General features: G+C 65.4%; 53 protein-coding genes and 1 tRNA gene (2 of these 54 cut by a window edge). 19 read left to right on the forward strand and 35 right to left on the reverse strand.

Annotated elements, in window-relative coordinates:
- The 11 genes from D2V04_RS12910 to D2V04_RS12960 form a co-directional block, all read right to left on the reverse strand.
- On the reverse strand, positions 1-656 hold the start of the coding sequence (locus tag D2V04_RS12910) for a serine hydrolase domain-containing protein (protein WP_228766429.1). 1,300 nt of this gene lie to the left of the window's left edge; the window shows 656 of its 1,956 coding nt (coding positions 1-656); the start codon lies at positions 654-656; its stop codon lies beyond the left edge, outside the window.
- Between the two features lie 99 nt (positions 657-755).
- Complete coding sequence (locus tag D2V04_RS12915; RefSeq protein ID WP_182849750.1) at positions 756-2,216, reverse strand: serine hydrolase domain-containing protein; 1,461 nt, start codon at positions 2,214-2,216, stop codon at positions 756-758.
- A gap of 140 nt (positions 2,217-2,356) precedes the next feature.
- Positions 2,357-5,185 (reverse strand): TonB-dependent receptor, encoded by a 2,829-nt coding sequence (locus tag D2V04_RS12920; protein ID WP_119514070.1) that lies wholly within the window; start codon positions 5,183-5,185, stop codon positions 2,357-2,359.
- A gap of 430 nt (positions 5,186-5,615) precedes the next feature.
- A complete protein-coding gene (locus tag D2V04_RS12925; RefSeq protein WP_182849751.1) occupies positions 5,616-7,694 on the reverse strand; it encodes a S9 family peptidase in 2,079 nt (692 codons plus the stop codon).
- 92 nt (positions 7,695-7,786) lie between these two features.
- Positions 7,787-9,484: an N-acyl-D-amino-acid deacylase family protein gene (locus D2V04_RS12930; RefSeq protein ID WP_228766430.1), complete on the reverse strand. Its 1,698-nt coding sequence runs from the start codon at positions 9,482-9,484 to the stop codon at positions 7,787-7,789.
- Between the two features lie 375 nt (positions 9,485-9,859).
- On the reverse strand, positions 9,860-12,583 hold the full coding sequence (locus D2V04_RS12935; RefSeq protein WP_119514073.1) for a M16 family metallopeptidase: 2,724 nt from the start codon (positions 12,581-12,583) through the stop codon (positions 9,860-9,862).
- Between the two features lie 63 nt (positions 12,584-12,646).
- A complete protein-coding gene (locus D2V04_RS12940) occupies positions 12,647-16,129 on the reverse strand; it encodes a TonB-dependent receptor (protein WP_182849752.1) in 3,483 nt (1,160 codons plus the stop codon).
- A 96-nt stretch (positions 16,130-16,225) separates the two neighbouring features.
- Positions 16,226-17,236, reverse strand: a complete 1,011-nt coding sequence (locus D2V04_RS12945; protein WP_182849753.1) for a FecR family protein — start codon at positions 17,234-17,236, stop codon at positions 16,226-16,228.
- Positions 17,233-17,688, reverse strand: a complete 456-nt coding sequence (locus D2V04_RS12950; protein ID WP_228766431.1) for an RNA polymerase sigma factor — start codon at positions 17,686-17,688, stop codon at positions 17,233-17,235. The genes D2V04_RS12945 and D2V04_RS12950 overlap by 4 nt, the downstream gene beginning before the upstream one ends.
- A 164-nt stretch (positions 17,689-17,852) precedes the next feature.
- A complete protein-coding gene (locus D2V04_RS12955; protein WP_119514294.1) occupies positions 17,853-18,377 on the reverse strand; it encodes a DUF1993 domain-containing protein in 525 nt (174 codons plus the stop codon).
- Between the two features lie 154 nt (positions 18,378-18,531).
- Positions 18,532-18,622: transfer RNA gene (locus tag D2V04_RS12960), tRNA-Ser, on the reverse strand.
- A gap of 266 nt (positions 18,623-18,888) precedes the next feature.
- Here D2V04_RS12960 and D2V04_RS12965 point away from each other — a divergent pair.
- The gene (locus D2V04_RS12965; protein WP_119514077.1) at positions 18,889-19,857 is read left to right on the forward strand and encodes a peptidylprolyl isomerase; all 969 of its coding nucleotides are present in this window, start codon (positions 18,889-18,891) and stop codon (positions 19,855-19,857) included.
- On the opposite strand, the gene D2V04_RS12970 is transcribed toward D2V04_RS12965, so the two are convergent.
- Both D2V04_RS12970 and D2V04_RS12975 read right to left on the reverse strand, forming a co-directional pair.
- Positions 19,854-20,219 carry a VOC family protein gene (locus tag D2V04_RS12970; RefSeq protein ID WP_119514078.1) on the reverse strand — a complete coding sequence of 122 codons (366 nt, stop codon included), beginning with the start codon at positions 20,217-20,219 and terminating at the stop codon, positions 19,854-19,856. The two genes, D2V04_RS12965 and D2V04_RS12970, sit on opposite strands and share 4 nt — an antisense overlap.
- A complete protein-coding gene (locus tag D2V04_RS12975; RefSeq protein WP_119514079.1) occupies positions 20,219-22,306 on the reverse strand; it encodes a RelA/SpoT family protein in 2,088 nt (695 codons plus the stop codon). The genes D2V04_RS12970 and D2V04_RS12975 overlap by 1 nt, the downstream gene beginning before the upstream one ends.
- A gap of 97 nt (positions 22,307-22,403) precedes the next feature.
- Here D2V04_RS12975 and D2V04_RS12980 point away from each other — a divergent pair, with 97 nt between their 5' ends.
- From D2V04_RS12980 to D2V04_RS13000, 5 genes are all read left to right on the forward strand, one after another.
- Positions 22,404-22,631 (forward strand): AbrB/MazE/SpoVT family DNA-binding domain-containing protein, encoded by a 228-nt coding sequence (locus D2V04_RS12980; protein WP_119514080.1) that lies wholly within the window; start codon positions 22,404-22,406, stop codon positions 22,629-22,631.
- A gap of 9 nt (positions 22,632-22,640) precedes the next feature.
- Positions 22,641-23,039: a type II toxin-antitoxin system death-on-curing family toxin gene (locus tag D2V04_RS12985; protein WP_119514081.1), complete on the forward strand. Its 399-nt coding sequence runs from the start codon at positions 22,641-22,643 to the stop codon at positions 23,037-23,039.
- Positions 23,040-23,133: 94 nt separating this feature from the next.
- Complete coding sequence (locus tag D2V04_RS12990) at positions 23,134-24,576, forward strand: cytochrome ubiquinol oxidase subunit I (protein ID WP_119514082.1); 1,443 nt, start codon at positions 23,134-23,136, stop codon at positions 24,574-24,576.
- Positions 24,573-25,571 carry a cytochrome d ubiquinol oxidase subunit II gene (gene cydB, locus D2V04_RS12995; RefSeq protein WP_119514083.1) on the forward strand — a complete coding sequence of 333 codons (999 nt, stop codon included), beginning with the start codon at positions 24,573-24,575 and terminating at the stop codon, positions 25,569-25,571. The genes D2V04_RS12990 and cydB overlap by 4 nt, the downstream gene beginning before the upstream one ends.
- Positions 25,571-25,702: a DUF2474 domain-containing protein gene (locus D2V04_RS13000; RefSeq protein WP_119514084.1), complete on the forward strand. Its 132-nt coding sequence runs from the start codon at positions 25,571-25,573 to the stop codon at positions 25,700-25,702. The genes cydB and D2V04_RS13000 overlap by 1 nt, the downstream gene beginning before the upstream one ends.
- 716 nt (positions 25,703-26,418) lie before the next feature.
- Here the strand turns inward: D2V04_RS13000 and D2V04_RS13005 are convergent.
- From D2V04_RS13005 to hemF, 4 genes are read right to left on the reverse strand one after another with little or no spacing between them, the layout of a single operon-like run.
- Positions 26,419-28,320, reverse strand: a complete 1,902-nt coding sequence (locus tag D2V04_RS13005) for a M1 family metallopeptidase (protein WP_119514085.1) — start codon at positions 28,318-28,320, stop codon at positions 26,419-26,421.
- 52 nt (positions 28,321-28,372) lie between these two features.
- The gene (locus D2V04_RS13010; protein WP_119514086.1) at positions 28,373-29,035 is read right to left on the reverse strand and encodes a potassium channel family protein; all 663 of its coding nucleotides are present in this window, start codon (positions 29,033-29,035) and stop codon (positions 28,373-28,375) included.
- Positions 29,025-30,359, reverse strand: a complete 1,335-nt coding sequence (locus D2V04_RS13015; RefSeq protein ID WP_228766432.1) for a TrkH family potassium uptake protein — start codon at positions 30,357-30,359, stop codon at positions 29,025-29,027. The genes D2V04_RS13010 and D2V04_RS13015 overlap by 11 nt, the downstream gene beginning before the upstream one ends.
- A 16-nt stretch (positions 30,360-30,375) precedes the next feature.
- A complete protein-coding gene (hemF, locus tag D2V04_RS13020; RefSeq protein ID WP_119514087.1) occupies positions 30,376-31,230 on the reverse strand; it encodes an oxygen-dependent coproporphyrinogen oxidase in 855 nt (284 codons plus the stop codon).
- A 47-nt stretch (positions 31,231-31,277) separates the two neighbouring features.
- Between hemF and pdeM the strand changes: the two genes are divergently transcribed.
- Positions 31,278-31,970, forward strand: coding sequence for a ligase-associated DNA damage response endonuclease PdeM (gene pdeM, locus D2V04_RS13025; protein ID WP_119514088.1), 693 nt, complete (start codon positions 31,278-31,280; stop codon positions 31,968-31,970).
- A gap of 173 nt (positions 31,971-32,143) precedes the next feature.
- A complete protein-coding gene (infC, locus tag D2V04_RS13030; protein WP_228766433.1) occupies positions 32,144-32,623 on the forward strand; it encodes a translation initiation factor IF-3 in 480 nt (159 codons plus the stop codon).
- A gap of 15 nt (positions 32,624-32,638) precedes the next feature.
- On the opposite strand, the gene D2V04_RS13035 is transcribed toward infC, so the two are convergent.
- A complete protein-coding gene (locus D2V04_RS13035) occupies positions 32,639-33,304 on the reverse strand; it encodes a hypothetical protein (protein ID WP_119514090.1) in 666 nt (221 codons plus the stop codon).
- A gap of 128 nt (positions 33,305-33,432) precedes the next feature.
- Here D2V04_RS13035 and D2V04_RS13040 point away from each other — a divergent pair, with 128 nt between their 5' ends.
- The 3 genes from D2V04_RS13040 (at position 33,433) to D2V04_RS13050 (ending at position 36,398) form a co-directional block, all read left to right on the forward strand.
- On the forward strand, positions 33,433-34,029 hold the full coding sequence (locus tag D2V04_RS13040; RefSeq protein ID WP_147391823.1) for a hypothetical protein: 597 nt from the start codon (positions 33,433-33,435) through the stop codon (positions 34,027-34,029).
- Positions 34,030-34,174: 145 nt separating this feature from the next.
- Positions 34,175-35,494: a cystathionine gamma-synthase family protein gene (locus D2V04_RS13045; protein ID WP_119514092.1), complete on the forward strand. Its 1,320-nt coding sequence runs from the start codon at positions 34,175-34,177 to the stop codon at positions 35,492-35,494.
- Positions 35,495-35,501: 7 nt separating this feature from the next.
- Positions 35,502-36,398 (forward strand): ATP-grasp domain-containing protein, encoded by an 897-nt coding sequence (locus D2V04_RS13050; protein ID WP_228766434.1) that lies wholly within the window; start codon positions 35,502-35,504, stop codon positions 36,396-36,398.
- A 69-nt stretch (positions 36,399-36,467) separates the two neighbouring features.
- Here D2V04_RS13050 and D2V04_RS13055 read toward each other — a convergent pair whose 3' ends face one another.
- Entirely contained in the window at positions 36,468-37,001 is a 534-nt protein-coding gene (locus tag D2V04_RS13055) for a J domain-containing protein (RefSeq protein ID WP_119514093.1), read from the reverse strand.
- A gap of 170 nt (positions 37,002-37,171) precedes the next feature.
- Here D2V04_RS13055 and D2V04_RS17970 point away from each other — a divergent pair, with 170 nt between their 5' ends.
- A complete protein-coding gene (locus tag D2V04_RS17970) occupies positions 37,172-37,318 on the forward strand; it encodes a hypothetical protein (RefSeq protein WP_182849754.1) in 147 nt (48 codons plus the stop codon).
- Between the two features lie 46 nt (positions 37,319-37,364).
- Here D2V04_RS17970 and pal read toward each other — a convergent pair whose 3' ends face one another.
- From pal to hisB, 13 genes are all read right to left on the reverse strand, one after another.
- Positions 37,365-37,874, reverse strand: a complete 510-nt coding sequence (gene pal, locus D2V04_RS13060) for a peptidoglycan-associated lipoprotein Pal (RefSeq protein ID WP_119514094.1) — start codon at positions 37,872-37,874, stop codon at positions 37,365-37,367.
- A 61-nt stretch (positions 37,875-37,935) separates the two neighbouring features.
- The gene (tolB, locus tag D2V04_RS13065; RefSeq protein ID WP_119514095.1) at positions 37,936-39,348 is read right to left on the reverse strand and encodes a Tol-Pal system beta propeller repeat protein TolB; all 1,413 of its coding nucleotides are present in this window, start codon (positions 39,346-39,348) and stop codon (positions 37,936-37,938) included.
- The gene (locus tag D2V04_RS13070; RefSeq protein ID WP_119514096.1) at positions 39,345-40,154 is read right to left on the reverse strand and encodes an energy transducer TonB; all 810 of its coding nucleotides are present in this window, start codon (positions 40,152-40,154) and stop codon (positions 39,345-39,347) included. The genes tolB and D2V04_RS13070 overlap by 4 nt, the downstream gene beginning before the upstream one ends.
- A 12-nt stretch (positions 40,155-40,166) precedes the next feature.
- The gene (locus tag D2V04_RS13075; RefSeq protein ID WP_119514098.1) at positions 40,167-40,613 is read right to left on the reverse strand and encodes an ExbD/TolR family protein; all 447 of its coding nucleotides are present in this window, start codon (positions 40,611-40,613) and stop codon (positions 40,167-40,169) included.
- Positions 40,613-41,308, reverse strand: coding sequence for a protein TolQ (gene tolQ / locus D2V04_RS13080; protein ID WP_119514099.1), 696 nt, complete (start codon positions 41,306-41,308; stop codon positions 40,613-40,615). The genes D2V04_RS13075 and tolQ overlap by 1 nt, the downstream gene beginning before the upstream one ends.
- Positions 41,305-41,766 (reverse strand): YbgC/FadM family acyl-CoA thioesterase, encoded by a 462-nt coding sequence (locus D2V04_RS13085; protein WP_119514101.1) that lies wholly within the window; start codon positions 41,764-41,766, stop codon positions 41,305-41,307. The genes tolQ and D2V04_RS13085 overlap by 4 nt, the downstream gene beginning before the upstream one ends.
- A gap of 57 nt (positions 41,767-41,823) precedes the next feature.
- Positions 41,824-42,201, reverse strand: coding sequence for a histidine triad nucleotide-binding protein (locus D2V04_RS13090; protein ID WP_119514102.1), 378 nt, complete (start codon positions 42,199-42,201; stop codon positions 41,824-41,826).
- Positions 42,201-42,515 (reverse strand): phosphoribosyl-ATP diphosphatase, encoded by a 315-nt coding sequence (locus D2V04_RS13095; protein ID WP_119514103.1) that lies wholly within the window; start codon positions 42,513-42,515, stop codon positions 42,201-42,203. The genes D2V04_RS13090 and D2V04_RS13095 overlap by 1 nt, the downstream gene beginning before the upstream one ends.
- Positions 42,516-42,547: 32 nt before the next feature.
- Positions 42,548-42,712 (reverse strand): PEP-CTERM sorting domain-containing protein, encoded by a 165-nt coding sequence (locus D2V04_RS13100; protein WP_119514105.1) that lies wholly within the window; start codon positions 42,710-42,712, stop codon positions 42,548-42,550.
- An 86-nt stretch (positions 42,713-42,798) separates the two neighbouring features.
- Positions 42,799-43,560: an imidazole glycerol phosphate synthase subunit HisF gene (hisF, locus tag D2V04_RS13105; RefSeq protein ID WP_119514106.1), complete on the reverse strand. Its 762-nt coding sequence runs from the start codon at positions 43,558-43,560 to the stop codon at positions 42,799-42,801.
- Positions 43,557-44,285 carry a 1-(5-phosphoribosyl)-5-[(5-phosphoribosylamino)methylideneamino]imidazole-4-carboxamide isomerase gene (hisA, locus tag D2V04_RS13110; protein WP_119514107.1) on the reverse strand — a complete coding sequence of 243 codons (729 nt, stop codon included), beginning with the start codon at positions 44,283-44,285 and terminating at the stop codon, positions 43,557-43,559. The genes hisF and hisA overlap by 4 nt, the downstream gene beginning before the upstream one ends.
- Complete coding sequence (hisH, locus tag D2V04_RS13115) at positions 44,282-44,902, reverse strand: imidazole glycerol phosphate synthase subunit HisH (RefSeq protein ID WP_119514109.1); 621 nt, start codon at positions 44,900-44,902, stop codon at positions 44,282-44,284. Before hisH ends, hisA begins: the two co-directional genes overlap by 4 nt.
- Entirely contained in the window at positions 44,895-45,488 is a 594-nt protein-coding gene (gene hisB, locus D2V04_RS13120; RefSeq protein WP_119514297.1) for an imidazoleglycerol-phosphate dehydratase HisB, read from the reverse strand. The genes hisH and hisB overlap by 8 nt, the downstream gene beginning before the upstream one ends.
- Before the next feature lie 81 nt (positions 45,489-45,569).
- Between hisB and D2V04_RS13125 the strand changes: the two genes are divergently transcribed.
- The 3 genes from D2V04_RS13125 to gmk all read left to right on the forward strand — a co-directional run bounded on the left by D2V04_RS13125 (position 45,570) and on the right by gmk (position 47,232).
- Positions 45,570-46,073, forward strand: a complete 504-nt coding sequence (locus tag D2V04_RS13125) for an SspB family protein (protein ID WP_119514110.1) — start codon at positions 45,570-45,572, stop codon at positions 46,071-46,073.
- A 41-nt stretch (positions 46,074-46,114) separates the two neighbouring features.
- Complete coding sequence (locus D2V04_RS13130) at positions 46,115-46,534, forward strand: hypothetical protein (RefSeq protein WP_119514298.1); 420 nt, start codon at positions 46,115-46,117, stop codon at positions 46,532-46,534.
- Between the two features lie 62 nt (positions 46,535-46,596).
- Positions 46,597-47,232 carry a guanylate kinase gene (gene gmk, locus D2V04_RS13135; protein WP_119514112.1) on the forward strand — a complete coding sequence of 212 codons (636 nt, stop codon included), beginning with the start codon at positions 46,597-46,599 and terminating at the stop codon, positions 47,230-47,232.
- A 44-nt stretch (positions 47,233-47,276) separates the two neighbouring features.
- Here gmk and D2V04_RS13140 read toward each other — a convergent pair whose 3' ends face one another.
- From D2V04_RS13140 to D2V04_RS13150, 3 genes are all read right to left on the reverse strand, one after another.
- The gene (locus D2V04_RS13140; RefSeq protein WP_119514299.1) at positions 47,277-48,074 is read right to left on the reverse strand and encodes an SDR family oxidoreductase; all 798 of its coding nucleotides are present in this window, start codon (positions 48,072-48,074) and stop codon (positions 47,277-47,279) included.
- Positions 48,075-48,122: 48 nt separating this feature from the next.
- Positions 48,123-49,262, reverse strand: a complete 1,140-nt coding sequence (locus tag D2V04_RS13145; RefSeq protein ID WP_119514114.1) for an acyl-CoA dehydrogenase family protein — start codon at positions 49,260-49,262, stop codon at positions 48,123-48,125.
- Positions 49,263-49,393: 131 nt separating this feature from the next.
- Positions 49,394-50,557, reverse strand: coding sequence for an acyl-CoA dehydrogenase family protein (locus D2V04_RS13150; RefSeq protein ID WP_119514116.1), 1,164 nt, complete (start codon positions 50,555-50,557; stop codon positions 49,394-49,396).
- A gap of 206 nt (positions 50,558-50,763) precedes the next feature.
- Here D2V04_RS13150 and D2V04_RS13155 point away from each other — a divergent pair, with 206 nt between their 5' ends.
- The 4 genes from D2V04_RS13155 to D2V04_RS13170 form a co-directional block, all read left to right on the forward strand.
- A complete protein-coding gene (locus D2V04_RS13155; RefSeq protein ID WP_119514117.1) occupies positions 50,764-52,200 on the forward strand; it encodes an MFS transporter in 1,437 nt (478 codons plus the stop codon).
- Between the two features lie 86 nt (positions 52,201-52,286).
- Positions 52,287-53,573: an acyl-CoA dehydrogenase family protein gene (locus tag D2V04_RS13160; RefSeq protein ID WP_119514118.1), complete on the forward strand. Its 1,287-nt coding sequence runs from the start codon at positions 52,287-52,289 to the stop codon at positions 53,571-53,573.
- On the forward strand, positions 53,573-54,664 hold the full coding sequence (locus D2V04_RS13165; protein ID WP_119514120.1) for a Zn-dependent alcohol dehydrogenase: 1,092 nt from the start codon (positions 53,573-53,575) through the stop codon (positions 54,662-54,664). Before D2V04_RS13160 ends, D2V04_RS13165 begins: the two co-directional genes overlap by 1 nt.
- Positions 54,664-55,588, forward strand: partial view of a phosphotransferase family protein gene (locus tag D2V04_RS13170; protein WP_119514122.1) — the 5' portion only. The gene runs 161 nt beyond the window's last position; only the first 925 of its 1,086 coding nucleotides appear in the window; the start codon lies at positions 54,664-54,666; its stop codon lies beyond the right edge, outside the window. Before D2V04_RS13165 ends, D2V04_RS13170 begins: the two co-directional genes overlap by 1 nt.

Here is a 55,588-nt window from a genome sequence, read left to right on the forward strand (position 1 = left end):
ACGCCATAGCCCCCCTGCCAGACGACTTTACCCTTATCGATCAGGGCAATCGCGACGCCGGGCACCTCAAGGGTTTCGGCTGATACGGCAACGAAATCGCGCAGGAGCTGGACGCGCTCAGACGTGAGCGGATTGGCCGTTCGTCCGGCGAAGCTCTCGGGGGTGTAGCCAGCAGGGCGGATGCTCTGGCCTACCAGCGAGATCGCCGCTGTCCGCTTGTTCGCGACCAGTTCGGACCCGTCCGTAATCAGAACGACCCATTCGCCGCCCTCCCGCAACGCGGTCGCCGAAGCCACCGCCCGCTCGTTGGGTGAAGTCTCGTAGGAGATGTTGACCCGCTCTTCCCAACCGTCCCCGGGGGCGCCGGCGGTCACCAGCCGGACTTCGCGCTCGGCTTGCGGATTGAAGAGCGACCACGCCTTGGCGGCAGCAGCGTTTGCATCGGCTGCACTCCCGACCTGAACGACCGCAACCTTCAGATTGCCTTCGGGCGCCGTGTAGACGGCCATGCGCCCCTGTACGGATGCGGCCCAGTCGTCGGGAGCCGTGTAAGTGATCTCGGCGGCATCCTGGGCCGCTGCCTCGGACTTGGGGGACTCTTGTGCGACCAGGGCTGCGGGTAGGCTCAACAAGGCCAGTGCAAGTGCCAGTTTCACGATGCTTCTCCCAAGACGATTTCCAATGACGACGATCGATGCAGGCGCTGCCGTTGTTCAGCTAACGCGGACATCGACCTGCGGCCTTTTCCGATCAGGTCAGGAGACCAGCCGGTAAAGCGTATAGGGCTGCGCTTCGAACGAGAAGCGTGTGTCGTTTCCTTCTCCGTAGAACTGGATGAGCCCCAATGGACCGTAAGGCGTGGTTTCGCCGGTAACCTGCTGGTAGATGCCCGGACCAACCTGCTCCCACAGGATGGTCTGCCCCGCGATAGTCACGCTGAGCCCATGATCGCCCACGCGGCTGACCTGGATCAGGCTCGACGGGTGCACCCGGTGATCTGTGTAGGAGCGCCGGTTTGTGCGATAGGTGCCTTCAACGAGATCGTCGGGCGCCCCTGTCCATTTGGGCAGGCGCTTTGTGGGAACCAGCCGGTCGAGAACCAGGGCACTGATTTCCGAACGGGCCAGCGAAGCCCCATCCCCGCCTGTAACCGAGATGAAGAAGCCCACATTCTCTTCCGGAATAAGGATCAGGTTCGAATGAAACTCGCCGGTGTTGCCGCCGTGACCGACCACACGTGGATTGGACGCGCGCGCTTCCAGGAAGCCATGGGCGATACCCGGAAGGCCCGGTGAATTTGCATTCAAGCGCGTACGCATCTGCCGCGCCGTTTCGGTCTGCAAGATGCGCGCATTGCCGAGCCGGCCATCCTGAAGGTGTGCGATCATGAAGCGCGCCATGTCGGCGCCCGTCGAAGAGAGCGAACCGGCCGGTGCGATATTGTAGATAAGCTCTGCCGGCTGCGCCTCGAACCGCCCGTCTTTCCACTCGTAGCCGATCGCGACATCATCTTCCCAAGCTGCGGGTAGCGGCTCGCGGAAGGTGCTATGGGTCATGCCGAGTGGCTGGAAGATATGGCGATCGATATAAGCGCAGAAATCTTCGCCCGAGATGTGCTCGACGATATAGCCGGCTAGTGCCGTGGAGTAATTGGAATAGGCCACCTCGACGCCGGGCTCACGCACGCGCGCCGGAATGTGCTCCGCGAGCCACGGGCCCAACTCCCGATACTCGTCGGGGGATTCGACGAACATGTCCTTGTACCCGTCTTCGAAACCGGCGCTGTGATCCAGCAGATCTCGCACGGTAATCTTCTGCGTAAACGTGTCGGGAATCGAGAAATCCAGATGGCGCTCGACGGGATCGTCGAGGCTTAACCGTCCCTGCTCCACGAGTTGCATGACCGCGGTCCAGGTGAACAGCTTCGAAACCGAGCCGGGGCGAAACAACGTTCTCGTCGGATCGACCGGCTCGCGCGCCGCCACGTCGGAAAAGCCGTAGCCGTTCTGGAAGACGACCTCACCGTCCTTGACCAGTACGAAGACTGCACCGGCGATTTCACGATTGGCGATACCCATCGCCATGGCCCCGTCGACGAAATCCTCGAGGTCTGCCACTCGCTCTTCGAGCGTTGTAGAGACTTCGGCGCGTGGAAGTTGCACCGGATCCGCCGCCTGCGCCGGGGACGCAAGCAGCAGCGTCGGTGCGATCAGCATCAATCCGTATCGTTCGACAGTTCCGGCCATGTGTTTTCCCGCTGTCTTGTGGATGGGAAGGGACTGCCGCCGGGCACTCCCTTTTCGCATCGTTGTTCGTGATCTTCCTCGCCCGGGCCGCCGACGCAGGCCGGATGTGGTCAGAACCTGACCTTCGCGCCCACGGCGAAGTATCGTCCGATGTTATCGTAATGGGCGCTGCCCGTGGTGGTCACCAATGGCGGCTCGACGTCGAAGAGATTGCTCACGTTCCCGTAGAACGTGAAGCTGTCCATCACATCGAAGCTGACATTGAGATCGATATAGGTGCGGGCGTCGATATCGCCGTTGACGATGTTTTGCTCGTCGTTGAAATTGCCGCCCCCCACATAGCGTGCGCGCGCGCCGATATCGAAGTCGTCAGCGTCATACCCGACGCTCAGGATCCCACGCCACTTCGGCAGGCCGTCGACGACCGAGTCCCCGACATCGCCGGCAACATCGCGACGGTTGAAGCCAGTCTGGAACACCAGCTCATGGACATAGGTCACAAGGGCACGGACATTGAGGCTTCCCGGCAGACCCAGGAAATCCGCCATCGGCGTCCGGTATGAAGCCTCGATATCTACCCCGCTGGTCTCGAACCGGGCAATGTTTTGCGCGACTACGTAGATGGTGTCGATAGTCCCGGTAGCGTCGCGAATAACGCTGTTGCAGGCGGTGGCATCACCCTGCACGCAAGCAGCCGTCACGTCCGATACGCTCGGCGTCGCGATCGCATTGTCGATTTTGATGTCGTAGTAATCGACCGAGAGGTTAAAGCCGCTCAGGAAGCTGGGCGAAAGGCTCGCCCCCACTGTCCAGTTCTGACTGACCTCCGGAACCAGGTCGGGGTTGCCGCCGCTGAAGATCGTTGCTTGCGGATTGGGATTGTAATCCGGGTGGTTGCGTCCTTCCGTGTCGTTGTCGACGACGGGACGGACGTTGATCGAGTTGACCGCGAAGAGGTTGGTGATGCTGGGCGCGCGAATATCGCGCGACCGCGTCGCACGCAGGAGCAGGTCCCTGAATAGCCGTGCGGTGCCTCCGACCTTCCACGACCAGATGCCGCCACTCAGGCTGTAGTCCGAATAGCGCGCCGCGCCATTTACATCGAGCTCCAGTCCCTCGGACTTCCACAATGGAAGGAGCACTTCCGCAAAGCCTTCCTTGACGTTGAAACCACCTTCCAGCGGGTCATTGAACACAGGTAAGCCGAAAACTCCGGCCTCATCGAGAGGGCCGATCCTCTCCGCCCGTTCTTCCCAGCGCGCTTCGGCGCCCATAGCCAGGGTGAGCGGCCCCGCCCACAGAGAGAACAGATCACCCTGCAGCCGCGCTGCGGCCGAATCCAGCTTGGTAACGCTGCCGGAGAACTGCGTTCCACTCACGTAGTCCCTTGCTTCGGCCGAGGACGCTCCATCGCCGAATGGATTGAATGGAACGCAAGCCGGATCGTCATTCGACGGATCGACATCGGCATTCACCGAACACACGATCTGGCCGTTCACCGAAGTGGCGTCGATTGCACGGGCAAAATTGTCGGGGATCGACGAGTTGAAGAAGCGCGATTCGCTATCGATCTCGCCATGGCTGAAATGCGCGTCGTACTCCCACGAGTCTCCGAACGAGCCTTCGATGCCGATGGCACCTTCCTTGGTCACTCGGTCGGAGTCGAACGTCATGAAAAAGGTGTCGGTTAGCAGGCGACCGATCGTCAGGCTTGTTTCACCGCTAGCGGCAAGCGCATCGGCGATCGTCGGCGAGAGGAACGGGTTGGATGCCGAAACCGTGAACACCGGGGCAGAGAAATCGGGGAAGAATGGTTGATTGGTGCGGGACCGGCCGTACATCGCATCGGCCCAGACCGTAGCCCCGCCCCCGATGTCGAAGGTCACCCGGCCGTAGGTTCCAATCCGCTCCAATGGGTTCGCGACGTACAGCAAATCGTAAAGGCTGAAGAAATCGGCCTCGCGGGACGGTCGCAAGCTGCCGTCCGGGTTGAAGACCTGGCCGGCAAAGGGGCCGGTAAGAACCGTTCCTTCTCGCGTGATCGGCGCCAGGTCGTTGACGTCGGGCTGCAGTTCCAACTGCCCGTTTCCAATGTCCACCAGTCCGGCGCCAAGCCACGGGCGGTCGGTCCGACCGCCGGGATCGATACCGCGGTCTTTCAGATACTCGCCGCCGATCATGACATGGGCCCGGCCGTCGGCGAAATCGGTTCCGTAGGAAGCATCAAAGCCATAGCGGAAGCCGTCCCCGCGCGATGAAAAACCCGTCTGAGCACCCAGCGTCAGCCCATCGAGATCATCGTCGAGAATGATGTTCACCACGCCGGCGACCGCACCGGAGCCCCACGCCGCGGAGGCGCCCCCGGTGACCAACTCGATCCGCTTCACAAGATTGGTCGGCACGAAGTTGAGATTGTTGTCACCGACGAACCGCCGGCCGTTGACCAAGGTGAGGGTACGTACCGAACCCAGGCCCCGCAGATCGACCGGTGCGGTACCGCTCGAAGTGTTGCCAGTGGCGGTCGAAGGCGCCACGGAATTGCGGATCTGCGGCAATTCGTTGAGAGCCTGTTGCAGGTTGACCCGTGCTGCCTGCTGGATCTCAGCGCCCCCGACAACGGTAGTAGGGGTCGGCTGGTCGAAACCCGCTCGCTCGATCCGCGACCCTGTGACGACGATCGTCTCGGGACGTGCGTCCGCGTCGGGATCAGCCTCCGGCGAGCTCCTATCCGGCTCCGCCGGGCTCACCGTCTGGGCAAGCGCTGGTGCGCCTGCCAAAAGTGCGAAGCTAGCAATCGAACCGCATAGCAAACTGCGGAGCGTAAATTGCCTTTGATACATCATATCCCCCACTCCGCTTGCTTCGTTGAGAAGCAACCAAGACCTCTTCTCCAATCGCGGCACCCGCTCTGATGCGTGCTCCACGTCATCAATCGCCATGCATTTATGTTTTAGCGAAAATTGTCTTGATTAGGACAATTGCACTCTATCTAGAGAATGTCAATTCGCTGTGGGTGCCTTCTGGTGCGATTGCTTTAGAGGCCTATCTCCACGCGATGCAAAGCAGCCGTGGGGAATGGCCACTCGGCATAAGTTCGATGTTCTCGTTGAAATAGTTATGGCAAACCAGCTCTTCGACTAGATCGTAAACCTCGCGAGGACAGTCAGAACCATCGACGCCGATCTTTCACGAAAGGCGCAGCTGTCTGTCGGCATCACACGACATCGTATTCTGATCATGTCGTTATAGCCCGCCAGTTCCTGGTCTCTGATCAGGACCAAAGCGGCCTAGCAAGATGCTTTTGGCTGAAATAGAGAAGACCACTGGCGATAGCATTGGCTGCCGACCATTGGATGCCTCGCCAAGCGTCTACTTCGCCAGTTTCTCTTCAAAGAAGCGACGGCTCTGGTCCCAAACCTTCTGCCAGTTCGAATAGAGGATGATGTCATGCGCTTCGCCGGGCAAGAGCACCGTGCGCACATCGACGCCCCTGTCGCTCAGTTTCTGGTGTAGATCGATCGTTTCCAAGACATCCACGCTCATGTCGCGATCGCCGCTGATCAGCAGGACCGGCGACGTCCAGTCGTCGATCGCGGCTAGTGGGGAGGATTCGAACGCCAGCGGCCGATCGGCATCGCCTACACCGAAAATGTAACTGGGGTTCTGGTGACCGGGCGTGGGCGATGGCCAGCTCCAGTCGAACACACCGTGAAGCGCGACCCCCGCGGCAAACAGGTCTGAATCCCGCGCCAGAGCATGGGCGGTAAGCAACCCGCCGTATGATCCACCCCAAATGCCGATACGTTCGGGATCGACGTCCTCGCGCTGTTGGAGCCAGCGCCCTGCGCCGAGTACATCGGCATATTCCGATGCGCCGCGCCATGCACGGCCCGGTGCCTCGCGGAAGTCGCGCCCGTAGCCGGTGCCGGAGCGATAATTGATGCTGACGACGACATAGCCGAGCTCCGCCATCCGCCGATTCACAGCGAAATCCTTGGCGTAATAGCTGGCGAAGTGGAAACCGGGAAACATCTGCCGCGGCGGACCACCATGGACGTAGACGATGGCTGGATGAGGGCCTTCCGTCGCCGGGAGAAGCAGTTGCCCCGGCACCGTTCCGCCGTCGCTGGCCTTGATCCGCACAAGCTGCGGCGGCGGTGCGGTGAATGTGTGGGAATAGCCGTAGCTTTCCGGCTCTTCCGCAAGAGCGAGCTGGTTTGTATTCAGGTCCAGCACGCGCAGCAGCGGCGCATCTTCATCGTCGCCGCCGGTGAACGCCACGTAACGACCGTCGCCTGTGGAACGGGCAAGACCCATCACGATGTCCGCGCTCGGAATCGCCTGCTCCCGCCCGGTCGAGACCTGGATCCGGGACAGCTGTCTCGTGTCGATATCGGCGCAATTGTGAATGACGAAGAGGCTGTCTGCAACGGCCAGTTCGGTTTCAGCTACCTCGCAGCCCGTCGGTGTCAGGGCGCGCGCAGGTCCCCCGGCGCGGGGGATGGCATAAAGCCGCGCCCAGCCGTCCTCCTCCGACCGCACGACGATGTTGCGGTCGTCGGCCCAGCGCAGATGTCCTTCCGGGTCGTCCGATAATTGCGACCCCGCTTTTCCGGCAGGTTCGTAAAGCGTCCGCACCTGTCCCGAAGCGATGTCGACCGTCTCGACCGCGAAAGGTTGATTCTCGGTCAGGTCATAGGAAATCGTATGTTGGCGAGCGGGCCAGCGCAAATAGGCGATCGTCCGGCCGTCGGGAGAGATTTCCGGAGAGCTCAGGCGATTGGGCCCGGTGACCAGCCACTTCACCTGCTCGTCGCCCAACGTGTACTGGCCGAGGAACGACCACCCGCCGCGATCCTGCACGAAATAGAGCGTCTGCCCGTCCTGGGACCAAATCCCCTGATTGAACCCGCCACCGCCGGGCACCAGAACCGTCGGCTCCGCCGTTGGTTGTTCAAGGTCCACCGACCACAGATCCCGCCCCTTGCGATAAACCATTCGCTTGCCATCGGGCGAGAATTTGGGACTGAAGCCGGCACCGATTTCGATGGGCTTCGCGCCGGGCCGGACGCTCATCAGCCAGAGCGTCGCCGATGGCGCCTGGAGAAGGTCCGCCGGGTTGAAGGCGTCCCCGGCGCCATTGAACGGCACACCGGTCTGGTAGGCGACGTAATCGCCTCTTGGTGAAGCGAAGATGCTTGTGATCGGCTGCCCCGCGACATCGGACTGGCTAATGAGCTTGACCGGCTTGAAGTCCGGGGCCCGCGCGAACATCAGGTGAGTCTCGTCGCCTTGCGCCACGAGCCACGCGATGGCCGATGAATCGGATGCGCTTACTTCCGTCGCAATGGGAAATTCGAGGAACTCGTCGGCATCGGCGACTTGCGCCGATAACGGCATGGCCGTGAGCAAGGTCGCGACCGCCAGAAAAAGCTTTGTTGCAGGCATGCTAGGCCCCCTTCCCATTGTTGCGTTGGCCGCAGCCGGCAGAAATCAGCTGAAGATGGCTCCCGCCTCAGCTGGAAAAGACCGAAGACAATTCAGCCCTCGCAGGCACCGCCATCAGGCCATCCGGTCCATCCAGGTCCTCGAACGACACGCCCCGGCTTCGCACCGGTATGTTCTCCAGCGGACAGCACCTGCACGCCGTTGATGAATACCTCGGTCACGCCGGTCGCATATTGGTGCGGCTGCTCGTAGGTCGCGTGATCGGCGATGGTGGCCGGATCGAAGATCACGATGTCGGCAAAGTTGCCGACGGTCAGGCTGCCGCGCTGGCGCAGGCCGAGATTCGAAGCCGGCAAGGACGTCAGCCCACGTATCGCCTGGGCCAGCGGCACCGCCTTTTCCTCGCGCACATATTTGCCGAGCAGCCGAGCGAAGTTCCCATAGGTCCGAGGATGTGCCGCACTGTTCAGCACTTCCCCCTCGGCGGCAGGAGCCGCCGCATCGGATCCGAAGCTCATATACGGAAGGCTGGCCTGGCGGACGACGTTGTCTTCGGACATCATGAAGTAGATTGCGCCGATCTCGCCATCCTCAAGCACGAGGTCGATGGCAGTCTCCTCCGCGCCCTTTCCGCGCATTGTGGCGATCTCGGCCAGCGTCTTGCCCATCAGCGGCTTCAGCGCGGGACTCTCCGAACTCACCAGCAGAATACCCTCGGCGCCGGCAGCGCGCAGGAGGTTCTCCCAATCGCTTTCGGTTGCGCGCATCTCCTTCAGCACCCTGGCGCGGGTTGCGGGATCCTTCAGCCGCTCGACCATGGCGTCGCGGCCCCCGTCCTGCACCCAAGGGGGAATCACCGCATCCAGACCGGTTCCGCCCGCCGTGTAGAGATACATGTTGGTGGTAAGCCTGACGCCCGAACGACGCGCCTCTTCTATCTGCGCCACGATTTCGGGCAGCCGGCCCCAGTTGCGTTTTCCCGCAAGCTTGAGGTGATAGATCTCCGCCGGAAGGTTCCCTTCCCGCGCAATCGTGATCACCTCATCGATGGCGCTGCCGATATCGTCGGCTTCGGAGCGCATATGGCTGATATACATCCCGCCACAGCGGCCCGCTTCTTCGGCCAGGGCAACGAGTTCGCGCGTCTCGGCGTAGTTGCCGGGGGCATAGATCAGCGCGGATCCGACCCCCATCGCCCCCTCTTCCATGGCATTGCGGACGAGCGCGCGCATCCGGCCAAGCTGTTCGGCATCGGGATCGACGTCCCGTTCGCCAAGTTCGTGAATCCGCACGGTAGTCGCACCGACGAAGCTTGCGACGTTGGGCGAAACGCCTTTCCTTTCCAGGAATTCGAGATACTCGCCCAAGGTGGTCCAGCCGACGGTGCCGCTTTCACCGATCTGCGATTGGAGGTCCTCACGCATCGCGTCATTGATCGGCCCCATGGTCCAGCCTTCGCCGAACACTTCGAGTGTCACCCCCTGGCGGATGTCGGACATACCGCGGCCATCCTCGATCAGGGAGCGATTGGCCCAACTCAGCATGTTGATGAAGCCGGGGGCGACCGCGTTCCCGGCGGCGTCGATCTCCTTGCGCCCCTGACCGCGGACCATCCCGATCGCCACGATGCGATCGCCTTCGACAGCCAGGTCGCCGGGGTACGGTGCGTCGCCGCTGCCGTCATAGATTGACCCGTTGCGGATCACGAGATCGTAGACCGTCGGATCCTGCAAGGTCTCAGGCGTCGTACAGCCCGCGATGGTTGCGAGAAGCAGTGTGGCCGCAGACAAGCGCGCGGTCCTGGATGATAATTTTTTCATCTTGATGGTACGCCCCCTCCCGCCTGAACCTGTCCTCCGCGTTCGAGAGGCGCTCATTATGTAGAATATATCTACAATTGAGACATTATGATCCTAATTGGAGACGTGTCAAACGTTGGCGCACTGGCGAAAACTTCGCATGCGGTTGACCACTGGTAGCGAATGTCTGCTGCAAACAAACGATCCGAATGGCTTCACCGGTGCCACACGGTTTCATGACGAATGTCGATCCCGCTCGAAACAGCAAGTTCCCCCATGCCTCATGCGCAGTGCAGAGGCCGGAGCTTGCGAATGAGGGCAGCCGAAATGGCGGCTCGGATCATATGATGGACCGAGCCCGCCGGATCAGCGCAGCTTGCGACCTTCGGCATCCCAGACTTCGACCGGTCCGAGGCCGAGGTCACGAACGTTCTGTTCGATCTTCGAAAGGTCGCCGACGACCACCCAGGTCATCGCATCAGGCCGGAGTTCGGTCAGGGCCGTGCGCGTCACGACTTCCGGCGTTAGCGCCTCGTACTGGGCGGCCAGACCGGTCAACCATTCGTAAGGATGCTCGAAACGATCGACGTACCGTAGATAGCTGACCAACGCCTGGTTCGTTTCCAGCCGCCCAGGAAGGGCGAGAACTTCGCCTTTCGCAATCAGGGCCAGCTCATCCACGGTAGCAGGGCGATCACCGCCGATCTGGTTCAGCTCGCTCCGGATCTCTGCGATGGCCGCCGCTGTCTGGTCTGTCTGCACGCTGGTGGCGACACCGAAGGTCTGGGGGCCCCGACTCCCGCTGATGTAGCTGCTGGCGCCATAGGTCCAGCCCTTGTCCTCGCGCAGGTTCATGTTGAGCCGCGCGGTGAAGCCGCCGCCCAACACGTCGTTCATGGAGTTCAGTTCGAACGCGCCCTCCGCAAGGCCGCTGGGCATCAGTTCACCGACGCGAATGACTGATTGTATGGCGCCTGGTTTGTCCACCAGAACAACGCGGCTTTGCGCAGGATAGGAAATCGTATCGAGCGTCTTGGCGCCCTTGGGCGCTGCGGGCGGCTGCCAGTCGCCGAAAGCCTCTTCCAGTGTCGCGGTCAGCTCTTCGAGCGAGGTGTCGCCGGCGACATAGATCGTGGCGTTGTCCGGCCGGATCCAGGTCTGGTGAAAAGCGTTCAGATCCTTGCGGGTGAAAGAGCGGATCGTGTCGGCGCGGCCGGCAAGGATCGTGCCGTACGCATGATCCTCGCCGTAGATCAAATACTGGAACGTTCGCTGGGCAATGCTATCCGGATTGACGAGCGATTGCGAAAGGCCTGACAGCGCCGTCTCGCGCTCGCGCTCGATATCCTCGCTGCGGAAACCGGGGTTACGGATATAGTCTGCCCAGAGGCCGACGGATTCGTCGAGCTCGCGGGTCAGGCTCGAAAGATGGAAGCTCGTCTCGTCGCTATTGCCCGAAGATGCTATCCGCGCACCGAGTTCTGCCTGACGATCGGCAAACTCGGTCGCGGTGAGGCTCTGCGTGCCTTCATCCATCAGACCGGTGGTGAAGTTCAGGATACCGCGCGAGGCGTGCTGCTCCGCGGCAGAACCGGCATCGAAGACCATAGCGAACTCGGCCAGCTTGGTGCCTTCCTTGCGGATGAAGTTGACCTCGATCCCGTTCGACAACGTCGCCTGTTCCAGCGTCGGCATCGTGAGTTCCGGCGAAGGAGCGAGATCGGGCAACTTGCTGCGATCGACCGTCTCAGTCGCCGTCTGGAAGCGTCCGTAGGGAAGGACGGTGAGCGTGTAGGATGGTTTCCCGAGCCAGGTTTTCGCCGTCGTATGCGCCGCTTCCGCTGTCACAGCGGCGAACTCGCGCTCGCTCTCGGCGTACCTGCCTGGATCGTCGGCGAAGATCATTCCGTCCGCTAGAGCCATGGCGCGAACATAGATCGATTCGAACGCCCGGACGGTGTCGGCATAGGCGGTTGTCTTGGCCTGCTCGATCTCCTCGAGGGTAGGCCCCTCGGCAAGATAATCGCTCACCACGGCCGCTATCGCGCTCCTGGCCTGCTCGGGATCCGCTCCTTCCTTGAGCCGGACGCTGATGCTGAACACGCCGGCCACAGCCATCGACGTGTAGTTCGCGCTTGCCGAGGTGGCGATCTGCCGGTCCTTCACCAGCGCCTCGTACAGGCGGCTGTTCTTGCCCCTGCCGAGGACATGCGCGGCCATGCGCAGGGCGGCGCTTTCGGGCATGTCGCGGCCGGGCACGACCCAATCCCGCGAGATGGCGATCTGCGGCACGTCGTCGAGCATCGTGTCCTTGCGCTCGTCCGTCAGCACGGGCACCCATTTCTCGATGCGCTCGGTCGGCGGCCCTGCCGGGATGGCGCCGAAATACTTGCTCACGAGCTCGCGCCCCCGCTCGGCGGTTATATCGCCCGACAGGGCCACGACAGCATTGGCGGCGCCGTAATACTGGCGGAACCATTCCTTCACGTCATCGAGCGAGGCGGCGTTGAGGTCCTCCATCGAGCCGATCACCGAGTCGTGATAGGGATGCCCGAGCGGGAAGATCGCGGCCATTTCCCGGTTGTTCATCCGCCCGTAGGGCCGGTTTTCGTAAGTGCGCTTCTCGTTCTGGACAACCGAGCGTTGCTCGTCGAGCTTCTCCTGTGTCACCGCTCCCAGCATGTGCCCCATGCGATCGGATTCCAGCCAGAGCACCCGCTCCAACCCTCCAGTGGGCACGATCTCGTAGTAGTAGGTCTGGTCGAGCGAAGTCGCGCCGTTGACGCTCGAAGCACCGATTTCCTGGAGCGGAGGAAACCATTCGCTATCGTGATTTTCCGACCCGTTGAACATCAGGTGTTCGTAGAGATGGGCGAAGCCGGAGCGCCCCTCGGGCTCGTTCATGGCCCCGACGTTGTACCAGACGGCAACCGCGACCTTTGGTGTGGAGTGGTCTTCGTGAACCACCACCCGAAGGCCATTGGGGAGCGTGAAGTGCTCGAATGGGATGGCTTCCTGCGCGGTTGCCGTGGAAGCCGACAGGACTGCGGCAAATATACCGTAGGCGACGAGGGATTTGACAATGTTCATGTGAACTTCCGCAAAGTTGGTGAGGCGGCCGCTTGGGCGAGCGGCCGAAGCTGGGAATTCGGTTTAGAAGGTCGCCGAGAGACCGACCTTGAAGCTGCGCCCCCCAAGATAGGTCGCGCGCGTGTAGAATTTCGGCGCGCCGTCTTGTCCGCCGAAAGTGGTTTCGAGATCGGGGTCCGAGGTATCGTTGAGCAGATCGCTCGCTTCGAAAAAGATGCGGATGTTGCCGAAATCGGGGCGCAGATAGTACTCGGCGCGCAAGTCGAGGGTTTCGACGCTTTCGGTATAGACGCCTAGCCCGCGCGGCCGGAAGTCCAGTAGCGCGCGCGACTGATAACCGTAGGTTAGCGTCGCATCGATGTCGTACTTGTTGTAGGTTAGCGCCGCCGTGCCCGAGTGTTTCGGTTGCTGCGAGAAGGGCAGATCATCGAACTCGTAGACGTGGTCGGGATCGGGATCGTAGGCCCAATTGTAGCGATCGGTCCGAGAGCTGTCCGTGAAGGTATAATTCAGATAGACGCCGAAACCGCCCCACAGACCGGGCAGGAAATCGAAGCGGCGCTCGGCATGAGCCTCGATACCCCAGAGCTCCGCCACCTCGTCGCTGTTCACCGGGCTGCCGCCGGTGATGAACACCGAGCTCGGATTGTCGGGATCGAAATAGGGCGGACCATTGAAATAGGGATGGTCGGGTAGCGTCACCGCCGCCAGCGTTGCCGGACCGTTGGTGATGTTGGTCTGCAGCAGGTTGTCGATCCGCTTGTAGAACGCGCCCAGCTTGAAGATGCCCACGCCCGAATAGAGCTCGGCGCTTATATCGAAATTGTGCGTCGTGGCCGGCTTCAGATTGGGATTGCCGCTGTTTATCTGCAGGATCGGCTTCACCCCCTCGGGCCCGGGGATCGGGAAGTTGATGAACGAAACCCGGGTCTCGGCCGACAGTTGGCCGATCGAAGGACGCGCCACCGACAGGAAATAGCCGCCACGGAATATCAGATTGTCGGTCGCCCGGTAGTTGAACAGCACGCGGGGCAGAAAATCTTCCGCTACCGCGGTCTCCGTCACCAATTGCGTGAACGCGTTCTGGAAGATCAAGTCCACGCCAACACCGCCACCGTTTTCCGGCAGGATCGGGCCCGTATAGACCGGAAAGCTCAGATTGGTCGCTTCCAGCTTGGTGCGATTGTAGCGCACGCCGCCGATAATCTCGAGTTTGCCGATATCGATCCGGGTCTGAATATAGGCGGCGAAATTGGCCTCTTTCGTGTTCTGTTCACCTTGGTCCGGATGAGGTTCGATCGGCGTGAGCGTGAGCCCCGAACTGCCGGCGGCGAGACTTTCGAGATCGGCTACGAAATCGCGCACCTCCCGTTCGCCGATAGTCGAAAAGCCCGGTACGTCGATGCCGATGCGGGTCAGATTCGATGGGGTGAAATCGAGGCCCAGTGCGGAGACCGGCAGCCCACCGCCGATCTGCGTGCGAACATGGTCGTCGCGAAATTCGGCCAGTTCGTAAGAAGCGCCAAGCTCGACATAGTTCAGGAAGCCAGTGCCCGCATTCCAGCGGACGCTGCCATTGGCCGTGTAGCGGTCGTTGCTGCCGCTCGAGGTGTCGATCAGGCCACTGGCGTTCTCGATGACGAAAGCGCTCGGATCGTTGACCAGCGCCCAACCCGCGTCGCTCAGCAGCGGCAGCGGAATGCCGTTTCCACTTCGAGTGCCAAAGCCGGTGAGTATCCGCCCGGTATCGGGATCGACCGCCTCGGGCAGAAACAGGTCCGCGCTCGCGTCGCTTTCCGGCATGCGCAATTGCAGGTCGAAGGTGCTCGGATGGGTTTCGGTGCCCCGCGCATAGCCCGCGAGATACTTGATTTCGAACGCGCCGAGAGTGGTCTTGCCGGTGAAGCTATAGGTGTCGGTCACCTGCTTCACGTCGGGGTCGTAGCTGTACGTCTGTGACCGCGAGATGGCGGCGTTTCCCGGCGCGAGATCGAGGGCGAGCTCGGCGTTTGGGATACCGCTAGGCAGCACACCATATTCGGCGCCGGTCGAAAACGTGTCCGACAGCGAGAAGAAATCGGATGTCGATTCCGAGTGCTGGAAGTCCACCTTGAGGTTGGTATGGCTCGCGATCTGCCATTCGGCCGAAAGCGTGGCGGCGATGTTTTCCGTCTGGACGTGATAGAAATTGGTCCGCAGCCCGTTGGGATAGGCTTGGTCCTCCCCTTCGACGAAGGGAAAGATCAGCAGCGGATCGACAGCGTCGGCCTCGGTCACCGGATTGCCGCTCGCGTCTAGCGGCAACGTGCGGCCGAAATTAAGATTGCCGCCATTGCCGCCCACGTCGTAGCCGATCGTGCGATTGCCATGATTGCGGTACTGGACCGAGGCGCTCAGGCCAAAGTTCTCGCTCGCGCCGAAGGTCCCCGCGACCGTCCCTGAGGCGAGAAAGTCGTCGCCGAAATCCTTTGGCGTCATGCCGCCTTCGACGAGCAGATTGACGTAACGGTGCGGCCGGTCGAGGGGGGAGAGCGTCTCGATCTCGATCAGCCCGCCCGTGCCGGAGCTGTCCTGGCTGGGCAGTAGCGATTTGTGGATCGTGATACGGCCGACGGAATCGGCGAGCAGGTTTGACAAGTCGGCAGACCGACCAAGGCCGCTGCCCACCGGCAGGTTGAGACCGTTGAGCTTGACCGCGTTCATGTCCGGTTCCAACCCGCGCACAATCACATTGGTGCCGTCGCCGGTCACTGCATTGCGCTGAAATGCGACACCCGGGGCGCGGCGGAGCGCTTCGGAAATGGTGGTACCGGTGAAGTTGCCGAGATCGTCGGCGGCGAGGACATCGGAGTTGTTTTCCGCCGTTCGCTGCAGATTGAGGGCGATGGCGCGCGCACTGCGTGAGCCATAGACGACGATCTGGCTATCCGCCTGCGCGGTGGCGCTGATCGTCACTATCGCCAAGCTGGTTCCCCCAGGATCGACAGTGACGAGCTGCCTTACCGGGCGATAGCCGAGAAAGGAGACTTCCAACGTGTATTCGCCCGGCCGTACGGATGGAAACCGGAATTCGCCCAGTTCGTCCGAGCGGGTTTCGGCGCCGGTCTCGAGGATCTTGACGAGCGCACCGGCGACATTGCGGCCGCTGTCGGCCTTGACGACCTGCCCATCGAGCTGGCCCTGCTCGCCCTGCGCGGCGGATACCGGTCGGGTGCTGGCCGGCCCGCTCGCGCCGCCCACTATGAAAGCTCCGCTCGGTGTCGTGCGGATCGCCAGGCCGGTCGATGCGACAAGCCGCCGCAGCGCGGCCTCGGCATTGAACTCGCCCTTCAGCGCAGGAGCGCGGCGTTCGCCGATTTCAGCTTTGTCGAAGACGATGTTGGCGCCGCTATGCTGGGCGACGGCGAGGAGGGAGTCGGCCAAGGGCTGCGCTGGAAGATCGAAGCGATATTTATCTTGCGCAACCTGTCCTGTCGCCGGCTTCGCCTGCACCGGATTGGCAATCGCGAGTGCAAGGCAGGATGCCGCGCCCCCCAGAGCAATCATCTTCGATCCCATGTGCCCCCCGAAATGAAATGCTACTTCGTCTCCCTATGAAGCAGACGCACGGAGGCCCCAAAACCGACATCGAACTGCAAAATATTACATCCCCGCGGCGTTGCGGTCTCTTCGAAGCTCCACATTTTCCCCCTCGCGGACGGCTTGGAGCCCGTGCAGCGCTGCCACTGCGTGCGCAAAGGCCACCGGCTCGCGGGTATTGAATGCGCCGGAGACACGCAGGCTCGCGAGGCCGGGGTCCGATAGCGTGATCTGCGCGCCGCCATAGCGGTTCATTTCCGCCGTCGCCTCAGCCAGGGTCGTGTCGTCGAACACAGTCTTGCCTTCCCTCCACGCCGTCGCAGCGGCGAGCGCCGGCGCGTCGACGCGCGGCGGTGCCGCGGCGGAGACCGACCAGCGTTGGCCCGGATCGAGCACAATGGGCTTGTGCTTCCCGTTTTCGGTGCTGGAAATGGCTACGCTGCCCTCGATCAGCGTAACGCTGACGCTGTCGGCAAGGTGCCTGACCACGAAACTGGTGCCGAGCGCGACGATCCGCTCGTCGCCAGCGATCACCACGAAGGGGCGGTCGGATTCGTGCTGGACTTCGAAGAAGGCTTCGCCCTTGAGCTGCACTTCGCGCACGTCCTCGCGGTAGTCGACGGACAGATCGCTGCCCGTGTTGAGCGAAACCCTTGTGCCGTCGTCCAGAGTGGCCACCCGTTGCTCGCCGACCGGCACCGAGAACGTCTGCGGCCGATTGGCTTGCCCGATCAGGACCAAAGCGGAGACAAAGAGAACGAGACAGGCCGCGAGCAGCGCAACGCTGCGCGGGCGGCTCGGACGCCTTTCGGCCGCCGATCGCACGTCATTCCCGTGCTGTACCGCGTTGAACGGGGGATCCGCTTCAGCCATCAGCGCCGCCCCGGGGATCAGCTCCCAAACTTCGGTTGCGCGTTCGAAAGCCTCGCGATTGCCCTCGTCGGCGTCGAGCCAGGCTCGCAGACCGGCATGAACCGCCTCGGAGCAGGAATCCGATTGCAGCCGCGCAATCCAGGCGGCAGCCTCGGCCTCTGCTCGAGAGGGGGGTGACGGGAAGGTGGAAGCGCCGCTCACCAGTCTTTCATCCATTGCACGAGTTGCAGCGTCGCCCGCGCGACCTGCTTTTCAACAGCGGCGACGGTCATGGACTCGCGCCGCGCGATCTCCGCATAAGGGAGGTTGTCCAGCCGCCGCATGAGCAGAATGCGGCGCGTGCGGTGGGGCAGCTTGTCGATACCCTCTGCGGCGTGGAGGAGACGGATCTGCTGCTCGACGATCTGCGCCGGCCCGGGAGTCGTATCGGCGATGGATTGCAATTCGTCATTCTCACGAAAGCTCGTACGGCGAGACCGGCGCACCTTGTCGATAGCGAGATTTACGGCCGCCCGCACGAGCAAGGCTTCTTTCGAGCGCACGACATGGCGCCGCTCGTACTGATCGATCTTCAGGTATGCTTCCTGCACGCAGTCTTCCGCGTCCTCGCGCGATACGCCCCGCCGCATCGCCGCGCTGCGCGCCTTCGCCATCATTTCAGACAAACTCGGCATGGAAGTGTTCGACCTCCTCGTGACCAAGACGAAACTGTAAGCAGAACCCGACCAATTTATCGCATGTAATTTCGCTGCAGCCAGGCATCCCCGGAACCCTGCAATGCAGAGCGACCGCACAGCGCGGCCGGAAAACGTCTGCCTCAGGCCGATCTCGTGCGCAGCCGTCCCTCGTAATCGCGCTTACCCAGCGGGACGCCACGCGAACGCAGGATGTCGTAGGCGGTCACGGCGTGGAAATGAAAGTTGGGCAGCGAGAACGAGAGGATGAAAGTCTCCGAGGTGAACGCCAGCATCCGCGGGCCAATCTGAAGGTCCAGGTCCTTGCCCGCCCATCCGTTGACCTCGTCGGGAGTGAACGCTTCCAGCGCCGCTTCCGCCTTGCCGATCATGGCCTGCAAATCGGCGAACGGGACTGGCCCGACCAAGGCAGGCGGAGCGAACACGCCGGTCTTCAGGGCTTCTACGCCCCACACCGAGTGATGCCACGCCGCTTCAATCTGAAAATGGAAGGGGGCCATGTCGTCGAACAGGCGGGCGTTCACGAAGCTATCGGGATCGATACTCGTCTCCGCACAATGAATCGCCGCACGGTCGAGGAAACCTTTGATGGCCCTTACGGTCTGAAGGAAGGTCGGTACGCTGAGGTCATAGAGCAGTGTCGACATCGGTTTTCCTCGCTTCGAACGGCCCCGCAGTCTGTCCTTCAACAGCATGTAATCGAATAGCTGCAACGGCAAGATCGGAAGCTGGACGGAGCGCACTGGCCCAAAACGCCGCCAAGACGACAACGGCCGACGTCACCCGGCGAAGAAAGCAAAATGGCGGAGCGGGAGGGATTCGAACCCTCGATACGGGGTTGCCGTATACACACTTTCCAGGCGTGCGCCTTCGACCACTCGGCCACCGCTCCGCATGCCTGTTCCTGGCAGACGCGCGCACCTAGCGGGGGATCGGGGCCGGCGCAAGGCGTAGGCTTCATGTGGGGCGGAGCGGCTGCGGGATGGGGCGTGAAAAGGCGCTCCCGGGCGGCGCGGACTTGTGATAAGCAGGGTGCCGGTGGCGGCGCTGCGCGGATCGGCATTCCCTGCGAACGTTGCCTCCAGGAGCCCCTTTCCGCCCTCCAAAACGCGTGGAAAGGGGCTTTTCCTTGGGCCCCGCGGCTGGCAAGCTCGATCCATGAACACCGTCGTTCTTGCGCTCGCCGCAGCCGAGCTCGCACTCGCCCCCTCGATCGTTCCCCCGACGCCGGTGCCCACGGCCGGCCAGGAGGAAGCGGCAACCCCGCTCAGTCCCGGTGAGATCGTGGCCGCGGCGCCAGAGTCCGAGTGGGTCCGGATCGCGCCCGAAGACCTGCTGGTGATGACGCTCGCTCCCGATGCGGACGGCGATCCGCGGGAGGTCGTCATCCAGTTGATGCCCGCGCCCTACGGCGAGGGATGGGTCGGGAACATCCGCACGCTCGCCCGCGAACGCTGGTACGACGGGATCGCCGTCACCCGCGTGCAGGACAACTACGTGGTCCAGTGGGGCGATCCGAATGCGGAGGACGAGTCCGCCGCGAAACCACTGCCCGCCGGGCTGCGGACAATGAAGGAAGCCGACTACGTCGTGCCCTTCGGCCAAACCCGCCCGCGGCAGAGGGTCGTGATCATGTCGGACCCCTATTCCGACATGGCATTCTACGAGGCCGGGTGGCCGCTGGCGACGAGGGACGGGAACGCGTGGCCCGTCCACTGCTACGGCATGGTCGGCGTCGGCCGTGGCTATTCCCCCGATACCGGCTCGGGCGCCGAACTCTACACGGTGATCGGCCATGCGCCGCGCCATCTGGACCGCAACATCGCGGTGGTCGGGCGCGTGGTCGAAGGGATCGAGCACCTGTCCAGCCTGCCGCGCGGCACGGGGCCGCTCGGTTTCTACGAGGATCCGGCGCAGAACGTGCCGATCATCTCGATCCGCGTTGCCAGCGACCTTCCCGAAAGCGAGCGGCCGCGGTTCGAATATCTCTCGACCGAGGGCGCCACTTTCGAGCGCTATGTCCAGGCACGGACGAACCGGCGCGATCCGTTCTTCATCACGCCCGCGCGCGGAATCGACGTCTGCAATGCGCCGGTGCCGGTGCGGCGCGTGGCGGACGGCGGCTAGAGCCGCTGCATCAGTTCGATACGGTTGCCGAACGGATCGACGATGTCGCCGCGGACGTAGCCCTCGAGCGGTTTGCCCGGAGTGAAGGCCACTCCGGCGGTTTCGAGCCGGGCGGCAAAGCTCTCCAGATCGTCCACCAGCAGCGCGGGATGCGCCTTGTGCGCCGGGCGGAAATCGCGTTCGACGCCCAAGTGAATGTTCGCGCCGCCGCCCACGAACCAGCAGCCCCCGCTCACCGCGAGGTGCGCGGGCTTGGGCACTTCTTCGAGCCCGAGGATTCCAGCGTAGAACGCGCGCGCCGTCGGCTCCTCCCCCACGGGCATGGAGACCTGCACGTGGTCGATGCCGATCACGCCCGCCATCAGATGCGCTCCGCCTGGGCGACCGCATCGCTGGCACGCAGGGCGCTGATGATGCGGGTGAGGTGCGCGAGGTCCTGCACTTCCAGATCGAGCTCGTAGGTCTGGAACGGGCTGTCGCGCTGCGTCTGGTCGAGTGCGACGACGTTGGCGAGGTTCTGCGCGAAGATCGCCGCCATGTCGGCCAGCGTGCCGGGCCGGTCGTAGAGGATCACCCGCAGCCGGCCCACCGCACCCTGCGAACGCTGGCCCCACGACAGGTCGAGCCAGTCGGAGTCGATCCCGCTCGCCAGCTCGAGGCAGTCGATCGCGTGAACCTCCACCCCCTCGCCCGGTTTGCGCAGGCCGACGATGCGGTCGCCCGGAACCGGATGGCAGCACTTGGCGAGCTGGAAGCCGACCCCCGGCGTGAGGCCGCGGATGGAGATGACCCGCTCCCGCGCCGGCCACTCGGTCTCGGCGATCTTGGCGGTCGAGCCGGGGACCAGCGCCTCCATCACCTCGCGGTCGTCGAGCTTGGCCGCGCCGATCGCGTACATCAGGTCTTCCTCGTCCTCCAGCTCGAGCCGGGCGACGGCGTCGCGGATCGCCTTCTTGCCGATCTTGGCCGGTACGCGCGCGGCGATCTCGTCGAACAGCTTGCTGCCGATCTCCGCCACTTCGGCCCGCTCCTTGAGGCGCACCGCGCGGCGGACCGCGGCACGCGCCTTGCCGGTCACGACGAAGCCGAGCCACGAGAGCTGCGGTTCGGCATTCTTGCTCTTGATGATCTCGACCACGTCGCCGTTCTCGAGCTGCGTGCGCAGCGGAACGTGGCGGCCGTTGATCTTCGCGCCGACGGTTTGGGCGCCGAGATCGGTATGGACCCCGAAAGCGAAATCGACCGGGGTCGCGCCGATCGGAAGCTGGAACAGCGCACCCTTGGGCGTGAAGGCGAAGATGCGATCCTGGTAGATCGCCATGCGCGTATGCTCGAGCAGTTCCTCGGCATCGTGGCTGGCGTCGACGATCTCGATCAGGTCGCGCAGCCAGCCGACCTGCCCGTCGGGCCGGTCCGCCTGCTTGTAGGCCCAGTGCGCGGCGAGGCCGAACTCGTTGGTCCGGTGCATCTCGCGCGTGCGGATCTGCACCTCGACCCGCATCGAGTTCTCGTAGATCAGCGAGGTGTGGATCGAGCGGTAGCCGTTGGTCTTGGGCGTCGAGATATAGTCCTTGAACCGCCCGGGGATGAACTGCCAGGTCGTGTGCAGCACACCCATCGCGGCGTAGCAGTCGGCCTCGCTCTCGCAGATCACGCGGAAGGCCATGATGTCGCTGACCTGCTCGAACGGCATGTGGCGCTCGGCCATCTTGCGCCAGATCGAATAGGGATGCTTCTCGCGGCCCGAGACCTCGACCTTGAGCCCCGCTTCGGCCAGCGCCTGCTTGATCGCCAGCGCGATCGCATCGACCTGCCCGCCGCCCTGCTTGCGGATTTCCTCCAGCCGGCCGGTGATCGTGCGGTAGGCTTCGGGCTCGAGCTGCTCGAAGGCGAGGAGCTGCATCTCGCGCATGTATTCGTACATGCCCACCCGCTCGGCCAGCGGGGCGTAGATATCCATCGTCTCGCGCGCGATCCGGCGGCGCTTCTCCGGGCTCTTGATGAAATGGAGCGTGCGCATGTTGTGCAGCCGGTCGCCGAGCTTGACCAGCAGCACGCGGATGTCCTCGCTCATCGCCAGCAGGAACTTGCGCAGGTTCTCGGCCGCCCGCTCGTTCTCGGGCATGGCCTCGATCTTGGAGAGCTTGGTCACGCCGTCGACCAGCCGCGCGACGTCGGGCCCGAAGTTCTCCTCGACGTCCTCGATCGTCGCCAGCGTGTCCTCCACCGTGTCGTGGAGCAGCGCGGTGACGATCGTCTCCTGATCGAGCTGCAGGTCGGTCATCAGCCCGGCGACCTCGACCGGGTGACTGAAATAGGGATCGCCGCTGGCCCGCTTCTGCGTGCCGTGCTTCTGCACGGTGTAGACATAGGCGCGGTTGAGCAACGCCTCGTCGGCGTCGGGGTCGTACCCCTTGACCCGTTCCACTAGTTCGTACTGACGCAACATCGCAGGAAGGATGTGAGGATTACGCGGGTCGCCGCAAGTGTTTTCCGTGTGAGCGCAGTGAATTGCGATTCCGTGCAACAGGCGTTATAACACGAGTATGAACGCGACGCTCAAGATCACCCGCATCGGCAATTCCGCCGGGATCATCCTGCCGAAGGAGGTGCTGGCACGCCTCCGCGCTGGCGTGGGCGACGCGCTGTTTCTGACCGAAGCACCCGATGGCGTTCGCCTGACCGCAGCTGACCCCGATTTCGCATCCAAAATGGAAGCAGCTGAAGCGATCATGCGCGAAGATCGTGATATCCTGCGGGTCCTCGCCAAATAGGGACACGAGATGGGCGGAGAACGCGCGGAGCCGGTCTGGCTCGACAGCGAGATCGCGCTTGCGATTCATGACCGGCAGCTCGCGGAACACGGTGGCGGGCACGGCCTGCGCGACCGCGGGGCGCTTGACTCTGCCCTCGCACGTCCGGTCAATCGCTGGACTTATGGTGAGGACGATCGCGCCCGCCTCGCTGCAGCTTATCCTTTCGGCATCGCGCGCAACCATCCCTTTGCCGACGGCAACAAGCGCACGGCCTGGGTCATGGCGCGCCTGTTCCTGAGGCTGAACGGGGTCGAGATCGCCTTCTCGGCGGAAGATGCCATTCGCGCGGTTCAGACACTTGCGGCGGGCAAACTCGACGAGGACGAACTAGCGGACTGGTTGCGAGAGCGGGTGGTCACCGGCTGAACACCGCCGTGTGCTAAGTTGCACGGCGCGCAACCGTTGTTTCCCCGAATGGCGATATACGCGGGCTGCGATCTCGGCTAGGCTTTCAGCCGCGATGTTGCAGGACCTCGACGCCATCCTCCTCGCGCGGATCCAGTTCGCCTTCACGGTGAGCTTCCACTTCTTCTTTCCGGCGTTCTCGATCGGGCTCGCGAGCTATCTCGCGGTGCTCGAAGGGCTGTGGCTCAAGACGGGCGAGCAGCGCTATCACGACCTGTTCAAGTACTGGCTGAAGATCTTCGCCGTCACTTTCGCGATGGGCGTCGTCTCGGGCATCGTGCTGTCCTACCAGTTCGGCACCAACTGGGCGGTGTTCTCCGACCGCGCAGGGCCGGTGATCGGGCCGCTGATGGCCTACGAGGTATTGACCGCCTTCTTCCTCGAAGCCGGGTTCCTCGGCGTTATGCTGTTCGGGATGGAGAAGGTCGGGCGCAAGCTGCACTTCGCGGCGACCTGCATGGTCGCGCTCGGCACCTTCGTTTCGGCGTTCTGGATCCTCAGCGTCAACTCGTGGATGCAGACGCCGACCGGGTTCGTGATGGGGGACAACGGGCAGTTTCTGCCGGGCGGGAGCTGGTGGGACATCGTCTTCAACCCGAGCTTCCCCTACCGCCTCGTCCACACGGTGATCGCGGCCTATCTGACCACCGCGTTCGCGGTCGGCGGGGTCGGCGCCTGGCACCTGCTCAAGGACCGCACCAATCCGCACGCCCGAACGATGTTCTCGATGGCGATGTGGATGGCCGCGATCGTCGCGCCGATCCAGATCCTCGCGGGCGACCTGCACGGGCTCAACACGCTCGAGCACCAGCCGGCCAAGGTCATGGCAATGGAGGGGCATTTCGAAAGCCACCCCGACGGCGCGCCGCTGATCCTGTTCGGCATTCCGGACAGCGAGGAAGAGACGGTCCACTATGCGGTCGAGATTCCCAAGGCCTCCTCGCTGATCCTCAAGCACGACCTGAACGCCCCGCTCGCCGGGCTCGACACGATTCCGGAGGAGAACCGGCCGCCGGTGGAGGTCGTGTTCTGGTCGTTCCGGGTGATGGTCGGGATCGGCCTGGCGATGCTCGGGCTCGGGCTGTGGAGCCTGCTGGCGCGGGCGCGCCGCAAGCTCTACGACTGGCGCTGGCTCCACCGCGCGGCGCTGGTCATGGGCCCTTCCGGCTTTGCCGCGGTGCTCGCCGGATGGATCACCACCGAGGTCGGGCGGCAGCCGTGGACGATCTACGGCCTGCTGCGCACCGCCGACAGCGCCAGCCCGCTCGCCGCGCCGGCCGTAGCCACGTCACTGGTGGCGTTCATCGTCGTCTACTTCGCGGTGTTCGGAGCGGGGACCTGGTATATCCTCAGGCTGATGAGCAAGTCGCCCATGCCCGGCGAGCGCGGCGTCAAGCACGGCGAGAAAGGGCCGATCCGTACTTCCGGCATCACCCCGGGGCCGACGCAGAATCCCGGCAGGCGCGAGACCATTCCGGACGGAGAGGACGAGGCATGATCGACCTGTCGCTCATCTGGGCCTTCATCATCGCCTTCGCGGTCTTCGCCTACGTGGTGATGGACGGGTTCGATCTCGGGATCGGCATTCTCTTCCCCGGCTTCACCGTGGGCGAGGAGCGCGACAGCGCGATGAACTCGATCGCGCCGGTGTGGGACGGAAACGAGACCTGGCTGGTGCTCGGCGGCGGCGGCCTGCTCGCGGCCTTCCCGCTCGCCTACGCGATCGTGCTGCCGGCGACCTATCCGCTGATCATCGCCATGCTGCTGGGCCTCGTGTTCCGCGGGGTGGCGTTCGAGTTCCGCTGGCGCGATCCCGGGCACCGCGCGCTGTGGGACCTCGCCTTCGCGGTCGGCTCGTTCGTCGCCGCGCTGACCCAGGGCATGGTGCTCGGCGCGTTGCTGCAGGGGATCGAGGTCGCGGACCGCGCCTATGCCGGAAGCTGGTGGGACTGGCTGACGCCCTATACGCTGCTGACCGGCCTGGGCACGGTCGCCGGCTACGCGCTGCTCGGCAGCACCTGGCTGATCTGGAAGCTCGAGGGCCCGGCGCAGGACCACGCCCGCCGCATGGCGTTCCGCGCGGCGATCGCGACGCTGGCGCTGCTGGCCGCGGTCAGCGTCTATACCGTGTTTCTCGAGGCGCAGTATTTCGACCGCTGGTTCTCGATGCCGAGCGTGCTGTTCGCGGCCAACGTGCCGCTGCTGACCGCGATCATCGCCTTCCTGCTGTTCCGCGGCCTCGCCAAGGGTTGGGAAGCTGCGCCGTTCTGGCTCTCACTCGCGCTGTTCTTCCTCGGCATGGCGGGGCTCGGCGTGTCGATGTTCCCCTACATCGTGCCCGATCAGGTGACGATCTGGGACGCGGCCGCGCCCGAGAGCAGCCAGATCTTCATGCTGATCGGGGTCGGCATCACCATGCCGCTGATCATCGCCTACACCGGCTGGGCCTACTGGGTCTTCCGCGGCAAGGTGGGCCACGAAGGTTATCACTGATGGATGAGGCCGGTCGCGAGGCCGAGCGGAAGCCGCTGTGGCAGCGACTCGCATGGCTCGCGGCGATCTGGCTCGCCAGCGTCGCGGTGCTCGGCGTGGTGGCCTGGATACTGAGACTGTGGATCGCCTGACATGGGGAACGCACCCACCGCACCCACGAAAGATCCTCCGGCGGCGAACCCGGATGCGTAACGCCTGGTAACTCGGATCGCGCGGCCGGTGCGGCATGCCAGGAGGCATGCGCGCGGGGTCGGGCGGTGGCGGTTTGCTTGCGAACGACCGACGGATGCGCCGCGGCGTGAGGTTCGCCGCACGCGATCCGCTTGCCCGCCGCCGCCGCGGTGGGGCCCGGTTCGATCCCTGCGGTCCGGGAACGGCGGGCGCAGACGGCCGGGACTCGCCAAAAGTCCGCCCGTGCCCCGTGGCTGATCCGCCACGCCAGCGCGCGGTGTGCCGGCTGCCGGGAGACCCGGGGTTGATCGCCGGGTTCGCAAGGGCAGCGCGTGGACACCGCGAACATCCATATCCCGGCTTCCGGCGGAAGGGAGCGAGGCTTCCGGCTCCTTGAGGGGTTACACCCGAGCCTTATGCATCGCACGCCAGCCGCACCGGCCGCGCCGCTGGAGCGAAGAGCAGGAGCCCATCGACCAGCGGAAGAGAGACAAGGCACCGTCGACTGGGTGCCTGCCCCGATCCTCGTTGCCTGGCGTTGAGGGCCACCAGGCTCGCGTCACCTAACCCATATGGTTCATTTTGTCAAGATGGTTGGTGAAATGTGGTCACCTGTCGCCTCATCTTTTCACCGGTCATCCCAGCGCACGCTGGGATGACGAGAGGGATAGCCGGCTCACTCCTTCCAGCCGACCACCTTGTCCACGCTCCCGCGGGTTACCGCGTGGTAGCTCGGGCGGGTCTTCGCGTAGATGCGCTGGGCGATCGGCCGGCCCCATTCGCCTTCCTCCATCAGCGTGGCGAAGAGGGGGCGGACGAACTTCGCGCGGCCGACTTCGGCGAGGAAGGCCTCGGCCTTGGGCACCGCGGGCTCGTAGCGGTTGGCGAGCGCCAGCTCGAGCCACAGGAACAGCTCCTCGTTGTTGCCGGTGGCGGCCAGCCCGAGCTGCCGGTCGAGCTGCGCGAGCTCTTCCGCCGAAAGCTCTTGCGGAAGCTTCTGCAGGAAGCGCTGGCGCTCGGCCGAGCTCCACTTGCGCCACGCGGCCGCAGCCGGGATCGCGCGGCTCCCGCCGTAGGCCGCGGCGGCCGCATCGACCGTCGCAAAGGCCGCCGGATCGGGCCGCGCGACATTGGCGGGCAGGCCCGGTTCGTAGATCCATTCGCGCAGCCGCAGACGTTCCGCCTCGGCCTCGCTGCGGGCGAGATTCTTGCGCATGTCCTCGTAGATCATCGCCGAGGTCGCCGGTTCGAACGCGTGGTTGTCGAACCACTGGCGCAACCAGGCATCGAAGCGCTCGCGGCCCACTTCATGCTCCAGCGTGCGCAGGAAGGCCGCGCCCTTGTCGTAGACGATCGCGCTGCCGGCGCTGTCGGTCCCGTCCGGCTGGTGCAGCGCGGTGCCCGGCGCGTCGGTGCCGACTTCGGCGAGCGTGTCCTCGATCGCGGCGAAGCTCAGCGCGGCTTCCTGCTCGGCCCGCTTCTCGCCGTAGATCTCCTCGATGATGCGGTTCTCGAAATAGGAGGTTACCCCTTCGTTGAGCCAGCTATCGGCCCAGACCGCGTTGGTGACGAGATTGCCCGACCATGAGTGCGCCAGTTCATGCGCGACGAGGCCGGTCAGGCTCCGGTCCCCCGCGATGAAGGTCGGCGTGAGGAACGTCATCACCGGGTTTTCCATCCCGCCGAAGGGGAAGGCCGGCGGCAGGACGATCATGTCGTAGCGGCCCCAGCGATAGGGGCCGTAGAGCGCTTCCGCCTCCTTCACCATGTCCTCGGTGTCGGCGACTTCCCAGTGCGCCCGGTCGAGGATCGCCGGCTCCGCCCAGACGCCGGTGCGCGGGCCGATCGCGCGGAAGTCGATGTCGCCCGCAGCGATCGCGATCAGGTAGGGCGCGACCGGCTTGTCCATCACGAAGCGGAACGCGCGGCGCCCGTTGCCGAGGTCTTCCGGCTCGCCCTGGAGAATGCCCGACATGACGACGTCGAGCGGCTTGGGCGCAGTCACCCGCGCTTCCCAGGTCTGGCGGATGCCGGGGCTGTCCTGCGTCGGGATCCAGCTCCGGTTGAGGATCGCCTGGCCCTGGCTGAACAGGAACGGATACTCGCCGCCCGCGGTCTGCTCCGGGTCGAGCCACTGGAGCGCGCTCGCCTGCGGGTTGGCGGTATAGGCGATGACGATATGGCGGGCATTGCCGATCGTGATCGTCAGCGGCGCACCCTTGCCTTCGACCCGCTCGCCGATATCGAAGTCCAGCTCGTTGCCGCGCCCGTCGGTGACGCGGCTGACCTGCAGCCCGTCACTGTCGAGCACGATCTGCGAGGCGTCGGGCCGCGCGAGAATGTCGAGCGTGGCGGTTCCGCCGACCCTGTCACGCTCGAAATCGAGCGCGAGGTCGAGCGCGACATGCGTCACTCGCGCGACTTGCGGCTGCGCAAAGGTCGAGCTGTCGACCGCGTCGGGCGTGGTCAGGATCGGCGCCACCAGACGCTCGGCCGACACGGCCGGCGGCTGTGCGTCCATCGTCGTGCAGGCGGTGGTGGCGAGAAGCAGCGAAAGCGCGGCGGCGATGGGGCGCATGGAACTCTCCGATCCCTTGTGAGTGGCGTACGATTGGTGACGCTAGAGCAGACTATTGGAGCGCGGCAAACCCTTCGATCTTGTCGATGCGGCCGGACACGACGAGTTCGTCGCCCGGAAGAATGATAGTGTCGGGGATGGCGTGGATGAAATCCTCGTCCACGCGCTTCACGCCGATCACCGTAACCGCGAACTTCTGCCGGCACTGACTTGTGACCAGCGGAAGCCCGACGATCGCCTCGGGCGCTTTCAGCCGCGCGATGGCGAACTGGCCGTCGAAGGCAATGAAATCGAGCAGGCGCTCGTTCACGAGGCGCGCGACGCGCTCGCCCATCTTCTGTTCCGGGAACACGACGTGATGCGCGCCGGTCCGCTCGAGAATGCGCCCGTGCCGGTCGTTCGTCGCCTTGGCCCAGATGTTGGGAACGCCGAGATCGGACAGTGCCAGCACGGCCAGCACGCTCGCCTCGATATCCGACCCGATGCCGACGATCGCCGAGGGAAACTCCTTCACGCCGAGCCGGCGCAGGGTGTCCATTTCGGTGCAGTCGGCCTCGACCACCTGGGTCAGCTTGTCGGCATGGTCCTGCACGATCTGCGGGTCCATGTCGGCGCCGAGCACTTCATGCCCCATTCTCTCGAGCGTGGCGCCCACGGCGCTGCCGAACCGGCCGAGGCCGATCACTAGCACCGGATTTCTCTTGTCAGCCGACAATCGGATTCTCCTCGGGATAGCGGTAGGGACGGTCGTGCTTGCCAAGCGCAAGCGCCGTTGCTGCGGTAATGGTGCCGACCCGGCCGATGAACATCAGCATCGCCAAAACGAACTGCGCCGAAGGCGGCATCTGCGCGGTGACGCCGGTCGACAGGCCGACCGTGGCGAAAGCGGACGTCGCTTCGAACAGCACGTCCTGCAGCGGAAGATTCGTCACCGAAGCGATATACATCGTCGCGCTGAGGATAAACAGAAGGGCCAGCATGGCGACGGTCAGGGCCTGGCGCTCCACCGAACGGCCGAAGCGCCGGCCGAACATCGATGCGTCGCGGCGGCGCAGGACCTCCGACAGGACGATCGCCAGCAGAACGAAGAACGTGGTGACCTTGATGCCGCCCGCCGTCCCGGCGCTGCCGCCACCGATGAACATGAGCACGTAGTTCACGACCAGCGTCTCCTCGCGGAAGGCGCCCACATCAAGGCTGTTGAAGCCGGCAGTCCGCGGCATGACGGAGTGGAAGGCGGAATTGAGCAGCTTCGTCCCGAACCCCATCGGTCCGAGCGTTTCGGGGTTGCTCCATTCCATCACCGCCGTCGCCAGGAAGCCCCCGGAAAGCAGGATCAGCGTGCCGGTGACGGTGATCTTCGTATGAAGGGTCCAGCGCCGGTAGCGCAGCCGGTTTGCCCGCAAGTCCTGCATGACCGGGAACCCGAGGGCGGTGAGAATGACCGCGAGCATGATCGGGACCAGCATCACCGGGTCTTGCTGGAACCCCATGACGCTGTCCGAATAGGTGGAGAAGCCCGCGTTGTTGAACGCACTCACCGCATGAAACAGACCGTGCCACAGGGCGAACACGAAGCTTTCGTCGTAAGCTGTCATCAGCCGGGTGGTGAGTATCGCGGCGACGATCGACTCGACGACGATCGTGATCGCCAGGATCAATCTGAGCACCGATTGGGCGTCGCTGACCTCCAGCCTGTTGCGTTCGACCTGGATCGCCATGCGATCCCGCAGGCCGAAACCCCGGCCGACCATCAGGCCGAGCAGGGTGGCCGCGGTCATGATGCCCAGGCCGCCGATCTGGAACAGGATCAGGATCACCGCCTGCCCGAAGCCGGACCAGTAGGTGGGCGTGTCGACGACGATGAGCCCCGTCACTGCAACCGCGGAGGTTGCGGTGAACAGAGCGGTTATCAATGGCGCGGAGCTTCCGTCCGTCGTCGCCAGCGGCAGGCTGAGCAACGCGGTCCCGGCGGCGATCGCCGCGAGAAACAGCAGCGGGATCAGCCGAACGGGATCGCGGAGAACAGGGATCCTCACCGCCCCCGTTCCCGGCTCAGTTCCATACCGCTTCGGGTGGCAGGCTCATCAGGATGGCATCGATATTGCCGCCGGTCTTGAGCCCGAACAGCGTGCCGCGGTCGTAGACGAGGTTGAATTCCGCGTAGCGGCCGCGCCATTCGAGCTGGCGTCGCTTGTCCTCGGGCGTGAAGTCCGTCTCCATCCGGCGGCGGACGATGGCCGGAAACACCTCGATGAAGGCGCTGCCGACGTCCTGCGTGAAGGCGAAGTTGCGTTCCCACGCCGCTTCGTCTGCGCATTCGAGGTGGTCGTAGAAGATACCGCCCACCCCGCGGTGGACGCCGCGGTGGGGGATGAAGAAATAATCGTCCGCCCACTTCCTGAAGCGTTCGTAGTAGGTCGGGTTGTGCCGCGCGCAGATCGCCCGGAAGGCGGCGTGGAATGCCTCAGTATCGTCGTCGTAGGGGATCGGCGGATTGAGGTCCGCCCCGCCCCCGAACCACGCCTTGGCCGTCGTCAGGAAGCGCGTGTTCATATGCACCGCGGGGACATGCGGATTGGCCATGTGCGCCACCAGGCTGATCCCGGTGGCGGTGAACTCGGGGTTTTCCTCCGCCCCGTGGATCGTCCGCGCGAACTCGGGGGCGAAGCGGCCGTGGACGGTGGAGACGTTGACCCCGACCTTCTCGAACACGTTGCCCTTCATCACTCCGCGCACGCCCCCGCCGGGCTCGGCATTGCCCTCCTCCTCCCGCTGCCAGGGGGTGTATTCGAACGCCGCGTCGGAGCCCGCCTCGCGCTCGATCGCTTCGAATTCGGCGCAGATGCGGTCGCGCAAGTCCTCGAACCAGTCTTTCGCCCGGGCGGTATGGGGTTGCCAGTCGGTCATCGTGCGAATCCCTTGCCAAGCCCAATCCGCTACGGCAAGAGCGGTCCATGGTTCCCCTTTCGTTCGCAGGCGAGGAATTCGTGCTCACGCAGGGACATGCGCTCTACTGGCCGCGCGAGCGCGCGTTGCTGGTGGCGGACCTGCATCTCGAGAAGGCGAGCTTCTACGCGCGGCACGGGCAGATGCTGCCGCCCTACGACAGCCGCGAGACGCTGGAGCGGGTCGCGCTGGCGATCCGCGAGACGGGGGCCCGGCGCGTCTATACGCTCGGCGACAACTTCCACGACAGCCAGGGCAGCACCCGGCTGGAGGACCATGCCGCGGGCATGCTCGCCGCGCTCACCCGGGCGACCGACTGGGTGTGGATCACCGGCAATCACGACCCCGCGATGGAAGCGCGCAGCGGCGGCACGATCGCCGAGGAGCTCGAACTGGCCGGGATCGTCCTGCGCCATCAGGCCCGCGCGGGCGAGACGCGGCCCGAGCTGTCGGGCCACTACCACCCGCGCCTCCAGGTCACCGTGCGCGAGCGTCATATCCGGCGGCCCTGCGCGGTGGTGGCGAGCGGCGAAGGCACCGGCGGGCGGATGATCTTGCCGGCGTTCGGTGCGCTGACGGGCGGGATGAACGCGGCCGACCCGGTGATCCGCGATGCGATGCAGCCCGCCGCACGGATCGACGCGGTGCTGCCTCTGGCCGGAAAGCTCGCGCAGTTCCCGCTGTGGCGTGCAGCGGCATAATAGGAACACCGGAGCGCAGACGACAGGTGCCCGCGCAGGGCCTCTAGCGAATCCCCGCGATTCCTCCTACAGGGGGCGCCACAGAACAACGGCAAACAGGAGACCGCCCCATAGCCCGTCCCCCCCGGCGCACTTTGCAACCGCCCGTCAAGAGCGGCCCGCGCTTTGATAACATGATCCAGTCCGACAAGGTTCGCGTCATCGACGAGAACGGCGAGAACCTCGGCGTGATGTACACCCGCGAAGCCATCGAACAGGCGGCCGATGTCGGCCTGAACCTCGTCGAGGTGTCGCCCAACGCCGACCCGCCAGTCTGCAAGTTCCTCGATGTCGGCAAGTACCGCTACGAGGCGCAGAAGAAGGCGAATGCCGCGCGCAAGACGCAGAAGACGCAAGAAATCAAAGAGATAAAGATGCGTCCGAACATCGACGATCACGACTACGACGTGAAGATGCGCAACGTGAACAAGTTCATCGAGAACGGCGACAAGGTGAAGGTCACCCTGCGCTTCCGCGGGCGCGAAATGGCGCACCAGCAGCTCGGGATGGACCTGCTGCGGCGCGTGCAGGACGATGTCGAGGAAATCGCGAAGGTCGAGGCCTTCCCGCGTCTTGAAGGCCGTCAGATGCTGATGGTGCTGGCGCCCAGGTAAACCGGCGCCTCGCCGCTACTCCACCCAGAAATCGAGAATCGTGAAGCGTGCGGGCGCGGTGGCGAACACGCCGTGGCCGCGTCCGCCGCTCGACCCGAGGACGAACCCGACGCGCGAGGCATCTTCCAGCGCCCGCGCGAAGGCTTCGGGCGCGCTGTTCCGATTCGCGCCCTGCACCGCCGTCCAGTTGGCATCGAGCGGCACGCTGACCTCGTGGGTGCCCGGCGTGAGCGGCCCCATCATCGCAGCCGGCGCATACCAGCGATAGGTGGCGTAGCGCCCCTTCGCGCTCCAGTTGTCACCGCCGCGCTGGAAATAGAGCGACAGTGTCGCCTTCTTCTGCGGGCTCTCCTCCGGCACAATACGCACGCCGCGCTCGCCCTCGATGCGGTAACGCAGCACGATCCGGCGCGCGCCGGTGAGCGAACCGGTCGGCACTGTCACGTAGTGAACGTGCCCCTCGCGCGGCGTCGGCCAGGGAATGTCGAAGAAGGTCTCGCCATTCGCATCGGTCGCGTAGCGCGGCATGCCGGGCGAATAGCTCCGGCCGCGCAGGATCGGCCCGATCTGCCACTCCGAAGCACGCTCCGGCGCCGACCGCGCGGCGGAGGGCTCGGGAAGCGAGAGCGCGGCCAGCGGAACGGCAGCGAGAAGAACGGTGGCGATGGCAGCACGGATCATGCCCCAAAGGTGCCCCAGGCAGGTTTAGCGGCACCTGAACTGCCGGTTCCGCATTGCGACAGGCATTCCGATGGCGGAACTCCTGGTGTATCCCCCGGTTGGTCGAATACGCAGCCCTGGGGAGACACATGCAACCTTCACGCCCTGCCCGTCGGTCCTCCGCCGCGATTCTCGCCGGCATGGTCCTCGCCCTCGCCGCCTGCGACCGAGCCGGGGACACCGCCCCGCCCTCAGGCGACACGGCGGCGGCCGAATCGCCCGCCTCGCCGGCTCCGGCGGAGAGCTCGCCCGAAAGTGCGGCGGAGAACGTTTCGCCCGCGGCTGGCGAGACGCTGGTGCCGCAGGCGGAAAAGGGCGAACCCGGCGCACGGAAAGTTCTGCTGGACTTCACACGCGCGCTCCGGTTCGAGGATTTCGACAGAGCCTATGCCATTCTCGGCGACGCCGCCCGCCAGAGCATGACCTACGACGAGTTCAGGGCGATGTTCGACGGTATGGACGGGATCACCGTCTCCACCCCGATGGGCCGCATGGAAGGCGCAGCAGGGTCGCTCTACTACGAAGTTCCGACCACCATCACCGCCAGGAACGGGACCCGCCTGACCGGCACCACGGTGCTGCAGCGGGTCAACGACGTGCCCGGCGCGACCGCAGAGCAGCTGCGCTGGCATATCGAATCCTTCCAGGTCGAACCTGCTCCCGAGTCCGCCGCTTCGACGAGTTGAAAACCGCCCGGCGCGGCGATAATTGAAAGCCATCGACCGGCACCGGGCGGAGATGCGTTCCTGCGGAGGTTAGGAACGGGCGCCACCGGCAGCCACCCGAGCTCCTGCCTTCCTGGGAGCGTGACGCAAAGGAAGGAGCGCCTCCATGCCGGACGCCATCGATTCCACCGACAAGCCGACCCCTCGCCGCAATCCCAAGCCCGAAGTGACGAAGATCGACGGGCGGCGGCTCAAGCCGAGCACCCTGATGATGGGGCACGGCTACGAACCCTCGCTCTCGGAAGGCTCGCTCAAGCCGCCGATCTTCCTCACCAGCACCTTCGCGTTCGAGAACGCGGCCGCGGGCAAGCGCCACTTCGAAGGCATCACCGGCCTGCGCCCGGGCGGCGCCGAAGGGCTGGTCTATTCGCGCTTCAACGGACCCAATCAGGAGATCCTGGAGGACCGGCTGGGCATCTGGGACGGCGCGGAGGACGCGCTGTCGTTCTCCAGCGGCATGACCGCGATCTGCATCCTGATGCTGGCCTACGTCTCGGCCGGCGACGTGATCGTCCATTCCGGGCCGCTCTACGCCGCGAGCGAGGGCTTCGTCGCCAAAGTGCTGGCCAAGTTCGGGGTGACCTACGTCGACTTCCCCGCCGGCGCGACGCGCGAGGAGCTGGACGCGGTGATCGCCAAGGCCAAGGCGCAGGCCGGCGAGCAGGGCGGCAAGGTCGCGATGATCTATCTCGAAAGCCCGGGCAATCCGACCAATGCGCTGGTCGACGTCGAGGCGGTGCGCGACGCGCGCGATGCCGCGCTCGACAAGGACGTGACGCCGATCGCGATCGACAACACCTTCCTCGGCCCGCTGTGGCAGCGCCCGCTCGACAACGGGGCGGACATCGTCGCCTACTCGCTGACCAAGTACGTCGGCGGCCATTCGGATCTCGTCGCAGGCAGCGTGGCGGGCGCCAAGAAGTGGATGGATCCGGTCCGCGCGCTTCGCAACACGATGGGCGGCATCGCCGACCCGAACACGGCGTGGATGCTGCTGCGCTCGCTCGAGACGGTCGAACTGCGCATGCAGCGCGCAGGCGAGAATGCGGCCAAAGTGTGCGAATTCCTGCGCGGCCACCCCAAGGTCGAGCGGCTCGGCTATCTCGGTTTCATCGAGGATGCGCGGCAGAAGGACATCTACGACCGGCACTGCACGGGGGCGGGATCGACCTTTTCCGTCTTCATCGAAGGCGGCGAGGCCGAGTGCTTCCGCTTCCTCGACGCGCTCAAGGTCGCCAAGCTCGCGGTCAGCCTCGGCGGCACGGAAACGCTCGCCAGCCATCCGGCCTCGATGACGCACCTTTCGGTGCCGGGCGCGCGCAGGACGGCGCTCGGCATCACCGACAATCTCGTGCGCATTTCGATCGGCATCGAGGATGCGGACGACCTCATCGCCGACTTCGAGCAGGCGCTCGAACAGGTGTGACGCGCGAATGAAGGTCGGCTTCCTCGCCTGCCCCGGCACGCTGCCCGGCACCGCGCCGCGGCGCGGCGATGCGTTCGAGCACGATCTCGAAGTCGCCGCGCTGCGGCCGGCGCTGGCGGCGCGCGGGCTGGAGCTGATCGAGATCGACTGGCGCGCGCCGCTGGAGCGTTTCGCCGGTCTCGGCTGCGTGCTGCTCGGCACCGCGTGGGACTATCAGGACCGCGCGCCCGAGTTCGTCGCGCGGCTCGATGCACTGGCCGCACGGGGGATCCGGGTCTGCAATCCGCCCGACGTGGTCCGCTGGAACATCGACAAGGGCTATCTCGCCGAACTCGCCGGGCGCGGTGCGACGACGGTGCCGACGCTATGGCACGAGGACGCCGGACTGGCGGAGGTCGAGGCGGCGATGGCGCATTTCGGGGCGGATCGCGTGGTCGTAAAGCGCCGCGTCGGCGCGGGCGGCGAGGGGCAGCACAGCTTCACCCGCGGCGCCCTGCCCGACGCCGGCTGGCGCATGGGCCGCGCGGCGATGATCCAGCCCTTTCTGCCCGCGATCCTCGAGGAGGGCGAGTTCACCTTCGTCTTCGTCGACGGCCGCTTCTCCCACGGGGTCAACAAGCGCGCCGCACAGGGCGAATACCGCATCCAGTCGCTCTTCGGCGGACGCGAAGCCGGCTACGCCCCCGCGCCCGAAGATTTGGCCACAGCCGAAGCGGTGGTCGCTGCCCTGCCCTTCACCGACCTGCTCTATGCGCGGATCGACATGGTGCGCCTGCCTGATGGAGAGCTGGCGGTGATGGAGGCCGAACTGATCGAGCCCTATCTCTATCCCGAGCAGGGCCCGGACTTGGGTGAAAGGCTGGCCGATGCGCTGGTGCGCCGGTTGGCGGTTCCGGTGGCTTAGCCGGAGCGGCTACACCATTCCGCCACCGTCATCCCAGCGAAAGCTGGGATGACGAAAAGGGATGCTCCCCTACCCCTTCCACTCGCGCCGCTCTTCGGCCTGGCGGAGGACCTCGTAGGCCACCTGTAGCGCCTGGAACTGCCTCGCGGCTTCGGCATCGCCCGGTTTGACGTCGGGATGTACTTCCTTCGCGCGGTTGCGGTAGGCTTTCTTCACCGCCGGGAAGTCCGCATCGCTTTCCAGCTCCAGCAGATCGAGCGCGCGCATTTCGTCGGCGGAGCGAGATCCGTCCCCGCTCCCCATCCAGCCGTAGTGCTGCGCCTCGGCATAGCCGGCGCTCTCGGAACGCTCGGCCTTGGCACGCGCTTCCTTCTCGGCCTTGTCGAGACCTTCGAAATAGTCCCACTTCGAATTGTATTCGGCCGCATGGCGCTGGCAGAAATACCAGCGGTCGGGGCTGTTGGGCGCCTTGGGCGCCGGGCAGTCGCCGGGTTCTTCGCACCCGTGCCGGTCGCACAGGCGCACGGTCGTCGCCTCGCGCGAGGCGCCGTAGCTGCGCCAGCGGGGGAAGCCCCAGTCGAGCGATCGGCGGGCGCGGCTCAAGCGAAGCCTCGCGAAGTCGTTGGTCCGGCTGTCATCGGCACTAGTCTAGGGATCGTTGCCCGCGCTGCAAAGGCGCGCGACAAGGGTTCGAACAAAAATGTTGCACCGCAACATGACGTTCATATTCGCCCGGCTATGGAGCGCGCGACCGAATTTCGAAAGACGATGTGATGAGCAGACAGCTTACATTTTCCGCGACGGTATGCGTGCTGACGCTGGCATTGTTCGCGCTCGTCGCAGGACAGGGCGCCATGAACGATGGCCTCACCCCCACGGCGCAGATCGCGCCCCTCGCGATCGGTACCGCGACCGAGTGATCGAAATGGGCGCGCCCCCGGCGATGCGGGGACGCGCCACGTTTCCTCAGTTGACGACGACGCTCACCGCGCGGCGGTTCTGCGCCCACGCCGCTTCGTTCGAGCCGAGCGCGACCGGGCGTTCCTTGCCGTAGCTCACGGTACGGACACGATTGGCCGCCACGCCCAGGCTGACGAGATAGTTCTTCGCCGCATTGGCGCGCCGCTCGCCGAGCGCGAGGTTGTACTCGCGGGTACCGCGTTCGTCGGCGTGGCCCTCGACCGTGATCGAGATGTTCGGATACTGCGCCAGGTATTGCGCCTGGGTCTGCAGCGCGGCCATGTCCGCACTGTCGATGTTGTAGCGGTCGGTATCGAAGTAGATCACGTTCTGACCGTTCACCGCGTTTTCGAAATGCTCCTGCGTGCCGAGAACCGGGCCGCTGGGGCCGGTCGGCGTCGGGGCCGAGGTCGTCGGGGCCGGCTCGGGGGGAAGCGACTCGGGGGGCTCCTTCTTGCACCCGGCCAGTGCGACGGTGCCGGCGAGAAGAGCGACGGTTGCAAAGCGTAGTTTCATGGACGTTTCCTCAGATGCCAAGACGAGTGGTGCGACCCGGGCGACAAAAATCACAATGCATTCAGGGCAGAATCGGTCCCCAGGCGGGGTCCGACGCATCCACCGGGGTCGGCAGACGCCTCAGGTTCCGGCCCGTGAGATCGACCTGCCAGAGCGAGGCTTTGCCCGATCCGCGTTCCGTACGGAAGAACTGAATGATACGGCCGTTCGGGCTCCAGGTCGGCGCCTCGTCCTGCCAGCCGTCGGTCAGCGTGCGCATGTTGCGGCCGTTCGGGCTCATCACCGCGATATTGAAGTCGCCGGCAATGCGCGTGAAGGCGATCTGGTCGCCGCGCGGGCTCCACTCGGGAGTCGCCGCGCGTCCGCCGAAGAACGAGATCCGGCGCTGATTCGAGCCGTCCGCGTTCATCACGTAGATCTGCTGCCCGCCCGACCGGTCGCTTTCGAACACGATCTGGCTGCCGTCCGGCGAATAGGAGCCGCCGATGTCGATGCCCGGCGCGTCGGTCAGCCGCACGCTCTGTCCGCCGCCGGCCGGGACACGGTAGATGTCGGTATTGCCCGCGACTGCCATGGAATAGAGGATGTAGCGGCCGTCCGGGCTCCAGCGCGGGGCGATGGTCGGGTTCCCGCTTTCGGTCACGAGCGTCTGCCGGCCGGTGCCGATGTCGTAAACGTAGATCCGCGGATTGCCGTCGACATAGGAGAGGTAGAGCAGCTTGCTGTAGTCGGGCGAGAAGCGCGGGGTCAGCGCGGTCGAGCGCCCGGTGGTGATGAAGCGGTGGTTCGCACCGTCCGAATCCATGATCGCGAGCCGCTTAACGCGGTTACCCTTAGGGCCGGTCTCGGCGATATAGGCGATGCGGCTGTCGAAGAACGGATCCTCGCCCGACAGGCGCGAATAGACGAGGTCGGAGCACTTGTGTGCCGCCCGGCGCCACTCACCAGGCTCGACCACCCAGCCTTCGCGCACGAGCTCGCTCTTGAGCGCCATGTCGTAGAGGTAGCAACCGACGGTCAGTTTGTTGTCGCCCCGGGCGCGGACGTAGCCATGCACCAGCATTTCGGCGCCCCGGCTCGACCAGGTCGGCCAGTTCGGCGCGGTGATCTGCGGGAAGGTCGGCTGCGGAAGCGAATCGGGGCCGACCGGCTTGAACAGGCCGTTGTTTTTCAGGTCATTGAAGACCACGCGGGCCAGTTCCTTGCCCAGCGCCGCGGTGCCCGACGAGTTGGCCGGCGTCGGCGTGTCGCGATCGGTCGCGAAGCCGGGGATCGCGATGCCCAGATCCTGCCACTCGCTTTCGTCGGTGACGGTGAAGGTCAGGCCGCCGTCCTGCTGTTCGATCGTCTCGACCTCGCCCATGGTCGGGACGGGGGCACCAAGATCGCTGGTGGACGCGGGCGACTGTGCCTCCTGCGCTGCGGCAGGCGCGGCGAAGAGGGCGAGGGTCAGAAGGGCTAGGATCGGTTTCATTGCGAAAGGTTCCTGTCGAATCTGGCGCCGTCGATCGACTTCCAGGCGTTGTAATACTCGGGCGGCAAGTCGAACGGTGCGGCAAGTTGGACCGCGCGGACCGCGCGCTCGGCATGGAGCGCGGCCTGCGGCCGGTTGGCCGGCGTGATGCCCGACTGATCCACTACGCGCGGGGCGCCCGAAAGGCTCCCGTCCTCGTTCAGTCGGAACGAGAGGATCGACACGAGCTTGTCGGCGTCGACGCCTTGCGGGGCGGACCAGTGCGGCTTGATCTGGCGGATGATCGCCTGAATGATGGAAGCCTTCGCGCTCGCGCCGATCTGGCTTGCGGGAATGCGCGTTTCCTCCGTCGTCGTGCTCGAGCCCGATCCGGCGAGGAAATCGCTGCCGATGCGACTGCCGCCGCTGCGTTCGGTGCGCCGCTGTTCGGGCTGACTGGTGCGGCGCGTCGGTTCGCGGCGCGGCTCCGCCTCGCGGCGCGGGGCCGTCGTCGCACGCGGGCGCGGACGCTCGGGCGGTGCCGGCCGTTCGACTTCGGCCGGGCGCGGAGGTTCGATGACCGCTGGCGCGGGCGCGGGCTCTTCGCTCAGCGTCGGGGCGATCGCCGCGCGGCTTTCGGCCACGAGTTCGGGCGCTTCGGCGACCGGACCGACGTCCTCGGCGAGACTCACGGTCATCCGCTCGGGAATTTCCGGCGGATCCGCCGCCCGCGGCTGAAACAGCAACACCGCCACCAGGGCGACGTGCAGCACCACGGCAACGCCGAGGCCCAGCCTCTCTTCGCGGGATAGAGCGACGCTTGCCATCAGACGCCCGCGCTATGGTGCCGAAACTGAACCGTGCGTGACCAGTTGGATCTGGTTGAATCCCGCGCGGTTCAATTCGCCCATGACCGCCATGACGCGCCCGTAGTCGAGCGTGCGATCGGCACGCAGCGTCACTTGCGGCGGATTGCCGTCCGCCCCCGGTGCGATATTGGCCAGCCGGTCGGGCAGTTCGCCGGGCGCGAGCGCCGCTTCGTCGAGATAGATCGTGCCGTCGCCGACGATCGAGACGGTGATCTGCTCCGGTTCCTGCGGCAGTGCGTTGGCGCGGCTGTCGGGCAGATCGACGGGAACGCCGGCGGTCAGCATCGGCGCGGTGACCATGAAAATGATCAGCAGCACCAGCATAACGTCGACCAGAGGCGTGACGTTGATCTCCGCCATCGGCGTGCGGCGGCTGCCGCGTCCGCGCTTGCCGGAACGGGCGAGACCCATCGCCATTACAAGCGCTCCAGTTCGCGGCTCAGGCTGGCGTGGAAGCGATCGGCGAAGCGCTGCAGTCGCGCTTCGAACGCGTTCACGGTATGGCTGAAGCGGTTGTAGGCGATGACCGCGGGAATGGCGGCGAACAGGCCGATCGCGGTGGCGAACAGCGCTTCGGAAATGCCCGGCGCGACGACCGCGAGCGAGCTCGATTCCTGCGCACCGATCTGGAAGAAGCTGTTCATGATGCCCCAGACTGTACCGAAAAGGCCCACGAAGGGAGCGACCGAGCCCACCGTAGCAAGGAAATTGAGGCGCGAGGCGAGCTCGTCCGCCTCTTCCGCGACCTGCCCTTCCATCGCCAGCGCGACGCGATCGCGCAGGCCTTCGCGGTCCTTCACCCCGCCCTTGGTCGAGCGGCGCCATTCGGACATGCCGGCTCCCGCGATCCGCGCGATGGGCACATTGCGCTTGGCGTGCTGCTGCATGAAGCCGTCAAAGTCGTCGGTCCGCCAGAAATCAGCCTCGAACGCGGCCGCGCGGCGGCGGATCCCGCCCATCCGCATGCTGAACGAGACGATGATCATCCAGGTCCAGATGCTCGCTGCGAGCAGTCCGACCATCACGACCTGAACGACGATATCGGCATCGAGAAACAATTGAACGGGGTCGAGCCGGTTGGGCGTGGCCGCCGCGAGTTGCGAAAGGATCATACGACCTCTTCTTCAGTGGGGAGGACAGTCTTGAAAGCGTCACGCCAGGCCGCAGGCTGGCGGCGCGGGCGCCCGTCGGGCGCGACGAAGCCCACTCTGAGTTCGGCCTCGGCGAGCAGCTCGTCGCCGCGCAGTGCGCGCTGGTGCATCCGGCAGCTTGCAGAACGCATTTCAGTGCAGCGGGTTTCGATCACGACATCGTCGTCGAGCCGCGCCGGGCGCAGGTAGCGGATCGCGAGGTCGGCCACCGCATAGGCGCCCTCGCCGGCCTCCACCGCAGCGCGCTGGTCGATCTCGAGCAGGCGCAGCAGGTCGGACCGGGCGCGCTCGAACCAGCGCAGGTAATTCGCATGGTAGACGACACCCGAAAGATCGGTGTCCTCATAGTATGCGCGCACCGCATAGAGGTGGCGCGTGCCATCGATAAGGCCGCCGGGAGGTGTTGGGCGCGTGGGCATCGTGACGCGCCTTAGCTGATGGCGGACTCGCCAAGCAATCGAAACTGCCAATTGTGTCTATTTCGCGATCATCCGCCCGAGCGGCTCGCCGCCGAACAAGTGGACATGGAGGTGCGGAACCTCCTGCCCACCATGCGCGCCGAGGTTGGCGAGCAGGCGGTACCCGGGCTCGACCAGCCCCTTGTCGCGCGCGATCTTGCCCACGGCGCGAACGAAGCCCGCGATCTCCTCCACGCTCGCCTGGGCGGAGAAGTCGTCCCAGCTCACGTAACGGCCTTTCGGGATCACCAGCGTGTGGACCTTGGCCTGCGGATTGATGTCCTCGAACGCGTAGGCCCATTCGTCCTCATACACCTTGGTCGAGGGGATCTCACCGCGCAGGATCTTCGCGAAGATATTATCATCGTCGTATGGCTGGGTCGCGTCGATCGGCATCACTCGCTCCTTGAAGCCTTCTCATCCAGTCCCGACACGCCTTCCCGCCGGTCTAGCTCCGCAAGAACCGCGTCGAGCGGGATATCCTTGGCCGAGAGCAGGACCATGAGATGAAAGATCAGATCGGCCGCTTCGCCGACCAGTTCCTCGCGCTCGCCCGTCAGTGCGGCGATCGCGGTTTCGACCGCCTCTTCACCGACCTTGCGCGCGATCACCGGAAGCCCGCGCGCATGAAGCTGCGCGACGTAGCTCGCCTGCGGATCGGCCTTGCGGCGCTCGGCGATGATGCGTTCGAGGCGCGGGAGCGTGTCCATGCGCCGTCTCATGCGGACGGCGCGCGGCGCGGTCAATCCTTGTCGGGAGCCTTGCGGCGCGCTGCCATGCGGCGACCGATCACCAGCCCGGCGAGGCCGAGGCCGAACAGCGAGAGGCTGGACGGCTCGGGCAACGGCGTTCCCGCCGCCTGGGCAGGAGCAGCGATGCAAAGGAGAAGGATCGGGAGCGCTCGCATGGTCCCGTCTCCTGGCGCCGGTTTCGCTGCGGTTGCAAGCCGCACTTCATCGCCGTCCCGGATTGGCACTTGCACGAGGTGCCGGATTAACCCCGCGCCGGCAGGCCTGCCGCGCGCAAAGCGTCGTGCGCCTCGGCGATCGTGTGCGTGCCGAAATGGAAGATCGAGGCGGCCAGAACCGCGCTCGCATGCCCTTCGGTCACGCCGTCGATCAGATGCTGCAACGCGCCGACGCCGCCGCTGGCGATCACCGGCACGGGCACCGCGTCGGCGATCGCGCGGGTGAGCGCGAGGTCGTAGCCGGCCTGGGTGCCGTCGCCGTCCATCGAGGTGACGAGCAGTTCGCCCGCGCCGAGCTCCGCCAGCCGGACCGCGTGCGCAATCGCGTCGATCCCGGTGGCGCGCCGTCCGCCGTGGGTGAAGACCTCCCACTTGCCCTCGCCGACGCGCCGCGCATCGACCGAGGCGACGCAGCACTGGCTGCCGAAGCGCGCCGCGATCTCCCCCACCACTTCAGGCCGCGCGACAGCCGCGCTGTTGACCGCGACCTTGTCCGCCCCCGCCAGCAGGAGCGCGCGCGCATCCTCGGCTGTGCGCACACCGCCGCCGACGGTGAACGGCATGAAGCACACAGCGGCTGTGCGGCGCACGATGTCGAGCAGCGTCCCGCGCCCCTCGTGGCTGGCCGAGATGTCGAGGAAACACAGCTCATCCGCCCCCGCCGCATCGTAGGCCTGCGCCTGCTCGACCGGATCGCCGGCGTCCTTGAGATCGACGAAGTTGACGCCCTTGACCACGCGGCCATCTGCCACGTCGAGACAGGGAATGACACGGACGCGGACGGTCACGCCCGCCCTGCCATCGCGATCGCCGTCGCGAGATCGAGCCGGCCGTCGTAGAGTGCGCGGCCGGTGATCACGCCCTCGATCCCCTCATGCGCATGGAGGGAGAGGAGGTGGATGTCGTCGAGCCCCTTGACCCCGCCGCTGGCGATGACCGGGATGTCGACCCGGCGTGCGAGGTCGACCGTCGCATCGATGTTGCAGCCCTTGAGCAGCCCATCGCGCCCGATGTCGGTGAACAGCACACTCGCGACACCCGCATCCTCGAACCGGCGCGCGAGATCGGCCACGGGCACGTCGGACACTTCGGCCCAGCCCTCGGTGGCGACCATTCCATCCTTCGCGTCGACCGCGACCACGATCCCGCCCTCGAACGCGCGCGCCATGTCCTTGACGAACTGAGGGTCCTTGAGCGCCGCGGTGCCCATCACGATCCGGGCGACGCCGAGGTCGAACCAGCCCTCCACCGCTTCCCGCGTGCGGATGCCGCCGCCGAGTTGGACGTAGCCGGGAAAGGCCGCGACGATCGCCTCGACTGCCTCGCGGTTCTCGGCCTTGCCGGCGAACGATCCGTCGAGATCGACGACGTGCAGATGCTCGGCGCCGGCCTCGGCGAACATCAGGGCCTGCGCCGGCGGATCGTCGCCATAGACGGTAGCGCGCGCCATATCGCCTTCGGCCAGGCGCACGACCTGGCCGCCCTTGAGGTCGATTGCGGGGAAGACGATCATGGGCGCCACTCCAGAAAGCGCGCGAGCAACCCTAACCCGTAGGCCTGGCTCTTCTCGGGATGGAACTGGACGCCCAGCACGTTGTCGCGGGCAACCGTCGCGACGAGACCCCCGCCGTGATCGGTCATCGCCGCAATATTCGCCGGGTCCTCCGCCGCGAAGTGGAAGGAGTGGAGGAAATAGGCCTCGCCCTCCTCCAGCACCGGCACGGCATGCGCAGTGAGCGCGACGTCGTTCCAGCCCATGTGCGGCACCTTGATCGCCGGGTCGGTCCGCTCGATCGCGCGCACTTCGCCTGCGATCCAGCCGAGGCCCGGCGTCGTACCGTGCTCCAGCCCCCGATCGGCGAGCAGTTGCATGCCGACGCACACGCCGAGGAACGGCGCGCCGCCGACTTCGACCCGCTCCTCCATCGCCTCGATCAGCCCCGAGATCGCCCGCAGCCCTTCGGCACAGGCGCGGAACGAGCCGACGCCGGGCAGGACGATCCGGTCCGCCGCGCGCACTTTGTCGGGATCGGCGGTCACTTCCACCGAAGCGCCGACGGTGCGGAGCGCGTTTTCGACCGAATGGAGATTCCCGGCGCCGTAGTCGATCAGCGCGGTCGTCTCAGCCACCGAGCATGCCCTTCGTGCTCGGCACGGTACCGCCCTTGCGCGGATCGATCTCCACCGCCTGACGCATGGCGCGGGCGAAACCCTTGTAGATCGCCTCGCAGATGTGGTGGTTGTTGCTGCCGTAGAGCAGCTCGACATGGAGCGTGATCCCGGCGGCCTGCGCGACCGAATGGAACCAGTGCTCGATCAATTCGGTGTCCCACTCGCCGAGGCGCGTCTGGGAAAAGCCCGCGCGCCACACGAGATAGGGCCGCCCGGAGATATCGAGCGCGACGCGCGCCAGCGTCTCGTCCATCGGCGAATAGGCCTGGCCGTAGCGGCCGATCCCGCCCTTGTCGGCGAGCGCCTCGGCGAGCGCCTGGCCGAGCGCGATCGCGCTGTCCTCGGTCGTATGGTGCTGGTCGACATGCAGATCGCCGGCGACCTTCATCGTCACATCGATCAGCGAATGGCGGGAGAACTGCTCCACCATATGATCGAGGAATCCGATACCCGTCGACACCGCATAAGTGCCCGTCCCGTCGAGGTTGACCTCGACTTCGATCGCGGTTTCCGCCGTCTTCCGCTCGATCCTGCCGGTGCGCATGGCGGCGCTATACGCCAGGATTGCCATGGTGCAAGCATTGGCGCTTGACCGACGCGCGAAGCGGCTCCACCAAGCAGGCATATGAGCGACGATACGCCCGATAGCCTGATCCCCTACGATGAGATCGTGCAGGAAGCGCTGCGCGCCGTGGTCGGCCGCGTGCTCGGCGAGATCGAAGGAACCGGCGGCGACCTGCCCGGCAACCACCACTTCTACATCACCTTCAAGACCCATGCGCCGGGCGTGACGATCCCCGCCCACCTGCGCGAGCGGTTTCCGGACGAGATGACGATCGTGCTCCAGAACAAGTTCTGGGACCTGAAAGTTCGGGAAGACGGCTTCAGCGTCGGCCTCAGCTTCAACCAGGTCCCGTCCAAGCTGGAGATCCCCTTCGCCGCGATCACGGCCTTCGTTGACCCCGCCGTCGATTTCGGGCTGCAGTTCCAGGCCAGCGTCGCCGATATGGCGCCCGAGGCGCATGACGATGCGGAGAATGATGCACCGGAACACGGCGAAGGCCCGGTCGTTTCCGAGGATGAAGACGGCTCCAACGTCGTCACGGTCGATTTCGGCCGCAAGAAGTAATCCGGCCGGCCTTGCGCCCGCCGGGAATCGAGGGGCGAACGATGGCTAAATCCAAAGGCAGGACCGGGACCGGTATATCTTCCAAGGTCGCAAGGGCGACGAGGAAGATGACGGCCGAGGACCGCGAAGTCGCCGGCCCCAGCCCCAACCCGGCGACCAACTTGCTGATCCACGACATCCTGCTGCGCAGCGGGGGCAGGGTTCTCCGTCTCGGGCTCGAGAAGGGCCTGCTGCGCAATCGCTACGGCAAGTCGACCGCCAGGGAGATCGTGGAAAATCGCTCGATGGTGCAGACGCTCGCTTCCTACGCCGTCGCCCGCGTGGCGACGCGCTCGGTGCCGGGCGCGATCGTGGTCGGCGGCGGGATCCTGGCGAAGGCGTTGCTCGACCGCCGCCAGTCGCGTCGCGCAGCGAAGCGCGAGGGCGACAGGAAGCTGCGCGAGAAGGCGCGACAGGAATAGCCTCGTGCGGCGCCCCCATCGCGGGGCTTGATTTCGCGCGGTCGCTCGGCGCATGAGCGCGCATGGCCGACCAGGACACTCTTCACCGCCGCGGACTGATGTTCATCCTCTCCTCGCCTTCGGGCGCAGGGAAAACCACGATCTCACGCATGCTGCTCGAAGCCGACGACGAGATCCGCCTCTCGGTCTCGGCCACCACCCGGCCGAAGCGCCCGGGCGAGATCGACGGCGTGCACTACCACTTCGTCGATGACGCCGAGTTCGACCGGATGATCGAGGAAGACGATTTCTACGAGTGGGCCCCGGTCTTCGGTTACCGTTACGGCACACCCAAGGGTCATATCCGCAGCGGGCTGAAGGAAGGGCAGGACTTCCTGTTCGACATCGACTGGCAGGGCACCCAGCAGCTCTACCAGAAGGACGAGCAGGACGTGGCGCGAGTATTCATCCTGCCGCCCAGCCTCGAGGAATTGCATCGCCGGCTGCAGGACCGCGGCACCGACAGCAAGGAAGTGATCGACGGCCGCATGGAACGCGCCCGCGCCGAGATCAGCCACTGGGACGGCTACGACTACGTCGTGGTCAACGACGATGTGCACGTCTGTTTCGAGAAAGTCCGCTCCATCCTCCACGCCGAACGCATGAAGCGCGCGCGCCAGACCGGCCTGATCGGCTTCGTGCGGAAACTGATGGCCTGAAGCTTCCCCCAAGGCCTCGCGTCGGGCGAGGCCGGGGATGACGATCAAGCCGGCTCGGCGAAGTGCGTCGGCAGGTGCGCGTTGACGATACCGCCGTCGACAGTCAGCGTCTCGCCGATGGTGTAGTCGCCCGCCCGGCTGGCGAGGTAGACGGCGGTGCCGCCCATGTCGAACTTGTCGCCCACGCGCTTGCTCGGAATGCCCGCGGCCGACTTCTCCTCCTGATCGCGCGCAGCCCGGTTCATGTTCGAGGGGAACGCGCCCGGCGCGAGGCTGGTGACGTAGACGTGATCCTTTACCAGCCGCGCCGCCATGCGGCGCGTGAGATGGATCAGCGCCGCCTTGGAGGCCTGGTAGGAATAGGTCTCCCACGGGTTCACGCGCTGCCCGTCGACCGAGGTGATGTTGATCACCTTGGCGGGCCGCTCCGGGCTCGCCGCGGCGGTGAGCAGCTTGTGCAGTTTCTGCGTGAGGAAGAACGGCGTCTTGACGTTGAGGTCCATGACCTTGTCCCAGCCGCTCTCCGGGAAATCGACATAGTCCGCGCCCCAGGCCGCACCGGCGTTGTTGACCAGAATGTCCAGCCGGCTCTCGCGGGCGGAGATCTCCTCGACCAGCGCCTCGATCCCCTCCATCGTCGAGATATCGCCCTGGATGCCGACGACTTTCTCGCCCAGCTCCGCGCAAGTCGCCTCGATCTCGTCGATCTTGCGGGCGGTGATGTAGACCCGCTCGATCCCGGCGGCGAGGAAGCCCTCGACGATCATCCGCCCGATCCCGCGGCTGCCGCCGGTGACGAGCGCGATCCGGCCTTCGAGGCTGAAGAGGTCGTTGAGGGTCATCATGTTTTCTCCAATTCACCCCCTCCCGCAAGCGGGAGGGGAGATTGATCAATATCCGCTCATCTCCGCCACGCGGCCGGCGTGGTAGTAGACGTCGCCCATGAACTCCGCGAGCGCGCGGTCGCGCTTCATGTAGAGGCCGATGTCGTATTCGTCGGTCATGCCGATGCCGCCGTGCATCTGCACGCCTTCCTTGACCGCGAGGCCCGCCGCCTTGCCGACCTTGGCCTTGGCGACCGAGGCCATCAGGTCCGCCTTCTCGCTCCCCGCATCGAGGAGCTGCTGCGCCTTGATCGTGACGGCGCGGGCGATCTCGACTTCGGAATAGAGATGCGCCGCGCGGTGCTGGAGCGCCTGGAACTCGCCGATCAGCTTGCCGAACTGCTTGCGCTGCTTGAGGTAGTCGACCGTCATGTCCATCGCCCCGCGCGCGACACCGACCCCTTCGGCAGCCGCACCGACGCGGCCTGCCATCAGGACCTTGTTCAGAATCTCGCGCCCGCCATCGACTTCGCCGATCACCGCGTCGCCGTCGAGCTCGACATTGTCGAACGTGGTGTGCGTCGCCATCGAGCTGTCGACCAGGCGCACCGCGTCATGAGACATGCCCGAGACGTCCTTCGGCACGGCGAACAGCGTGATGCCGTCCGTGTCATCGTCCGCCCCGGACGTGCGCGCGGCGACCACGATCATGTCGGCGCTGCCGCCATAGACGACGAAGTCCTTGCGGCCCGACAGGCGGAAGCCGTTGCCGGATTTCTCAGCCCGGGTCTTGATCCGCTCGGGCCGATGCTTGGCGCCTTCGTCGATCGCCACCGCGAACACGCTCTCGCCCGAGACGAGGCCCGGCAGCCAACGCCCGCGCACGTCGTTGCTGCCATGCTGGAGCGCGGTGCCGGCAAGCACCGCGCTGGTCAGGAAGGGCGATGGCGTGAGGTTGCGCCCGATCTCCTCGAGCACGATTCCCGCCTCGACATGGCCCATGCCGAGCCCGCCGTCGTCCTCGCCCACGAGGATGCCGGTGAAGCCCATCTCGGCGAACTGCTTCCACAGGCCGTGGCCGAAGCCGTCCTTGCAGTCGCGGTCGCGCCAGTGGCGCAGCTGCTTCGCGATCGCGCCTTCCTCGGCCATGAACTGGCCGACGGTGTCGGAAAGCATCGTCTGATCGTCGGTGTGGTAGAGTGGCATTCTAACTCCCTCTCCCCTTCAGGGGAGAGGGCCGGGGAGAGGGGAACTCCCCCCGGCCCTCAATAATGACAATTCCTATGGAGGCGCGACGCCCCCTCTCCCAACCCTCTCCCCTGAAGGGGAGAGGGCTTTTACGCCCCCGGCAGCTCCAGGATGCGCTTGGAAATGACGTTGAGCATCACCTCGCTGGTGCCGCCCTCGATCGAGTTCGCCTTGGTCCGCAGCCAGCTCCGCGCCGGCTTGCCGCCGTCGGTCTCCTCGCTCTCCCATTCGAGCGCGGCGGAGCCGCCCGCGGCCATGATCAGTTCGTGACGGCGCTTGTTCAGCTCGGTCCCGGCATATTTCATCATGTTCGGCTGCGCCGGGTGCGCCTTGCCGATCTTGACCTCATCGAGGAACTTCTCCCCCATCGCGGAGAAGGCGAGCGCATCGACGTCGAACATCGCCAGCTCGGCGCGCAGCACCGGATCGAGCTCCCCGGTCTGGCGCTTGAGCATCGCACCGATCCCCGCGCCCCGCTCGGAGCTATCGGCGCCCGAGATCATCTCGCGCTCGTGACCGAGCAGGTACTTGGCGACGTCCCACCCGCGGTTGATCTCGCCGACGTACTGGTCCTTGGGCACCTTCACGTCGTCGAAGAAGGTCTCGCAGAACGGGCTGTTCCCACTGATCAGCAGGATCGGCTTGGTCGAGACGCCCGGCGTTTCCATGTCGAACAGCATGAACGTGATGCCGCGGTACTTGTCGTTCTTGTCGGTGCGGACGAGGCAGAAGATCCAGTCGGCCTTGTCGGCGTAACTGGTCCAGATCTTCTGGCCGTTGACGACCCAGTGATCGCCCTTGTCCTCGCCGAACGTCTGCAAGCTGACGAGGTCGCTGCCCGATCCCGGCTCCGAATAGCCCTGGCACCAGCGGATTTCGCCGCGGGCGATCTCGTTGAGGTACTTCTTTTTCTGCTCCTCGGTGCCGAAGTGGAGCAAGGCCGGGCCGAGCATCCAGATACCGAAGCTGGAGAGCGGCGGGCGCGCACCGATCCGCGCCATTTCCTCGCGCAGCACCTTGGCCTCGGCAGGCGAGAGGCCGGCGCCGCCGTATTCCTTCGGCCAGGCGGGAACGGTGTAGCCCTTGTCGCGGCACGCCTCGAACCAGGCCTTCTGCGCGTCGTTCTTGAAGGTGGCCTTGCGGCCGCCCCAGTAGACGTCCTCGTCGTCGCGCACCGGCTCGCGCATTTCGGGCGGGCAGTTGGCTTCCAGCCAGGCGCGGGTTTCCGCGCGGAAGGTATCGAGATCAGACATGGGAATCGGGCTCCTCTCGGGAAAATCGCGGCGGCGCTCGAACGTCGCCGGTTTACGTGCAGGTTAAGGTGATTCGGACCGCCGCTGCAAGCGCGAACGTGTTTTCGCGCGATGCCGTAGCGTCACCACGAGCGCGTTGACGCGGCTTTACGTTCCCGTAAGCTGCGCGCGATTCTCGGGAGGAGAGGCCCGCATGCGATTTCACGATGACCACGGCTGACAGAACCGGCCCGCTGCCGCTGCGGATCAAGCTCGCCAACGGCTTCGGCTCGATCGCGTTCGGGGTGAAGGACAACGGCTTCTCGGTCTTCCTGCTCACCTTCTACAATCTGGTGCTCGGGATGGAGGCGTGGCTGGTCAGCCTCGCGCTCGTGATCGCGCTGGTGGTCGATGCGTTCGTCGATCCGCTGCTCGGCAACCTGTCGGACCGGACTTATACCCGCTGGGGCCGGCGCCTGCCGTGGCTCTACCTCGCGCCGATCCCGTTGGGGATCGCCTGGTACGTCCTGTGGTCGCCGCCGGTCGACGGACCGCCCAGCTTCGCCCTGCTGCTCGGCATGGCCGTGCTGATCCGCCTGCTCCTTTCGGCCTGCGAAGTGCCGTCGGTGGCGCTCGTGCCCGAGCTGACGCGCGACTACGACGAGCGCACGACGCTGTTCCGCTTTCGCTATCTGTTCGGGTGGACCGGCGGACTGGGGCTGCTGTTCCTGACCTACAGCGTCTTCCTGCGCGACGGCTTGCTCGACCGCGAAGGATACGTGACCTACGGGCTGGTGGGGGCGATCGCGATCGTCGCGACTTCGCTGATCTCCGCCCTCGGCCAGCACAGCTTCGTCGCGCGCTATCCCGAGACCAGGCCGCCGCCGTTCAGCCTGAAGGTCGCCTTCGCCGAGATCATCGAGTCGTTCTCCGAACGGGCGTTCCTGATCTTCGCCCTCGGCGCGGTGGCGGCATATATCAGCCAGGGCATGACCTTCGCGCTGTCGAACTACCTGTTCTACTTCGTGTGGGAATTCACCGAGAGTGCGCTGGCGATCTATCCCTTCATCCTGCTCGCCAGCGTGGTCGTCGCGTTTCTCCTGCTCGGCACGCTGCACAGGCGGTTCGGCAAGATCAGGGTCGCATCGGTCACGACCGTATTGGCGATGATCTTCTGGCTCGTCCCCTACGGTCTGCGCCTGGTCGGTCTGTGGCCCGAAGTCGGCAGCACGGCGTCGACGGCCCTGCTCTTCGCCTTCGTGCTCGTCAGCAACAGCCTCAGCGTCATGGTGCTCATTTCGGCATCCTCGATGGTGGCCGAGATCGTCGAGGCGTTTCAGGAACGGACCGGACGCCGTGCGGAGGCGGCGTTCTACTCCGGCAACTGGTTCGTCCAGAAATGCGCCACCGGCGTCGGCATCCTGCTGGCGGGCCTGATCGTCTCGATCTCGGGCCTGCCGACAGACGCCACGCCCGGCGCCGTCGCCAGGCCGATCATCGACAGCGTGATCGTGCAGTACTGCATCATGATTGCGCTTCTGGGCATGTTCTCCGCCTGGTGGCTGGCGCGGTTCCCGATCGACCGGGCCGATCACGAAGCGCGCCTCGCCGCGCTGGATGCGGCGGCCCGCGGCGACATCGACGCGAGCGGCACGGCGCCCTGACAGATTGCGGCTTGGCGGGGCCATGCGGCTCTGCCAGTTTCGCAGTGAAACGAACTCGAGAGACACGAAAGAGGATTGAGCGGACCATGGACTTCGAACCAACCGAACGGCAGCAGTACTGGCGCGACCGCGTGCGCGATTTCATCGAAGCCAACGTCCGCCCGAACGTCGGCACGTATGCCGAGCAGGATGCGCAAGGCGATCGCTGGAAGGTCATCCCGATCGTCGAGGACATGAAGGCCAAGGCCAAGGCGCAGGGCATCTGGAACCTGTTCATGCCGCCGCAGGGGCAGCTCAGCCATGTCGACGACAGCTTCGAATTCGACGGGCCGGGCCTGACCAACCTCGAATACGCGCTCTGCGCGGAGGAGATGGGCCGCATCGGATGGGCTAGCGAAGTGTTCAACTGCTCCGCGCCGGACACCGGGAACATGGAAGTGTTCCATCGCTACGGCACGCGCGAGCAGAAAGAACAATGGCTGAAACCCCTGATGGAAGGGGAGATCCGCTCCGCCTTCCTGATGACCGAGCCGCGCGTCGCCAGCTCCGATGCCACCAACATCGAGACGCGGATCGAGCGCGACGGCGACCACTACGTCATCAACGGGCGCAAGTGGTGGTCCTCGGGCGCAGGCGATCCGCGGTGCAAGATCGCAATCGTCATGGGCAAGACCGACTTTGGCGCCCAGCGCCACGCGCAGCAGTCGATGATCGTCATGCCGCTCGATGCCGGAGGGGTGACGATCGAGCGCCACCTGCCGGTGTTCGGCTACGACGACGCGCCGCACGGGCATATGGAGATCGCGCTCAAGGACGTGCGCGTGCCGGCCGACAACCTGCTGCTCGGCGAAGGCCGCGGGTTCGAGATCGCGCAGGGCCGCCTCGGGCCGGGCCGCATCCACCACTGCATGCGCACGATCGGCGTCGCCGAGGAAGCGCTGGCGAAGATGTGCCGCCGCCTGCAGGAGCGCGAGGCGTTCGGCAAGCCGATCTACAAGCATTCGGTGTGGGAGGAACGCGTCGCCCGCGCCCGTATCGACATCGACATGACCCGCCTGCTCTGCCTCAAGGCGGCCGACATGATGGACAAGGTCGGCAACAAGTCCGCCAAGCAGGAAATCGCGATGATCAAGGTCCAGGCGCCGAACATGGCGCTGAAGATCATCGACGATGCGATCCAGGCGCACGGCGGCGGCGGCGTGTCGGAAGACTTCGGCCTCGCCAAAGCCTATGCGCACCAGCGTACCCTGCGCCTTGCCGATGGGCCGGACGAGGTCCACGCCCGCTCGATCGCGCGGATGGAATTCGCCAAGCATGCGCCGCAGCCCGGTAGTGACACGATGAGCTCGGGCGATATCGGGGCGACGCGGTGATGGCCAAGGCAGCAATTCTCGAGCAACCCGGCAACGGTCTCGTCATCGGCGAGGTCGAACTGGCCGATCCGCTTCCGCACGAAGTCCTGATCGACACCAAGGCCTGCGGCCTGTGCCACTCGGACCTGCACTTCATCGACGGCGCCTATCCGCATGCCCTGCCGTGTGTGCCCGGGCACGAGGCAGCAGGCGTGGTCCGCGCGGTCGGGAGCGAGGTGCGCACCGTGAAGCCGGGCGATCACGTCGTCACCTGTCTCTCGGCCTTCTGCGGGCATTGCGAGTTCTGCGTCACCGGCCGCATGGCCCTGTGCCTCGGCGGCGACACGCGCCGTGCGCCGACCGATGCGCCGCGCATCACGCGGGCCGGCAGCGCGGACACGGTCAACCAGATGCTCAACCTCTCGGCGTTCAGCGAGCAGATGCTGATCCACGAGCACGCCTGCGTCGCGATCGACAAGGACATGCCGCTCGACAGGGCGGCCGTGATCGGCTGCGCGGTGACGACCGGCGCCGGCGCGATCTTCAACGCCTGCAAGGTCGTGCCGGGCGAGACGGTGGCCGTGATCGGCTGCGGCGGCGTGGGCCTCGCGACGGTCAACGCGGCGCGGATTGCCGGCGCGGGCAAGGTGATCGCGGTCGATCCCCTGCCCGAAAAGCGCGAGCTCGCCAAAGTGCTCGGCGCGACGCACACCGTCGATGCCCTGGCGGACAATGCAGTGGAGGAGATCGTCCGCATCTCGAACGGCGGCGTCGATCACGCGATCGAGGCGGTCGGGCGCCAGGCGAGCGCCGACCTCGCGGTCAAGGTCCTGCGTCGCGGCGGGACCGCGACGATCCTCGGCATGATGCCGCTCGACTGCAAGGTCGGCCTCGGCGCGATGGACCTGCTTTCGGGCAAGAAGCTGCAGGGCGCGATCATGGGGATGAACCATTTCCCGGTCGATCTGCCGCGGCTCGTCGACTTCTACATGCGCGGGCTGCTCGATCTCGACACGATCATCGCCGAGCGCATTCCGCTCGAGGCGATCAACGAAGGCTTCGACAAGATGCGCGCCGGCCACAGCGCGCGCAGCGTGGTGGTGTTCGACTGATGTCCGGAACGGCCACTCCGCCGATCGATTACGAAAAGGAAATGGTCGGCACCGTTGAGGTGCCCGAGCGCGACAAGCTCGACGAAGCGGCGCTGACGGTCTGGATGCGGGCCAACGTCGAAGGCTTCGAAGGCCCGCTGACGCTGTCCAAGTTCAAGGGCGGCCAGTCGAACCCGACCTACCGCGTCGACACGCCGCGCGTATCCTACGTCCTGCGCCGTCAGCCGTTCGGCAAGCTGCTGCCGAGCGCGCATGCGGTCGACCGGGAGTACCGGGCGATGGCAGCGCTCCATCCGACCGGCTTCCCGGTGCCGCGCCCTTATGGCCTGTGCGAGGACCCGGAGGTGATCGGCGCGAAGTTCTTCGTCATGAGCCTGGCCAACGGACGAAGCTTGTGGAACGGCGCCCTGCCGAACAATACCCCCGACGAGCGGCGCGAAATCTATCACGCCATGATCGACACGATGGCGGATCTTCACCTGAAGGACCCGGACGCGATCGGCCTGTCCGATTTCGGCAAGCCGACCGACTATTGCGCGCGCCAGATCGCCCGCTGGACCAAGCAGTATCGCCTCTCCGAAACCGAGACGATCCCCGAGATGGACCGGCTGATCGAGTGGCTGCCCGAAACGATCCCGCCGCAGCATGAATCGAGCGTCGTCCATGGCGACTACCGCCTCGACAATATGATCTTCGCGGCTGACGAGAACCGCGTGCTCGCAGTGCTCGACTGGGAGCTGTCGACGCTGGGCGATCCGATCGCCGACTTCAGCTACCTCATGCTCAACTGGTTCAACCCGACCGACGGCCGCGCCGGGCTGCTCGGGCTCGATCTGGAGGCGCTCGGCATTCCTTCGGTGGACGAAGCGGTCGAGCGCTATGTCTCGCGCACCGGCTATCCGGTGCCGCCGATGGACTGGTACT

The sequence above is a fragment of the Pelagerythrobacter aerophilus genome, assembly GCF_003581645.1.
In the GTDB taxonomy this organism is placed as follows: Bacteria; Pseudomonadota; Alphaproteobacteria; order Sphingomonadales; family Sphingomonadaceae; genus Pelagerythrobacter; species Pelagerythrobacter aerophilus.

What these genes read in the sequence shown, in the direction of transcription:
- D2V04_RS12915 (WP_182849750.1), bottom strand. Translation starts at nt 2,216, where the DNA reads ATGCTGATCGCACCGACGCTGCTGCTTGCGTCCCCGGCGCAGGCGGCG.
- D2V04_RS12920 (WP_119514070.1), bottom strand. Translation starts at nt 5,185, where the DNA reads ATGGCGATTGATGACGTGGAGCACGCATCAGAGCGGGTGCCGCGATTG.
- D2V04_RS12925 (WP_182849751.1), bottom strand. Translation starts at nt 7,694, where the DNA reads ATGCCTGCAACAAAGCTTTTTCTGGCGGTCGCGACCTTGCTCACGGCC.
- D2V04_RS12935 (WP_119514073.1), bottom strand. Translation starts at nt 12,583, where the DNA reads ATGAACATTGTCAAATCCCTCGTCGCCTACGGTATATTTGCCGCAGTC.
- D2V04_RS12940 (WP_182849752.1), bottom strand. Translation starts at nt 16,129, where the DNA reads ATGATTGCTCTGGGGGGCGCGGCATCCTGCCTTGCACTCGCGATTGCC.
- D2V04_RS12950 (WP_228766431.1), bottom strand. Translation starts at nt 17,688, where the DNA reads ATGGCGAAGGCGCGCAGCGCGGCGATGCGGCGGGGCGTATCGCGCGAG.
- D2V04_RS12955 (WP_119514294.1), bottom strand. Translation starts at nt 18,377, where the DNA reads ATGTCGACACTGCTCTATGACCTCAGCGTACCGACCTTCCTTCAGACC.
- D2V04_RS12965 (WP_119514077.1), top strand. Translation starts at nt 18,889, where the DNA reads ATGAACACCGTCGTTCTTGCGCTCGCCGCAGCCGAGCTCGCACTCGCC.
- D2V04_RS12970 (WP_119514078.1), bottom strand. Translation starts at nt 20,219, where the DNA reads ATGGCGGGCGTGATCGGCATCGACCACGTGCAGGTCTCCATGCCCGTG.
- D2V04_RS12975 (WP_119514079.1), bottom strand. Translation starts at nt 22,306, where the DNA reads ATGTTGCGTCAGTACGAACTAGTGGAACGGGTCAAGGGGTACGACCCC.
- D2V04_RS12980 (WP_119514080.1), top strand. Translation starts at nt 22,404, where the DNA reads ATGAACGCGACGCTCAAGATCACCCGCATCGGCAATTCCGCCGGGATC.
- D2V04_RS12985 (WP_119514081.1), top strand. Translation starts at nt 22,641, where the DNA reads ATGGGCGGAGAACGCGCGGAGCCGGTCTGGCTCGACAGCGAGATCGCG.
- D2V04_RS12990 (WP_119514082.1), top strand. Translation starts at nt 23,134, where the DNA reads ATGTTGCAGGACCTCGACGCCATCCTCCTCGCGCGGATCCAGTTCGCC.
- cydB (WP_119514083.1), top strand. Translation starts at nt 24,573, where the DNA reads ATGATCGACCTGTCGCTCATCTGGGCCTTCATCATCGCCTTCGCGGTC.
- D2V04_RS13000 (WP_119514084.1), top strand. Translation starts at nt 25,571, where the DNA reads ATGGATGAGGCCGGTCGCGAGGCCGAGCGGAAGCCGCTGTGGCAGCGA.
- D2V04_RS13005 (WP_119514085.1), bottom strand. Translation starts at nt 28,320, where the DNA reads ATGCGCCCCATCGCCGCCGCGCTTTCGCTGCTTCTCGCCACCACCGCC.
- hemF (WP_119514087.1), bottom strand. Translation starts at nt 31,230, where the DNA reads ATGACCGACTGGCAACCCCATACCGCCCGGGCGAAAGACTGGTTCGAG.
- pdeM (WP_119514088.1), top strand. Translation starts at nt 31,278, where the DNA reads ATGGTTCCCCTTTCGTTCGCAGGCGAGGAATTCGTGCTCACGCAGGGA.
- infC (WP_228766433.1), top strand. Translation starts at nt 32,144, where the DNA reads ATGATCCAGTCCGACAAGGTTCGCGTCATCGACGAGAACGGCGAGAAC.
- D2V04_RS13035 (WP_119514090.1), bottom strand. Translation starts at nt 33,304, where the DNA reads ATGATCCGTGCTGCCATCGCCACCGTTCTTCTCGCTGCCGTTCCGCTG.
- D2V04_RS13040 (WP_147391823.1), top strand. Translation starts at nt 33,433, where the DNA reads ATGCAACCTTCACGCCCTGCCCGTCGGTCCTCCGCCGCGATTCTCGCC.
- D2V04_RS13045 (WP_119514092.1), top strand. Translation starts at nt 34,175, where the DNA reads ATGCCGGACGCCATCGATTCCACCGACAAGCCGACCCCTCGCCGCAAT.
- D2V04_RS13050 (WP_228766434.1), top strand. Translation starts at nt 35,502, where the DNA reads ATGAAGGTCGGCTTCCTCGCCTGCCCCGGCACGCTGCCCGGCACCGCG.
- D2V04_RS17970 (WP_182849754.1), top strand. Translation starts at nt 37,172, where the DNA reads ATGAGCAGACAGCTTACATTTTCCGCGACGGTATGCGTGCTGACGCTG.
- pal (WP_119514094.1), bottom strand. Translation starts at nt 37,874, where the DNA reads ATGAAACTACGCTTTGCAACCGTCGCTCTTCTCGCCGGCACCGTCGCA.
- tolB (WP_119514095.1), bottom strand. Translation starts at nt 39,348, where the DNA reads ATGAAACCGATCCTAGCCCTTCTGACCCTCGCCCTCTTCGCCGCGCCT.
- D2V04_RS13070 (WP_119514096.1), bottom strand. Translation starts at nt 40,154, where the DNA reads ATGGCAAGCGTCGCTCTATCCCGCGAAGAGAGGCTGGGCCTCGGCGTT.
- D2V04_RS13075 (WP_119514098.1), bottom strand. Translation starts at nt 40,613, where the DNA reads ATGGCGATGGGTCTCGCCCGTTCCGGCAAGCGCGGACGCGGCAGCCGC.
- tolQ (WP_119514099.1), bottom strand. Translation starts at nt 41,308, where the DNA reads ATGATCCTTTCGCAACTCGCGGCGGCCACGCCCAACCGGCTCGACCCC.
- D2V04_RS13085 (WP_119514101.1), bottom strand. Translation starts at nt 41,766, where the DNA reads ATGCCCACGCGCCCAACACCTCCCGGCGGCCTTATCGATGGCACGCGC.
- D2V04_RS13090 (WP_119514102.1), bottom strand. Translation starts at nt 42,201, where the DNA reads ATGCCGATCGACGCGACCCAGCCATACGACGATGATAATATCTTCGCG.
- D2V04_RS13095 (WP_119514103.1), bottom strand. Translation starts at nt 42,515, where the DNA reads ATGGACACGCTCCCGCGCCTCGAACGCATCATCGCCGAGCGCCGCAAG.
- D2V04_RS13100 (WP_119514105.1), bottom strand. Translation starts at nt 42,712, where the DNA reads ATGCGAGCGCTCCCGATCCTTCTCCTTTGCATCGCTGCTCCTGCCCAG.
- hisA (WP_119514107.1), bottom strand. Translation starts at nt 44,285, where the DNA reads ATGATCGTCTTCCCCGCAATCGACCTCAAGGGCGGCCAGGTCGTGCGC.
- hisB (WP_119514297.1), bottom strand. Translation starts at nt 45,488, where the DNA reads ATGCGCACCGGCAGGATCGAGCGGAAGACGGCGGAAACCGCGATCGAA.
- D2V04_RS13125 (WP_119514110.1), top strand. Translation starts at nt 45,570, where the DNA reads ATGAGCGACGATACGCCCGATAGCCTGATCCCCTACGATGAGATCGTG.
- D2V04_RS13130 (WP_119514298.1), top strand. Translation starts at nt 46,115, where the DNA reads ATGGCTAAATCCAAAGGCAGGACCGGGACCGGTATATCTTCCAAGGTC.
- gmk (WP_119514112.1), top strand. Translation starts at nt 46,597, where the DNA reads ATGGCCGACCAGGACACTCTTCACCGCCGCGGACTGATGTTCATCCTC.
- D2V04_RS13140 (WP_119514299.1), bottom strand. Translation starts at nt 48,074, where the DNA reads ATGACCCTCAACGACCTCTTCAGCCTCGAAGGCCGGATCGCGCTCGTC.
- D2V04_RS13145 (WP_119514114.1), bottom strand. Translation starts at nt 49,262, where the DNA reads ATGCCACTCTACCACACCGACGATCAGACGATGCTTTCCGACACCGTC.
- D2V04_RS13150 (WP_119514116.1), bottom strand. Translation starts at nt 50,557, where the DNA reads ATGTCTGATCTCGATACCTTCCGCGCGGAAACCCGCGCCTGGCTGGAA.
- D2V04_RS13155 (WP_119514117.1), top strand. Translation starts at nt 50,764, where the DNA reads ATGACCACGGCTGACAGAACCGGCCCGCTGCCGCTGCGGATCAAGCTC.
- D2V04_RS13160 (WP_119514118.1), top strand. Translation starts at nt 52,287, where the DNA reads ATGGACTTCGAACCAACCGAACGGCAGCAGTACTGGCGCGACCGCGTG.
- D2V04_RS13165 (WP_119514120.1), top strand. Translation starts at nt 53,573, where the DNA reads ATGGCCAAGGCAGCAATTCTCGAGCAACCCGGCAACGGTCTCGTCATC.